Source organism: Cupriavidus sp. GA3-3 (assembly GCF_000389805.1).
GTDB lineage: Bacteria > Pseudomonadota > Gammaproteobacteria > Burkholderiales > Burkholderiaceae > Cupriavidus > Cupriavidus necator_D.
Genome location: NZ_KB944477.1, coordinates 1 through 56149, shown reverse-complemented (window position 1 = coordinate 56149; position 56149 = coordinate 1). Strand labels below are relative to the sequence as shown.

53 protein-coding genes and 2 rRNA genes (1 of these 55 cut by a window edge) are annotated in these 56149 nt (G+C 68.5%); 22 read left to right on the top strand and 33 right to left on the bottom strand.

Annotated features, from left to right (window positions below; translation table 11 throughout):
* A protein-coding gene (locus tag C265_RS13660; RefSeq protein WP_010809840.1) for a phytoene/squalene synthase family protein crosses the window boundary here: on the top strand, nucleotides 1–357 show its 3' portion. The gene continues 708 nt to the left of window position 1, outside the view; only the last 357 of its 1065 coding nucleotides appear in the window; its start codon lies off the left edge, out of view; its stop codon occupies nucleotides 355–357.
* Here C265_RS13660 and C265_RS13655 read toward each other — a convergent pair.
* Entirely contained in the window at nucleotides 344–1522 is a 1179-nt protein-coding gene (locus C265_RS13655) for an FIST N-terminal domain-containing protein (RefSeq protein ID WP_037024337.1), read from the bottom strand. The two genes, C265_RS13660 and C265_RS13655, sit on opposite strands and share 14 nt — an antisense overlap.
* A gap of 152 nt (nucleotides 1523–1674) precedes the next feature.
* Complete coding sequence (locus C265_RS13650; RefSeq protein WP_010809838.1) at nucleotides 1675–2661, bottom strand: tripartite tricarboxylate transporter substrate binding protein; 987 nt, start codon at nucleotides 2659–2661, stop codon at nucleotides 1675–1677.
* Between the two features lie 199 nt (nucleotides 2662–2860).
* Between C265_RS13650 and C265_RS13645 the strand changes: the two genes are divergently transcribed.
* The 3 genes from C265_RS13645 (at nucleotide 2861) to tcuB (ending at nucleotide 6494) form a co-directional block, all read left to right on the top strand.
* The gene (locus tag C265_RS13645; protein ID WP_010809837.1) at nucleotides 2861–3787 is read left to right on the top strand and encodes a LysR family transcriptional regulator; all 927 of its coding nucleotides are present in this window, start codon (nucleotides 2861–2863) and stop codon (nucleotides 3785–3787) included.
* Nucleotides 3788–3898: 111 nt separating this feature from the next.
* Entirely contained in the window at nucleotides 3899–5308 is a 1410-nt protein-coding gene (gene tcuA, locus C265_RS13640; RefSeq protein WP_010809836.1) for an FAD-dependent tricarballylate dehydrogenase TcuA, read from the top strand.
* Nucleotides 5295–6494 (top strand): tricarballylate utilization 4Fe-4S protein TcuB, encoded by a 1200-nt coding sequence (gene tcuB / locus C265_RS13635; RefSeq protein ID WP_010809835.1) that lies wholly within the window; start codon nucleotides 5295–5297, stop codon nucleotides 6492–6494. The genes tcuA and tcuB overlap by 14 nt, the downstream gene beginning before the upstream one ends.
* Before the next feature lie 84 nt (nucleotides 6495–6578).
* Here tcuB and C265_RS13630 read toward each other — a convergent pair whose 3' ends face one another.
* From C265_RS13630 to C265_RS13610, 5 genes are all read right to left on the bottom strand, one after another.
* A complete protein-coding gene (locus C265_RS13630) occupies nucleotides 6579–7586 on the bottom strand; it encodes a tripartite tricarboxylate transporter substrate binding protein (protein WP_010809834.1) in 1008 nt (335 codons plus the stop codon).
* Between the two features lie 206 nt (nucleotides 7587–7792).
* Nucleotides 7793–8524, bottom strand: coding sequence for an SDR family NAD(P)-dependent oxidoreductase (locus C265_RS13625; protein WP_010809833.1), 732 nt, complete (start codon nucleotides 8522–8524; stop codon nucleotides 7793–7795).
* Nucleotides 8525–8614: 90 nt separating this feature from the next.
* Complete coding sequence (gene pcaF, locus C265_RS13620; protein ID WP_010809832.1) at nucleotides 8615–9817, bottom strand: 3-oxoadipyl-CoA thiolase; 1203 nt, start codon at nucleotides 9815–9817, stop codon at nucleotides 8615–8617.
* Nucleotides 9818–9857: 40 nt separating this feature from the next.
* Nucleotides 9858–10499 (bottom strand): 3-oxoacid CoA-transferase subunit B, encoded by a 642-nt coding sequence (locus C265_RS13615; protein WP_010809831.1) that lies wholly within the window; start codon nucleotides 10497–10499, stop codon nucleotides 9858–9860.
* Nucleotides 10500–10523: 24 nt separating this feature from the next.
* Complete coding sequence (locus tag C265_RS13610) at nucleotides 10524–11186, bottom strand: 3-oxoacid CoA-transferase subunit A (protein WP_010809830.1); 663 nt, start codon at nucleotides 11184–11186, stop codon at nucleotides 10524–10526.
* A 478-nt stretch (nucleotides 11187–11664) separates the two neighbouring features.
* Here C265_RS13610 and C265_RS13605 point away from each other — a divergent pair, with 478 nt between their 5' ends.
* On the top strand, nucleotides 11665–11922 hold the full coding sequence (locus C265_RS13605) for a hypothetical protein (RefSeq protein WP_010809829.1): 258 nt from the start codon (nucleotides 11665–11667) through the stop codon (nucleotides 11920–11922).
* An 18-nt stretch (nucleotides 11923–11940) separates the two neighbouring features.
* On the opposite strand, the gene C265_RS13600 is transcribed toward C265_RS13605, so the two are convergent.
* Complete coding sequence (locus C265_RS13600) at nucleotides 11941–15003, bottom strand: AAA family ATPase (RefSeq protein WP_037024328.1); 3063 nt, start codon at nucleotides 15001–15003, stop codon at nucleotides 11941–11943.
* The gene (locus C265_RS13595) at nucleotides 15000–16148 is read right to left on the bottom strand and encodes an exonuclease SbcCD subunit D (protein ID WP_010809827.1); all 1149 of its coding nucleotides are present in this window, start codon (nucleotides 16146–16148) and stop codon (nucleotides 15000–15002) included. The genes C265_RS13600 and C265_RS13595 overlap by 4 nt, the downstream gene beginning before the upstream one ends.
* Nucleotides 16149–16285: 137 nt before the next feature.
* Here C265_RS13595 and C265_RS13590 point away from each other — a divergent pair, with 137 nt between their 5' ends.
* On the top strand, nucleotides 16286–16642 hold the full coding sequence (locus tag C265_RS13590) for a YgiW/YdeI family stress tolerance OB fold protein (RefSeq protein WP_010809826.1): 357 nt from the start codon (nucleotides 16286–16288) through the stop codon (nucleotides 16640–16642).
* A 35-nt stretch (nucleotides 16643–16677) separates the two neighbouring features.
* On the opposite strand, the gene C265_RS13585 is transcribed toward C265_RS13590, so the two are convergent.
* The 14 genes from C265_RS13585 to C265_RS13520 all read right to left on the bottom strand — a co-directional run bounded on the left by C265_RS13585 (nucleotide 16678) and on the right by C265_RS13520 (nucleotide 30763).
* Nucleotides 16678–18042, bottom strand: a complete 1365-nt coding sequence (locus C265_RS13585) for a sigma 54-interacting transcriptional regulator (RefSeq protein ID WP_010809825.1) — start codon at nucleotides 18040–18042, stop codon at nucleotides 16678–16680.
* Nucleotides 18043–18080: 38 nt separating this feature from the next.
* Nucleotides 18081–19769: a TadG family pilus assembly protein gene (locus C265_RS13580; protein ID WP_011616404.1), complete on the bottom strand. Its 1689-nt coding sequence runs from the start codon at nucleotides 19767–19769 to the stop codon at nucleotides 18081–18083.
* A complete protein-coding gene (locus C265_RS13575; protein ID WP_010809823.1) occupies nucleotides 19766–20113 on the bottom strand; it encodes a DUF3613 domain-containing protein in 348 nt (115 codons plus the stop codon). Before C265_RS13575 ends, C265_RS13580 begins: the two co-directional genes overlap by 4 nt.
* Nucleotides 20110–20973, bottom strand: coding sequence for a tetratricopeptide repeat protein (locus tag C265_RS13570; protein ID WP_010809822.1), 864 nt, complete (start codon nucleotides 20971–20973; stop codon nucleotides 20110–20112). The genes C265_RS13575 and C265_RS13570 overlap by 4 nt, the downstream gene beginning before the upstream one ends.
* Nucleotides 20970–22007, bottom strand: a complete 1038-nt coding sequence (locus C265_RS13565; protein ID WP_010809821.1) for a type II secretion system F family protein — start codon at nucleotides 22005–22007, stop codon at nucleotides 20970–20972. The genes C265_RS13570 and C265_RS13565 overlap by 4 nt, the downstream gene beginning before the upstream one ends.
* A gap of 31 nt (nucleotides 22008–22038) precedes the next feature.
* Entirely contained in the window at nucleotides 22039–22965 is a 927-nt protein-coding gene (locus tag C265_RS13560; protein WP_010809820.1) for a type II secretion system F family protein, read from the bottom strand.
* Nucleotides 22958–24274 (bottom strand): CpaF family protein, encoded by a 1317-nt coding sequence (locus tag C265_RS13555; RefSeq protein ID WP_010809819.1) that lies wholly within the window; start codon nucleotides 24272–24274, stop codon nucleotides 22958–22960. The genes C265_RS13560 and C265_RS13555 overlap by 8 nt, the downstream gene beginning before the upstream one ends.
* Nucleotide 24275: 1 nt before the next feature.
* Nucleotides 24276–25517 carry a pilus assembly protein gene (locus C265_RS13550; protein ID WP_010809818.1) on the bottom strand — a complete coding sequence of 414 codons (1242 nt, stop codon included), beginning with the start codon at nucleotides 25515–25517 and terminating at the stop codon, nucleotides 24276–24278.
* Nucleotides 25518–25563: 46 nt separating this feature from the next.
* Nucleotides 25564–26976: a type II and III secretion system protein family protein gene (locus C265_RS13545; RefSeq protein ID WP_037024327.1), complete on the bottom strand. Its 1413-nt coding sequence runs from the start codon at nucleotides 26974–26976 to the stop codon at nucleotides 25564–25566.
* Nucleotides 26977–26995: 19 nt separating this feature from the next.
* On the bottom strand, nucleotides 26996–27949 hold the full coding sequence (gene cpaB, locus C265_RS13540; protein ID WP_010809816.1) for a Flp pilus assembly protein CpaB: 954 nt from the start codon (nucleotides 27947–27949) through the stop codon (nucleotides 26996–26998).
* 29 nt (nucleotides 27950–27978) lie between these two features.
* Nucleotides 27979–28455 (bottom strand): TadE/TadG family type IV pilus assembly protein, encoded by a 477-nt coding sequence (locus C265_RS13535; RefSeq protein WP_010809815.1) that lies wholly within the window; start codon nucleotides 28453–28455, stop codon nucleotides 27979–27981.
* 72 nt (nucleotides 28456–28527) lie between these two features.
* Nucleotides 28528–29004, bottom strand: a complete 477-nt coding sequence (locus C265_RS13530) for a prepilin peptidase (RefSeq protein WP_010809814.1) — start codon at nucleotides 29002–29004, stop codon at nucleotides 28528–28530.
* A 21-nt stretch (nucleotides 29005–29025) separates the two neighbouring features.
* Nucleotides 29026–29202 (bottom strand): Flp family type IVb pilin, encoded by a 177-nt coding sequence (locus C265_RS13525; protein WP_010809813.1) that lies wholly within the window; start codon nucleotides 29200–29202, stop codon nucleotides 29026–29028.
* A gap of 370 nt (nucleotides 29203–29572) precedes the next feature.
* On the bottom strand, nucleotides 29573–30763 hold the full coding sequence (locus tag C265_RS13520; RefSeq protein WP_010809812.1) for a collagen-like triple helix repeat-containing protein: 1191 nt from the start codon (nucleotides 30761–30763) through the stop codon (nucleotides 29573–29575).
* Nucleotides 30764–31493: 730 nt separating this feature from the next.
* On the opposite strand from C265_RS13520, the gene C265_RS13515 reads away from it, so the two are divergent.
* Together C265_RS13515 and C265_RS13510 are read left to right on the top strand one after the other, a co-directional pair.
* Nucleotides 31494–32906: a collagen-like triple helix repeat-containing protein gene (locus tag C265_RS13515; RefSeq protein WP_037024324.1), complete on the top strand. Its 1413-nt coding sequence runs from the start codon at nucleotides 31494–31496 to the stop codon at nucleotides 32904–32906.
* A 183-nt stretch (nucleotides 32907–33089) separates the two neighbouring features.
* Nucleotides 33090–34757: a ShlB/FhaC/HecB family hemolysin secretion/activation protein gene (locus C265_RS13510; RefSeq protein WP_010809810.1), complete on the top strand. Its 1668-nt coding sequence runs from the start codon at nucleotides 33090–33092 to the stop codon at nucleotides 34755–34757.
* Between the two features lie 177 nt (nucleotides 34758–34934).
* Here C265_RS13510 and C265_RS13505 read toward each other — a convergent pair whose 3' ends face one another.
* A complete protein-coding gene (locus C265_RS13505; protein ID WP_010809809.1) occupies nucleotides 34935–35141 on the bottom strand; it encodes a dodecin in 207 nt (68 codons plus the stop codon).
* Between the two features lie 234 nt (nucleotides 35142–35375).
* On the opposite strand from C265_RS13505, the gene C265_RS13500 reads away from it, so the two are divergent.
* The 3 genes from C265_RS13500 (at nucleotide 35376) to C265_RS13490 (ending at nucleotide 38556) form a co-directional block, all read left to right on the top strand.
* Nucleotides 35376–36083, top strand: coding sequence for a phospholipase D family protein (locus tag C265_RS13500; RefSeq protein ID WP_231881474.1), 708 nt, complete (start codon nucleotides 35376–35378; stop codon nucleotides 36081–36083).
* 94 nt (nucleotides 36084–36177) lie between these two features.
* Complete coding sequence (locus C265_RS13495; protein WP_010809807.1) at nucleotides 36178–36888, top strand: dienelactone hydrolase family protein; 711 nt, start codon at nucleotides 36178–36180, stop codon at nucleotides 36886–36888.
* A 126-nt stretch (nucleotides 36889–37014) separates the two neighbouring features.
* Nucleotides 37015–38556, top strand: a complete 1542-nt coding sequence (locus tag C265_RS13490) for an acyl-CoA synthetase (protein WP_010809806.1) — start codon at nucleotides 37015–37017, stop codon at nucleotides 38554–38556.
* Here C265_RS13490 and C265_RS13485 read toward each other — a convergent pair.
* Together C265_RS13485 and C265_RS13480 are read right to left on the bottom strand one after the other, a co-directional pair.
* Nucleotides 38553–39224, bottom strand: a complete 672-nt coding sequence (locus C265_RS13485) for a glycine zipper 2TM domain-containing protein (RefSeq protein ID WP_010809805.1) — start codon at nucleotides 39222–39224, stop codon at nucleotides 38553–38555. The two genes, C265_RS13490 and C265_RS13485, sit on opposite strands and share 4 nt — an antisense overlap.
* 132 nt (nucleotides 39225–39356) lie before the next feature.
* Complete coding sequence (locus C265_RS13480; RefSeq protein WP_010809804.1) at nucleotides 39357–39815, bottom strand: MarR family winged helix-turn-helix transcriptional regulator; 459 nt, start codon at nucleotides 39813–39815, stop codon at nucleotides 39357–39359.
* Nucleotides 39816–40052: 237 nt separating this feature from the next.
* On the opposite strand from C265_RS13480, the gene C265_RS13475 reads away from it, so the two are divergent.
* On the top strand, nucleotides 40053–40616 hold the full coding sequence (locus C265_RS13475; protein WP_010809803.1) for a YggT family protein: 564 nt from the start codon (nucleotides 40053–40055) through the stop codon (nucleotides 40614–40616).
* 140 nt (nucleotides 40617–40756) lie between these two features.
* Nucleotides 40757–40966 carry a hypothetical protein gene (locus tag C265_RS13470; RefSeq protein WP_010809802.1) on the top strand — a complete coding sequence of 70 codons (210 nt, stop codon included), beginning with the start codon at nucleotides 40757–40759 and terminating at the stop codon, nucleotides 40964–40966.
* 53 nt (nucleotides 40967–41019) lie between these two features.
* Here the strand turns inward: C265_RS13470 and C265_RS13465 are convergent, their stop codons facing one another.
* Entirely contained in the window at nucleotides 41020–42000 is a 981-nt protein-coding gene (locus C265_RS13465) for a LysR family transcriptional regulator (protein WP_010809801.1), read from the bottom strand.
* Nucleotides 42001–42061: 61 nt separating this feature from the next.
* Here C265_RS13465 and C265_RS13460 point away from each other — a divergent pair, with 61 nt between their 5' ends.
* Complete coding sequence (locus tag C265_RS13460) at nucleotides 42062–43663, top strand: MFS transporter (RefSeq protein ID WP_037024321.1); 1602 nt, start codon at nucleotides 42062–42064, stop codon at nucleotides 43661–43663.
* A gap of 118 nt (nucleotides 43664–43781) precedes the next feature.
* Nucleotides 43782–44624: an IclR family transcriptional regulator gene (locus C265_RS13455; RefSeq protein WP_010809799.1), complete on the top strand. Its 843-nt coding sequence runs from the start codon at nucleotides 43782–43784 to the stop codon at nucleotides 44622–44624.
* A 15-nt stretch (nucleotides 44625–44639) separates the two neighbouring features.
* On the opposite strand, the gene C265_RS13450 is transcribed toward C265_RS13455, so the two are convergent.
* The gene (locus C265_RS13450) at nucleotides 44640–45461 is read right to left on the bottom strand and encodes a phytanoyl-CoA dioxygenase family protein (RefSeq protein WP_010809798.1); all 822 of its coding nucleotides are present in this window, start codon (nucleotides 45459–45461) and stop codon (nucleotides 44640–44642) included.
* 255 nt (nucleotides 45462–45716) lie between these two features.
* On the opposite strand from C265_RS13450, the gene C265_RS13445 reads away from it, so the two are divergent.
* From C265_RS13445 to C265_RS13425, 5 genes are all read left to right on the top strand, one after another.
* Complete coding sequence (locus tag C265_RS13445; RefSeq protein ID WP_010809797.1) at nucleotides 45717–46643, top strand: MoxR family ATPase; 927 nt, start codon at nucleotides 45717–45719, stop codon at nucleotides 46641–46643.
* A gap of 5 nt (nucleotides 46644–46648) precedes the next feature.
* Nucleotides 46649–47680: a DUF58 domain-containing protein gene (locus C265_RS13440; RefSeq protein ID WP_010809796.1), complete on the top strand. Its 1032-nt coding sequence runs from the start codon at nucleotides 46649–46651 to the stop codon at nucleotides 47678–47680.
* Nucleotides 47677–49647 (top strand): DUF3488 and DUF4129 domain-containing transglutaminase family protein, encoded by a 1971-nt coding sequence (locus C265_RS13435; protein ID WP_037024335.1) that lies wholly within the window; start codon nucleotides 47677–47679, stop codon nucleotides 49645–49647. Before C265_RS13440 ends, C265_RS13435 begins: the two co-directional genes overlap by 4 nt.
* 123 nt (nucleotides 49648–49770) lie before the next feature.
* Nucleotides 49771–50259, top strand: a complete 489-nt coding sequence (locus C265_RS13430) for a MarR family winged helix-turn-helix transcriptional regulator (RefSeq protein WP_010809794.1) — start codon at nucleotides 49771–49773, stop codon at nucleotides 50257–50259.
* Nucleotides 50256–51839 carry an MFS transporter gene (locus C265_RS13425; protein ID WP_011616384.1) on the top strand — a complete coding sequence of 528 codons (1584 nt, stop codon included), beginning with the start codon at nucleotides 50256–50258 and terminating at the stop codon, nucleotides 51837–51839. The genes C265_RS13430 and C265_RS13425 overlap by 4 nt, the downstream gene beginning before the upstream one ends.
* A gap of 153 nt (nucleotides 51840–51992) precedes the next feature.
* Here C265_RS13425 and C265_RS13420 read toward each other — a convergent pair whose 3' ends face one another.
* Complete coding sequence (locus C265_RS13420; RefSeq protein WP_010809792.1) at nucleotides 51993–52325, bottom strand: hypothetical protein; 333 nt, start codon at nucleotides 52323–52325, stop codon at nucleotides 51993–51995.
* Between the two features lie 260 nt (nucleotides 52326–52585).
* Nucleotides 52586–54052 carry a DegQ family serine endoprotease gene (locus C265_RS13415; RefSeq protein WP_010809791.1) on the bottom strand — a complete coding sequence of 489 codons (1467 nt, stop codon included), beginning with the start codon at nucleotides 54050–54052 and terminating at the stop codon, nucleotides 52586–52588.
* Nucleotides 54053–54234: 182 nt separating this feature from the next.
* On the opposite strand from C265_RS13415, the gene C265_RS13410 reads away from it, so the two are divergent.
* Entirely contained in the window at nucleotides 54235–54711 is a 477-nt protein-coding gene (locus C265_RS13410; protein WP_011616382.1) for a MarR family winged helix-turn-helix transcriptional regulator, read from the top strand.
* A 47-nt stretch (nucleotides 54712–54758) separates the two neighbouring features.
* Nucleotides 54759–55181: an organic hydroperoxide resistance protein gene (locus C265_RS13405; RefSeq protein ID WP_010809789.1), complete on the top strand. Its 423-nt coding sequence runs from the start codon at nucleotides 54759–54761 to the stop codon at nucleotides 55179–55181.
* A 68-nt stretch (nucleotides 55182–55249) separates the two neighbouring features.
* Here C265_RS13405 and C265_RS13400 read toward each other — a convergent pair whose 3' ends face one another.
* The 3 genes from C265_RS13400 to C265_RS13390 form a co-directional block, all read right to left on the bottom strand.
* Entirely contained in the window at nucleotides 55250–55528 is a 279-nt protein-coding gene (locus tag C265_RS13400; RefSeq protein WP_010809788.1) for a GIY-YIG nuclease family protein, read from the bottom strand.
* A gap of 128 nt (nucleotides 55529–55656) precedes the next feature.
* A 5S ribosomal RNA gene (gene rrf / locus C265_RS13395) occupies nucleotides 55657–55769 on the bottom strand.
* Nucleotides 55770–55882: 113 nt separating this feature from the next.
* Nucleotides 55883–56149, bottom strand: a 23S ribosomal RNA gene (locus C265_RS13390); the annotation flags it as partial.

Here is a 56149-nt window from a genome sequence, read left to right as displayed (position 1 = left end):
CTGCTGCTTGCGGACGCCTCGCCGCGCGCGCGGGCCTTGATGCTCGAGCTCGTGCGCAAGACGCTGGACCACTTTTGCGAGGCCATGGCGTACACGCTTGCCATTCACCCGCGTTTTATCCGGCTGCGGCTGGCTTGCCTGTGGCCCGTCCTTATCGGCATGGAAACGCTGTTGCTGCTGGTGCGCAACGACGACTGGCTGGACCCGGCAAAGGCGTCCAGACTGCAGCGCGGCAAGGTGTATCGGATCATTGCGTATTCGCTGCCGATGGTCCTGTCGAACAGCCTGTTGCGCATCTGGTTTGCGCGCCAGATGCGCAACATCGATGCTGTCATTCGCGGATTCAATGGCCGGTGAATACCGTCAGCACCCCCGTATAGCCATAGAGGTGATCCCTTGCGATCTCGCCGCCGGCAAAGAAGCCAGCCAGCGGCAGGTCGCCAAGCGCGCGGCGTACGGTCTGCAGCTCGGCATGCGGCGCGCCGAAATGCGGCCCGCCCCGGCCTGAGCAACTGATGTAGAGCGCGCCACGTGCGCGGCTGCCGCCGCGTTCGATCTCCGTACGGATCTCGGTGGCGACGCGCACCAGGTCCGCGCGCGCCGCGTCAGCATTGCGCATGCAGAAAGCCAGCCGCATGCCGGGCTCGACCATGTCGGCCAGCGCCAGCATGCGATGCTGCACGTCCAGGCCGATCAGGTGGCGCACCAGCGTGTCCGAGCCGAACCTGCCGGGCAGCACCGGGGCATCGTCGGCGGCTGAATTCAGGCCGGCCAGCGTTCCGGCCAGCGCCTCCGCCATGGTCTCCACCTGGGCATCGCGCTCGACGCCGAGGTCATTCAGGATGCAATCCAGGGCCGGCTTGCCGTCCAGCTCGAACAGGAGGTTGTGATCGCTGCGCGTGACGGCGCGCACCGGCCCGATCGGCTGGCAGCCCTGCGTAACGCGGGAGACCAGTTCGATTTCGGGGCCGAACAGCACGCCCGACAGTCCACCGGAAAACACGCCATCGGCAATATGCAAGGTACGGTTGCGGGCCGACGACAAGCCGCCGAACAGGTAACCGGTGGCCGTGCGCGCGCTCAGCTCATGCAACAGGTCCTGCACATCGGGCGTACTGCCCTCGGCATGCACCAGCGCGGTATGCGGAACGAAGCCGGAAGACGCGGGCGGCAAGGGCTGGCGCCCCGAAAACAGCTGGAACGCGTCGCGCGGAAACGGCGCCGCCATCAGCACCATGGCCGGCTCGTCGAAATACTCTTTGCCGCTGGCGGATACGCCCAGGCCGACCGTGCCGACCCAGGACACACCGGGCCAGTTCTGCTGCAGCGCGGCAAGGATGGCCTCGGCGGCCAGCGCGTAGTAGTCGCTCAGGTAGCACCAGCCGAGCGTGAGCGGCGGCGCGTTGTCTGCCTTCGCCTGGCGCAGGAAATCCTGCGTGTCCAGCTGGCGCTGGCAGTCTGCCAGCGCGACCTGCCATTCGACGTGGGCCGCGTCAGCGTGAACGAAGGAAAGGTCATGCATTTTGGGTTCCTCCGTATTCAGGCTGGCGACATCCATTGGACTGTTGCCGGCAAGGGGTGTTCAGCCCCCGTTCTGGCAGCCGGTCGGCTGCCGCGGCCGCTCCCGCGCGATCTCCTCCTGTAACGCCAGCGCCGCCCTTGTGAGCGAGGCCGTTACTCCGCCTTCGCCCCCGATTCCCGCGCCACCTTGCCCCACTTGTCGGTCTCGGCGCGGATAAAGGCAGCAAGCTGCGTTGGCGTCATGTCACCAGCGGTCACGCCCTGCTCGTCAAACCGCTTCTGCACCTCCGGCGCCTTCAGCAGCTTGCCCAGCTCCGCCGAGACGCGCTGCTCGATCGCCGCGGGCGTGCCGCGCGGCGCCATCAGCGCGAACCATGTGGTGACTTCGTAGCCCCTGACGCCGCTCTCCGCCAGCGTCGGCACGCCGGGATAGGCGGCGGAACGCTTCGCGGTGGTAACCGCCAGCGCCCGGACCTTGCCGCTGCGCACGTGCTGCGACGCCGACGGGCTGGTTTCGATCGCCATCTGGATCTGGCCCGCGATCAGGTCGGTCATCATCGGCGCGCCGCCCTTATACGGCACATGCGCAACGTCGGTGCCGGTCAGCGCGCGGAACAGCTCGCCGGACAGGTGCTCGGTGCTGCCGATGCCGGCCGAGCCGTAGTTGACCTTGCCGGGATGCGCCTTGATATAGGCGACCAGGTCGGACACGGACTTCACCGGGATCGCAGGATTGACCACCAGCACATTGGGCGTCAGCGCCACCAGGCCCACCGGATCGAGATCGCGCGTGAACTCGTAGGGCAGGCTCTTGTAGATGGCCGGCGCCATGGTGTGGGCGACGGTGGCCAGCAGGAAGGTGTAGCCGTCGGCCGGCGCGCGCGCCACGTTGGCCGCGCCGAGGGTGCCGCCGGCGCCGGGGCGGTTATCCACCACCACCGGCTGCTGCAGCGCCTCGCCCAGCTTCTGGCCGATGGTGCGGGCGAGGATGTCGGTGGTGCCGCCGCTGGCGAAGGGCACTACCAGGGTGATCGGCTTGGCCGGCCAGTTGTCCGCGGCGAACGCGGCGGGCGCGCCCAGCACAGCGGTACCGGCGAGGCCGGCCATCACGGCGCGGCGCATGCGCGAAACGGTTGTCATGCAGTCTCCTTTGCGGGAAGTCATGTTGTTATGGAATGGCGGCTGCGTAGTGTCGCTTCCGCCGGTTTCTGACCGGTGCGACTCTACGCAGCCGCTGGCAAGCGCGCCATCGGGCGGGCGTTAACGGGTCTTCAGGATTCGTGAACCGCGGCAGGTTTTCCGCTACCATGCGGGCAAATTGCGGCAGCGGGGACGCGACATGGAACTGAGGCAACTGCGCTACTTCGTCAGCGTGATCGAGCACGGCAGCATGGGCAAGGCGGCGCTGGAGCTGGGCGTGGTCACGTCCGCGCTGAGCCAGCAGATCAGCCGGCTGGAGAGCGAGCTGTCAACGCGGCTGCTGCAGCGCACTTCCACCGGCGTGGTCGCCACCGACGCCGGGCTGGCCTTCTGGCGCCAGGCCCAGCTGGCGCTGCGCCATATCGACGATGCCGCGCTGGCCGCGCGGCAGGCGCGCCTGTCGGGCCATGTCAGCGTGGGCCTGCCGCCCAGCACCGCCGCGGTGCTGGCGCTGCCCTTCATGCAGGCCATGCGCGAGCGCTACCCCGACGTGCGACTGCGCATGGTGGAGAGCCTGTCCGGCTACCTCGGCACGATGCTGAGCGCGCGCCAGATCGACCTGGCGGTGCTGTTCAGCGAGGAGCCCGCGCAGCGCTGGAGCGTGCTGCCGCTGCTCGATGAGCGGCTGTTCGTGATCGGCGCCGAGGGGCTGGCCGGCATGCCGCGCGACGAGCAGACCTCGGTGGCGGCACTTGGCAAGCTGCCGCTGATCCTGCCCAGCGGCTCGCACGGGCTGCGCGCGCTGGTCGCCGCGTGCTTTCGCCAGGCGAAGCGCGAACCCCAGGTGGTGGCGGAGATCGACGGGCTGGCGATCCTGATGGACGCCGTGCGCGGTGGCCTGGGCGCCACCATCCAGCCGGGCGCGGCACTGGCGCGCAGCCACGGCACGCCCTACCGCAGCATACTGGTCACCGACGCCGGCGCCACGCGGCCCAACCTGCTGGTCAGCCTGTCCGACGATGAACTGTCGCCGGCGGGCCTGGCCGCGCGCGTGGTGCTGGCCGACGTCGCCACCACGCTGGTGCGCGAGGGGCGCTGGCCCGGCGCCACGTTGCGCCCGCGCTGAGCCGGCTGTGCCCCGGCCGGGCTTCACGAAAGCTGAAGCCCCCTTGCCGCGCCCCTGCTGGCGCCCGCCCGCCTTGCGCGCCAAGATGGCGCCAGCAAGGAGACAATCCCCATGGTCGACGTATTGGTAATTGGCGGCGGCAACGCGGCCCTGTGCGCGGCGCTGATGGCGCGCGAAGCCGGGGCCTCGGTGCTGCTGCTCGAATCCGCGCCGCGCGCCTGGCGCGGCGGCAACTCCCAGCACACGCGCAACCTGCGCTGCATGCACGACGCGCCGCAGGACGTGCTGGTCGATGCCTATCCCGAGGAAGAGTACTGGCAGGACCTGCTCAAGGTCACCGGCGGCATCACCGACGAACACCTGGCGCGGCTGGTGATCCGCGCGTCATCGACCTGCCGGCCGTGGATGCGCAGGCATGGCGTGCGCTTCCAGCCGCCGCTGTCGGGTGCGCTGCACGTGGCGCGCACCAACGCCTTCTTCATGGGTGGCGGCAAGGCGCTGGTCAACGCGTACTACCGCAGCGCCGAAGCGATGGGGGTGCAGGTCCGCTATGAAACCCCGGTGGATGCGATCGAGCTGGATGGCGACCGCTTCGTCGCCGCGCGCAGCGGCAGCCAGCGCTTCACCGCGCGCGCCTGCGTGCTGGCCGCGGGCGGCTTCGAATCCAACCGCGAATGGCTGCGCGAAGCCTGGGGCCGGAATGAACGTGGAGAATGGCCCGCCGACAACTTCCTGATCCGCGGCACGCGCTTCAACCAGGGCGTGCTGCTGCGTTACATGATCGACGCGGGCGCCGATGCCATCGGCGACCCGTCGCAATCGCACTGTGTCGCCATCGACGCGCGCGCGCCGCTGTACGACGGCGGCATCTGCACGCGCATCGATTGCGTGTCGCTGGGCGTCGTGGTCAATCGCGACGCCGTGCGCTTCTACGACGAGGGCGAGGACTTCTGGCCCAAGCGCTACGCCATCTGGGGCCGGCTGGTGGCGCAGCAGCCCGGGCAGATCGGCTATTCGATCATCGACAGCAAGGCCATCGGCCGCTTCATGCCGCCGGTGTTTCCCGGCGAGAAGGCCGACACGCTGCCTGAGCTCGCGCGCAAGCTCGGGCTGCCGGAAGCGCAGTTCGTGCGCACGGTGCAGGACTACAACGCGGCGTGCCGCGTCGGCAGCTTCGACCATACCGCGCTGGACGACTGCCACACCGAAGGCCTGGCACCAGCCAAGACGCATTGGGCCAGGCCGCTCGACCAGGCGCCGTTCTATGGCTACGCGCTGCGGCCGGGCATCACCTTCACTTACCTGGGGCTCAAGGTCAACGACCGCGCCCAGGTGCACTTTGGCGGCAAGCCAAGCGGGAATCTGTTCGTGGCAGGAGAAATGATGGCCGGCAACGTGCTCGGCAAGGGATACACGGCCGGTGTCGGCATGTCGATCGGCACGGCCTTCGGGCGCATCGCGGGCACGCAGGCTGCATTGGCGGCGGGCATCAACACGGGAGCCATCCATGCAGAAGCTTGAAGCCCTGACGCGCGAGGCCGCGCAACTGGCCGGGCAGGACGCTGCCGCCCCGGCGCCGCAGTCCCGCGTCATCCGCGTGCTGCCGCTGACCGACAATGAGGCCGAAGTTGCCCGGCAGATGCAGATCTGCAATGCCTGCCGCTACTGCGAAGGCTTCTGCGCGGTGTTCCCGGCCATGACCCGCCGGCTGGAGTTCGGCAAGGCCGACGTCAACTACCTGGCCAACCTGTGCCACAACTGCGGCGCCTGCTACCACGCCTGCCAGTACGCGCCGCCGCATGATTTCGGCGTCAATGTGCCGCAGGCCATGGCAAAGGTGCGGCTGGAAACCTATAGCGAATATGCATGGCCCGCGCCGCTGGGCAAGCTGTACCAGCGCAACGGGCTGACGGTGTCGGTGGCGCTGGCCTTCGGGCTGGCGTTGTTCCTGGTACTCGCCGCCACGCTGGGCGGCGCGCTGTGGCAGACGCATGAGGGCGGCAATTTCTACGCGGTATTCCCGCACAACACGCTGGCGGCATTGTTCGGCAGTGTGTTCGGCTTTGCCGTGCTTGCGCTTGGCCTGGGCGTGCGCCGCTTCTGGCGTGATGTCTCTGCCGGCACAGCGTCGGCACCGGCCGTGGCAGAGGCGGCCCGGAACGTGCTGGCACTGACCTACCTCGATGGCGGCCACGGCGATGGCTGCAACGAGGCCAGCGACCGCTTCACACTGGCGCGGCGGCGCTTCCACCATTTCACGTTCTACGGTTTCATGCTGTGCTTTGCGTCGACAGCGGTGGCGACCGGCTACCACTATCTGCTGGGCTGGCATGCGCCCTATCCGGTCACGAGCCTGCCGGTGCTGCTGGGCACCGCCGGCGGCGTGGGCCTGCTGGTGGGCCCGGCCGGCTTGCTGTGGCTGAACCTGCGCCGGCACCCGATGCATGGGGATGCCCGGCAGCGCCCGATGGACTGCGGCTTCATCGCGCTGCTGCTGCTGACCAGCGCCACCGGACTGGGGTTGCTGGCCGGGCGCGGCACGGCGGCGATGCCGCTGCTGCTGGCGGTCCACCTTGGCGTGGTGATGGCGTTGTTTGCGACGCTGCCGTATGGCAAGTTCGCACACGGCATCTATCGCAGTGCGGCGCTGCTCAAATCTGCGATCGAAAAGCGGCAGAAAAACAAGCTGCAGCTTGGCAGCGATTGAGTGGCAGCCGTCCCCGCCCACGCATAAACAAAAAGCCGGTCCCCGACAGGGACCGGCTTTTCTTTGGCGCAGCCTGTATGTGAATCAATCCACCGTAGCGCCCGAAGCCTTCACCACCTTCGCCCACTTGGCCGTCTCCGACTTCATGAACGCGGCCAGCTGGGCCGGCTTTTCCGGGTTGGGTTCGGCACCCTGGTCGGCCATCTGCTTCTTCACTTCCGGCATGGCCAGGATCTTCACCACTTCGGCGTTGAGGCGGTCGACGATGGGCTGCGGCGTGCCGCCGGTGGCGTACAGCGCAAACCACGAGGTGGCCTCATAGCCCGGCACACCCGATTCGGCCACGGTCGGCACGTTGGGCAGCGCCGGCGAGCGCTTGGCCGAAGTCACGGCGATGGCGCGCAACTTGCCGGCCTTCACGTGCGGGTACGACGACGGCATGTTGTCGAACATCAGGCCGATCTGGTTGCCCAGCAGGTCGTTCACGGCCGGGGCGCTGCCCTTGTACGGGATGTGCTGGATATGCAGGCCGGTCATGGAGTTGAACAGCTCGCCCGACAGGTGCATCGACGAACCGCTGCCCGACGAGCCGTACGACAGCTTGTCCGGGTTGGCCTTGACGTAGGTGATCAGTTCCTTGACGTTGTTGACCGGCACCTTGGGATTCACCACCACCAGGTTCGGCACCATGGCCACGCGCGTGATCGGTGCGAAGTCCTTGACCGGGTCATACGGCAGCTTGGAGTACAGCGACTGGTTGATCGCGTGCGTGCCGATGGTGCCCATGAACAGCGTGTAGCCATCGCCAGGCGCCTTGGCCGCCAGCGAGGCGCCGATATTGCCGCCCGCGCCCGGACGGTTGTCGATCACCACCGGCTGGCCGAGCGCCTTGCCCAGCTGCAGGCCGACGATGCGGGCCAGGATGTCGGTGGTGCCGCCGGCCGAGAACGGCACGATCATGGTGATCGGCTTGGTCGGGTAGCCGCCCTGCGCATGGGCCGCACCGGCAAAGCCGGCGATGGTGGTGGCCAGCGCCACGCCAGCGGCAAGCAGGCGGCGGCGCGTGGTGGAGGTCTGGGAATCTTGTCTCATCGGTAATGCTCCGGTGCTATATCGTTCCGGCGGTGATTGGGTACCGCGGGAGGTTGTGCTGAATGGCGTGATTGCCGTTCCCGAACGGATGGCGCGCACATGCGCGCATCCGGTGGGCGGCCCGGCCACGGGCCGCCATGCGTGACGCTTGGTTAACGTCTCTTCTTGTTGAATGCTTGAATGCGGATGCCTGGGACGCGCGCTGCTTACACCGGCGCAACGCCCAGCGTGGTGCCGCCGCACACGTACAGCACCTGGCCGGTGACGAAGCCGTTGTCTGGCGACAGGAAGAACAGCGCGGCACGCGCAACGTCTTCCGGCGTACCCATGCGCTTGACCGTGATGCTGGCCAGGATGCGCCGGGTCTGTTCGGCGCCTTCGGGGTTGCTCTTGCGGAACAGCTCGGTGGCGATCGGGCCCGGGGCCACGGCGTTGACGGTGACGCCGTCGCCGCCCAGCTCCATCGCGAGCGTGCGGGTCATGCCGATCAGGCCGGCCTTGGTGGCGGAGTACACCACGCGCTCGGCCTTGCCCAGCGCGGCGCGCGAGGCCATGTTGACGATGCGGCCAAAGCCGGCGGCACGCATCGCGGGCAGGCACGCCTGCGTCAGCAGCAGCGTGGCCTGCAGGTGCAGGGCGGTCACGTAGTCCAGGTCGGCGACGGTGGCGGTGTCGGCGGTGCCGGGGCGCGTGGCGCCGGCGTTGTTCACCAGGCGCGTGACGGCGAAGCGCGAGGTCACCTGCGCGGCCACGGCGCGGGTCGCCTCGGCATCGGTCAGGTCGGCCTGGAAGAAAGTCAGGTTCGGGTGCGACCAGGCCGGTTCGGCATAGTCGATATTGACCACCTGGGTCACGCCATCGGCCAGCAGCATTTCACAGATGGCGCGGCCGATACCGGAACTGCCGCCGGTCACGAGCGTGGCTACGGGAAGGGACATCTCTTGCTCACTCCAAGAACTACCGCTAACTCGCTCCCTCTCCCGCTTGCGGGAGAGGGAGTACACCCTCAGCTTTCCAACTGGCTTGACTTAGACCCGCTCGATCACCATCGCAATACCCTGGCCCACGCCAATGCACATCGTGCACAGCGCAAAGCGCCCACCGGTGCGATGCAGCTGGTACATCGCGGTGGTCACCAGGCGCGCGCCGCTCATGCCCAGCGGGTGGCCCAGCGCGATCGCGCCGCCGTTCGGGTTGACGCGCTTGTCGTCGTCGGCCACGCCCAGTTCACGCAGCACGGCCAGGCCTTGCGCGGCGAACGCTTCGTTCAGCTCGATCACGTCGATCTGGTCCATGGTCATGCCCAGCTGCCTGAGCAGCTTCTGCGACGCCGGTGCCGGGCCGATGCCCATCACGCGCGGCGCCACGCCGGCGGTGGCCATGCCGACGATGCGGGCGCGCGGGGTCAGGCCGTGCTGCTTGAGGCCGGCTTCGCTGGCCAGCAGCAGCGCGCAGGCGCCGTCGTTCACGCCCGAGGCATTGCCGGCGGTCACGGTGCCGTCAGGACGGACCACGCCGCGCAGCTTGGCCAGCGCTTCCATGCTGGTGGCGCGCGGGTGCTCGTCGCGCTCGACCACGATCGGGTCGCCCTTCTTCTGGGCGATGGTGACCGGGGTTATTTCCTGCGCCAGCGTGCCGTCGGCCTGCGCGCGCGAGGCCTTTTCCTGGCTGCGCAGCGCCATCAGGTCCTGGTCTTCGCGGCTGATCTTGTAGTCGGTGGCGACGTTCTCGGCGGTCTCGGGCATCGAGTCCACGCCGTAGGCCGCGCGCATGGCCGGGTTGATGAAGCGCCAGCCGATGGTGGTGTCGAAGATCTGCGCATCGCGCGAGAACGCGCTGGTGGCCTTGCCCATCACGAACGGGGCGCGGCTCATGCTTTCCACGCCGCCGGCGATCATCAGGGTGGCTTCGCCGGCCTTGATGGCGCGCGCGGCGGTGCCGGTAGCGTCCATGCCGGAGCCGCACAGGCGGTTGATGGTGGCGCCCGGCACCTCTTGCGGCAGGCCCGCCAGCAGCGCCGACATGCGTGCCACGTTGCGGTTGTCTTCGCCGGCCTGGTTGGCGTTGCCGTAGATCACGTCATCGATGGCCTTCCAGTCCAGGTTCGGATTGCGGGCCATCAGCGCCTTCAGCGGCACCGCGCCGAGGTCGTCCGGGCGCACCGCGGACAGGCTGCCGCCGTAGCGGCCGATGGGGGTGCGGATGGCGTCGCAGATAAAGGCTTCGGTCATGGTGTGTCTCTCTCGTTTTGGTGTGTGGTGATGCCGGCGCTCAGGCGGCCAGCTTCAGGGGAACGCCGGTAATGCGCTGCAGTTCATCGAAGCTCAGCCCTTCGACCAGGTCGCGCGCGACCAGCCCGTCGGCGGTCACGTCGATGGTCGCAAGGTCAGTGTAGATGCGGGTCACGCAGCCGATGCCGGTCAGCGGATAGGTGCACTGCGGCACAATCTTGCTCTCGCCCTGCTTGGTCTGGTGCTCCATCATCACGAACACCTGCTTGGCGCCGATGGCCAGGTCCATCGCGCCGCCCACGGCGGGGATGGCGCCGGGCGCGCCGGTGTGCCAGTTGGCCAGGTCGCCCTTCTCTGAGACCTGGAACGCACCCAGCACGCAGAAGTCCAGGTGGCCGCCACGCATCATCGCGAACGAATCGGCGTGATGGAAGAACGAGCCGCCCGGCTTGACCGTCACCGGCTGCTTGCCGGCATTGATCAGGTCGCCGTCTTCCTCGCCGGGCGCGGGCGCGGGGCCCATGCCAAGCAGGCCGTTCTCGCTGTGCAGCAGGATTTCCTTGTCTGCGGGCAGGTGGTTGCCGACCAGTGTCGGCAGGCCGATGCCGAGGTTGACCACGGCACCGTCGGGAATGTCTTTGGCCACGCGGGCGGCCATCTGATCGCGGGTCAGGCGTTGCATCTGGATTCTCCTGTTACCTGTCGCTCAGGCGACCTTGACGACGCGCTTGACGAAGAGGCCCGGCGTCACGATGTGTTCGGGGTCCATCTCGCCCAGCTCCACCACGTGGCTGACTTGCACGATGGCGCATTTGGCGGCCATCGCCATGATCGGGCCGAAATTGCGCGCAGTCTTGCGATAGGTAAGGTTGCCCCAGCGGTCGGCGGTGTCGGCCTTGATCAGCGCGAAGTCGGCGTGGATCGGGGTCTCGAACACATAGCCCTGGCCGTCGATGATGCGCGTTTCCTTGCCCTCGGCCAGCGGCGTGCCGTAGGCGGTGCGCGTGAAGAAGCCGCCGATGCCGGCACCGGCGGCGCGGATGCGCTCGGCCAGGTTGCCCTGGGGCACCAGTTCCAGCTCGATCTCGCCCGCGTGGTAGAGCGAATCGAAGACGTAGGAATCCGCCTGGCGCGGGAACGAGCAGATGATCTTGCGCACGCGCTTGGTCTTGAGCAGCGCGGCCAGCCCGGTGTCGCCGTTGCCGGCGTTGTTGTTGACGATGGTCAGGTCGCGCGCGCCTTGCTCGATCAGCGCGTCGATCAGTTCCGCGGGCATGCCTGCGAGGCCGAAGCCGCCAATCAGGATGGTGGCGCCGTCGTGGATGCCGGCCACCGCCGCTTCCACCGAGTCGTATAGCTTGTTGATCACTTGCGTTCCAGGTCGGAAGATCCGCCAGGCTACCGGAGCGGGCCGCAAGACGCGGCGCATGAAAGGCTGTCTCCGGTAATCCTGCCGGAAGGAGTTTCGTCGCGGCGGGCTGCGCGGGGCGCTACCCATTTGAACGAGTCCAGCAGTCTGCGTGAGTCTCTGGGTGTGGACCGGTTGTTCGTTAACCGATTTGTTCGATGTACGAACTTGAATTCGCAGAATGAACAGATTACACCTGCGCGTCGGCGACGGTCAAGCCGACCGGGCGGTCGGCTAACCAGATTGTGCGATTAGCGCGCGCGGGTGACGGGCACACCCCGTGTGTAGGACGGGGCCGACATCACAATCGGCTCGCACTCGATATGGCCCGGGGGTCGCACGGGCTATTGTGGAATCAGGCAAGGCAACACCCGCACAGCAGCCACCGGACCACCCGGCTGAGCAGGGCAGCCTGGCAACAAAGAACGAGGAGCCCGTCATGGCCACCGTCCATGTCCCGTTTTCATCCACGCCCCATGCAGTGACGCTTGCGCGCATCCTGCATGTCACGCAGCAGGCGTGGGGACTGAAACCCAGCAAGGATCAACTGCAATCGCCCGCGCCTGCCCCGGCTGGCGCCAACATGCCATCCCGCCCGCACCCGCTGTCGCGCCGCGTGCGCCTGGCCCGGGCAGCCGCCCGCGCATTTGAAGCGCAAGTGATGGCGATTCGTTGCCGCCAGGTATTCGTCGGCTGACGGGGAAACCCCGCCGCATTACGCGAGGGTCGCCACGCCCGTCAACAGTACCCGGCTGCCGCCAACCCCAGGGCGCACCTCCAACCGCACGTCGATGCGCTCACGCAATTCGGTGACGTGCGAAATGATCCCCACCAGCCGCCCTGCCTGCTGCAGGTCCAGCAGCGTACGGATGGCAAAGTCCAGGCTCTCGGGATCGAGCGTGCCAAAGCCTTCGTCGACAAACAGCGTATCGAGCTGGATGCCGCCGGCGCGCGACTGCACCACGTCGGCCAGCCCCAGCGCCAGCGACAACGACGCGAGGAAGCCCTCGCCACCTGACAGCGTATTGGCCGGACGCGCCGCGCCGGTATCGTGGTCGAACACTTCGATATCCAGTCCGCCCGCACTGCGCTGGTCTGCCTGCTCGCGCACGCGCTGCAGCACATAGCGGCCGCGGCTCATCGCCAGCAAACGCGCCGACGCGGCTTCCAGCACCTCATCGAGCAGTGTGGCCAGCACGAAGCGCTGGAAGGTCATGCGGCGCGGGTTGTTGCCGTTGGCGACTTCGGCCAGCCGGCCCAGCACCGCGTAGCGTGCCTCGATGTCGCGCCCCTGCGCGTCCAGCTGCTGCAGGCGCAGCTGGCACTGCAGCAGCGTGTCGCGCGAACGGCCGCGCTCGGCCTGTTGCCGGACCAGGGCTTCCACCGCGGCGGCCGACGCATCGCGCGCTGCGCGCAGGCCGTCCAGATCCGGCGCGTCCAGCGCTTGCGCGGCGGCCTCGGCGCGTTCGCGCCAGTCGGCGGCTGTGGCCAGCTGGGTATCGAACGCGCGCAGCGTCGCGTCGAGCGCCTGCATGGCATCGTCGCCAAGACAGGCGGCCGCGTGGGCCGGCACATCGGCAAAGCCTTGCTGCGCGAGCGCCTGTGCAAGCACGGATTCGGCCTCGGCCAGGCGGTTAGACGCCTGGGCCTGTGCCTGCTGTGCCGAGACCAGTCCAGCCTGTGCCCCGGCTGCGTCCGCCGCAGCCTGGCGCTCGGCCGCCTGCGCAGCGGCCAGCGCCTGTTCCAGCGCGGCGAGCATAGCCTGCGCCTGCCGCAGGGCCTCGCCCAGCGCCACGGGGTCGCGTGAATCCTCGGGAACCTGCGCACTGTTGGCCTGCCATTCGCCACGGCAGTGGGCCAGCGCCTGGGCAGCGGCCTCGGCGCCGGCCGTGGCATCGCGGCTGGCGGCGTCCGCCGCTGCGAGCGCGGTGCGGCAGCTGACGATGGCGGCTTCGCGTCGCGCAAGGCTTGCCGCCGCTTGCCGGCCTTCGGCCAGTGCCGCTTCCAGTCCCGTGATCTCGGCTTTCAGCTTGCGGGCGGACTCGTCGCCGACCTCGCCCAGCGCCTGCGCCAGTTCGTCCAGCCGCTCGCGCGCCTGGGCAATGGCAGCTTGTGCCGCCTGGTGCTGGCCGGTGCAGCGCACCGCATGGGATTCAGCCTCGAGCGCGGCGTGGCGGGCCTGCTCCAGCGCCTGGTCCGACAGCGGCGCCGCCACGTGCTGCGCCGGTGCCGGGTGTGCGGTGCTGCCGCAGACTGGGCAGGCATCGCCCGCTGCCAGGCTTGCGGCCAGCCGCGCGGCCTGCCCGGCGCGCCAGGCGGCTTCCGCTTCGGCCAGCGCGGCGCGGCACTGCTCGCGCTGGCGCAGGGCTTGCTGTTCGGCAGCGGCGGCATTGGCCGCCTGTGCGTTCGCGGCATCCAGTGCCCGGACAGCTTGCTGATGACGGTCAAGCTGCCGCGCGCGTTCCTGCAACGCGGCCAGCTGCAACGCCGTGGCCTGTGCCTGCGCGGCAGCAAGCTGGCCTTGCGCCAGCGCGGACTCCGCGCCAACGGCATCGGCTTGCCGCGTGGCAAGCTGTGCGGCGGCGCGTTCGCGCGCGGTGGCGGCTGCCACCTGCCTGGCTTCGGCCGCCTGCAGCGCGGCCAGCTGCGCACCCAGCTGCTGCGCGCGCGGCAGCATGTCTGCCAGCTGCGAAACCCGCCTCTGCGCGGACTGGCGCGCTTCAGCGCGTGCCTTTTCGGCCTGCAAGGCGGCAGCCGCCTGCGTGGCCTGTTGCGCGGCGCGCGCCGCCTGCTCGCCAGACTGCGTCAAGGCAACGGCGCTGGCGGCCTGGTCGCGCTGCGCGGCTTGCCACGCCTGCAATGCCGGCCTGACACGCGCGGCGCGCTGGGCGGCGTGCAGGCGCGCGCGCTCATGCTCCATGGCTGGCTGGCGCGCCAGCAGCGCCGCGTGCGCGGCCTGCGCCTGCTGGCGTTCCCGCAACCGCGCCGCCACCTGCTCGCCGGCACCCAGCGCCGCCTGCGCTGCGGCCAGCGTGGCCCGCGCGCCCTGTTCCTGCCCCTGCAGCGCCTGCAACTCGGCCTGCAAGGCCTCGATTCCCTCTGCCAGCGCCTGCGCCGATTCCACCCCAACCTGGCGCAGCGCTTCGTCGCGCTGGATGGTGATGCGCTCGGCATCGCGGCGGATGCCGGCGGCCTCGGCCTTCAGCAGCTCTTCCACGCGCCGGTACAACTCGGTGCGGAACAGGCGCTCCAGAATGGCCTGGCGCGCCTGCGAACTGGCGGTCAGCAATTCACGGAAGCGCCCCTGCGGCAGCACGATCACCTGGCGGAACTGGGCACTGTCGAAACCCAGCAAGTCGCGCACGGCGTCGCTGACCCTGGCGGGCTGGCTGGCCTTGCTGATCCAGTCGTTGCCGTCATGCAGGTCCAGCTGGGCCTTGGCCGGCTCGGTCACCCAGCCCTCGCCGCGCTGCTTGGGCCGCTCCTGTACCGGCGAGCGCACCACGCGCCAGCGCTGCGCGCCCAGGCTGAACTCCAGCGTCACCTCGGTGCGCAGCGCGGGCGCGGCGTTGGCGCTGCGCATGGCCTGCGCACTGCGCTCGCCGCCGGAGGTATCGCCGTACAGCGCAAAGCAGATCGCGTCGAGCAGCGTGGTCTTGCCCGCGCCGGTGGGGCCATGGATCAGTACGAAGGCCTGCTCGCCCAGCCGCGTGAAATCGACCTGCTCGGTCGCGGCAAAGGGACCGAAGGCCTGCAGCGTCAAATGCAGCGGTCTCATGCCGACTCCCTGTCCGCGGCGGCGATCCCGGTCAGCACCTGGTCGAGCACGGCACGCTGGTCCGGTTCCAGCTCGGCATCCGCCACTTCGCGGAAGAAGTTGGCAAAGAGTTCGCCGGTACCCAGTTGCCGCAACTTGCGCCCGGCCTCCGAAGCCGTGCCGGTGCGCGCCAGCACCGTGCGTTCGATCGCGAGCGCATTGGGATAGACCTGCCGCAGCCTGGCCATCGGGTCCAGCAGCGCGCCCGTATCGGTGAGCCGCGCGTGGATGTAGTCATCGCGTTGCGGATCATCGACACCCGCCGCCAGCACCGCGGCCAGTTCGCCTTCGACCACGCGCACATCGCGCAGCGCCTGCAGCGGCACCGGCGTGATGGCGACCGCGCCGTCCGCGCCCAGTTCGATGCGCGACACCGACTTGTCGTGCGCGCACTCTGACAGCGAATACTTCAGCAGCGAGCCCGCATAGTGAACGCGCCCGCCGCCCAGCGTCTGGGGCCGGTGCAGGTGGCCCAGCGCCACCAGGTCAAAGCCGGCGAACAGGTCCGCGGCCACCGCGCCGCTGCCGCCCACCGACAGCGGCCGTTCCGATTCGCTTGCCGCGCCGCCCACCACGAAGGCATGGCCCACCACCACGGCACGCACGCCCGGCGGATGCACCGCGCGGATGGCATCGAGCTGCGCGCGCAGCGCGGCTTCATGCGATGGCAGGTCGGTGCCCATGGCATCGCGCACCACCGCCGGTTCCGCGTACGGCAGCGCGTAGATGCGCACCTCGCCGTGGGTGTCGTGCAGCGTCACGCAGGCCGCCGCGGCCAGCGTGCGGCCGGCCACGTGCAGGCCCTGCGCCCGCATCAGCCGCGCGCCGAATTCCAGCCGCTGCGCGCTGTCATGGTTGCCGGCGATCATCACCACCGGCACTCCGGTGTCGATGACGATGCGGCCCAGCACGTCGTCGAGCAAGGCCACTGCTTCAGGCGGCGGCACGGCGCGGTCGTAGACGTCGCCGGCGATCAGCACGGCATCGGGGCGTTCGGTGCGGACCAGTTCGACAAACTGGTCGAGGATATGGGCCTGGTCTTCCAGCAGGCTGCGCGCATGGAAGAGCCGGCCGAGATGCCAGTCGGCGGTGTGAAGGAAACGCAATCCGGGATCCGATAGATGCAAAGGCGAAACCCGCATCATAATGCGTTGCGACCTGACTGCCCGTTCAGCAACGGTTCAGGCGGGCGCGCGCATCATGCATGCAGTCGCCCCAAATTTGAAATTTTCGGAGAACGCACATGAAACGCATCCTGACCGCCACTGCCCTGACCCTTGTGCTGGGACTGGCCGCCGCCGGCGCCAGCGCCCAGTACACCGGCCCGTCGGCCGTCCCGGTGATGACCGTTAAGGCGCTGCAGGCAGATGGCAAGGACGACCAGCAGGCCGTGCTGCGCGGCAAGATCATCAGCAGCGTCGGCGACGAGCGCTACCTGTTCTCGGACGGCACCGGCCAGATGAAGGTGAAGATCAAGGCCAAGCTCTGGCCGGCACAGAAGCCGGTGGATGCGCAGACCACGGTGGAACTGGTCGGCGAATACGACAAGGAGCTGATCGGCGAATCGCACTTCGACGTGAAGGAGATCCGCCTGCCCTGAGGCGTGTCCTGATGCGCGTGTTCTGAGCCGTGCAGTCAGACCGGCTCGGCCTCGCTGTCGGCGATCTGGTACTTGCGCATCTTTTCCCACAGCACCTTGCGGCTGATGCCCAGGCTTGCCGCCGTGTCCTGCCGCCGCCAGCCATTGGCATCGAGCGCGGCCAGGATGCGGCGGCGCTCTTCCGTATCGGCACGCAGGTCGTTGCGCTCGCCGCCATCGAACGCACCCGGATGCAGCGAGCGGAACAGCGGCCGGATGCGCTCTTCGTCCCAGTGCCCGGTCTGCTGCACTGTGATGCCCACACGCTCGGCCAGGTTGCGCAGCTCGCGCACATTGCCGGTGAAATAGGCGGTGCCAACCGCGCCCTTGAGCCAGTCAGGCATCGGCGGCAGCGCGTCGAAGCCGGAATCCCCAAGCATATGGCGCAGGAAGGACTGCAGCAGTGCCACCTTGTCGGCCTGGCCACGCTCTTCCAGGCTGGGGATGCGCATCTCGATCACCGCCAGGCGGAAGAACAGGTCGGCGCGGAAACGCCCCTGTCGCACCGCGTCGCGCAGGTCCTTGTTGGTCGCCGCCACCAGCCGGAAATCCAGTTTGACCGCCAGGGTCGATCCCAGCCGGGTGATCACGTTCTCTTCCAGCACGCGCAGCAGCTTGACCTGCTGGAACAGCGGCAGGTCGCCGATTTCATCGAGAAACAGCGTGCCGCCGTTGGCCTGCTCGAAATAGCCACGGTGCGCGAACGAGGCGCCGGTGAACGCGCCCTTGGCATGGCCGAAGAACTGCGACTCGAACAAGCCGTCAGGGATCGCACCGCAGTTGACCGCGACGAACGGCCCCTTTCCGTAGGTGCCATTGCGCTCATGGAACAGGCGCGCGATGCGTTCCTTGCCCGCGCCGGTTTCGCCATACAGCATCACGTTGCTGCCGAAGTCGGCGAAGGTTTCCACATGCTGCAGCAACTGGCGCATCGCCGGCGAGCCGGCCACCAGATCGGCCTCGCGCTCGCCGGGCGCGTCCGTGGCCAGCAGTTGCGGCAGCAGCTTGCCGATCTGGCTGCGCAGGTCGGCGCCGGTGAAGTCATCGGCAAGAATATGCGCGTACTCCGGCGGAAAGCGCCCGGGATCGGCCTCGCGGCCGGGGCCTGCCACCCAGATCACCGGCATGCCGTGCGCGGCCTCCCAGTCCAGCGAAAAGCGCGCCGCGCCGATCACCGACACGCTGATCACCGCGATGCAGGGCTTCAGGCGCGGCTCGGCAGGCAAGGCTTCGAGTGCGCCGGCGCGGATAACGTCCACGCCCAGCGGCGCCAGGAAACGCGTGACGCGGTCGGCGATCTCGTACTTGCCTTCCCACACGTAGACTTCAAGGTTTTCGTAGGCCCAGCGGTCTGTCTTCATTCGATTTCTGCCATCAGGCGGTTTGGCGCAATCATGGCTCAGTACACCAGTTCGGCATTGTTGCAGTCGATGCTGTGGACCCAGAGGTCGGCGGTGCCTAGCTGGATGCCGAGGCTGGCGAGCAGCGGCGGGATCAATGCGTCGAGCGCTGCCCCGACCGGCGCGAGTAGCGGGCCGAGATCAATGGGCACACTAAGGATGCCCAGCAGCCTGGTCCGCACCTTCAGGGCCAGCACTTGCGAGAACAACCCGCCAAACGGATCGGCGGTACCAACTTGCGCATGCCCGCCCGGTGCCAGCGTGACCTCCTGGCCAGCCGTGCTGCCATAGCGTGGGACGTCCGTGGCAATCACGTCCGCAATGTCGAACAGCCCCAGCTTAGCCTGGCCGAGCACCACATCGCTACCCGTGCAGCCATCGGTGAGGCACGCCGTGACGAGACCACTTCTGACGTGCATCGTGGCACGGCGGTCCCCAGGATTTGCCGCGCATTGCAGCTTGGTCAGGTCGGCGGTGGCGTTGGCGACATCGAGATAGAGCGGCACGTTCAAGTTGGCGTCCAGTACCGGTTTCAGGATATTTGAGGTGATCTGGAGCATCAGGGTCAGTTTTACCTGGGATGAGCTTGCGGTCGTTTGCCAGGCGTCCGGGTTGCTGGAGAGCTGTCGCGCCGGACCTGCCGCCGTCACCGGCGGCTCGATCACGCGCAGGTTGGCGCTGATGCCCCCCAGGCCAAGCGGGAGATTGGGTATGTTCAGTGGCAGGGCAACTGCCGTATCCCCTCGCGCCACCTGCGCGGAGGCGAGCAGCAACTGCGCCACGTTCAGGCCCACCTCCACCGCCGACGATGCCGCAGGCGCCATCAAACCAAGATCAAGCAGCCTGGCCAGTGACACCGTAGCCGCCGCCCCGCTGGCCCCGAGCGCGGTTGGCGGGCTGCCCAGCATCGTCGTCAGCAGCGCGTCGCGGCCAGCGGCGCCAAGCACCAGCGCATAGAAATCACGCAGATTCAATGAAGTGTTCAACAGCTGGTCCACCGTGCCGACACCCGCTTTGAGCCGCAACTGGTCCAGCGTCACGGTGGTATTGACCAGTCCCTGCCAGTCCACCAACGACAAGCTCACCGTATTGCCCAGCAACACACTCAGCATGCTGTTGGCGGTGGAGACGTCCAGCAACCCAGTACCCAGCGAAAACGCCGCCACCGGCGGACTGCCGCTGGCAATCGCTTCAGCAAACAGCTGCCGGCCGCTGCCGCCGTCGATCACGAACAGGATTGGCACGGTCTGCGTTGCCTGCACGCGCACGGCATTGGGCGAGACCTTGGTTGCTTCATACGTAGCGCTGAAATGCTTCGGCCCGCCGCTCGCCGGATCCCACACGCCAAGACAGGCAGTCATGGCATCCGCGCCGCCACCGGTGGCATCGCCGCAACCCATTGCAATGCCCGACGGATACCCGTTCTTCGCACCGATATTCCTGACCGTACCCAGCACAGCGGCGTTCAGATTCGCCGCGCTATCAGCTCGCTTGAGTTGCTGTGCCGCCGACATCGCGGCCAGGTCCACCACGTTCTGCAACTGCCGCTGGCGCATGAACACATGCCCCACGTCGATCGACACCAGCGCGGCGATCGCCACGGTGGCGATCAGCAGCGCCGCCATCACACTGATGGCGCCGCGTGCGGATCGAGGTGCCCGGCGCGGCCGCGGCTGGCGCAAGCTCATTTGCCGCCCAGCATCTGGCCGGCGGAGCCGGCGCGCGCGGTGCTGGCGTTGGCCTGCCCCGTGTAGAACTCCGGCAGCGCGAAGCGGAAGCTGTTCAGGTAGCGCTCATAGCCCAGCGCGGCCTGCTCGCCGTGCATCGGCCGCATGGGGCCAGCCTGCGTGCCTTCGCGCTGGATGGCAAGGATGGAGCGCGTGTCGGCACCGATCTCGCGTTGCGCCGGGCTGCCTGCCGGCATGCCGGTGGCGGCGGCCTCGGTCGTGGCACGGTCGGTCTGCGCCTGCGCGGCGGGCGCCAGCATCAGCAGGCAGAGCGCGGGGATGGCAATGCGGAACATGGCGGTCATGGGGTAGCCCCTGCGGTTGCGGCCACGGCCGCCACCGAGGTGGCCGGTGCGGTGGTGGCGGGTTTCGATGGCGCCCGCGCTGCCGGCGCAGGACGGGCCGCTGCGCGGTCGCGCGCCGCGGTGGCGCGGGCGATGCGGTCGGCTTCCTTGCGGATGGCGCTGCGCGTGGCTTCGGGCAGCGCGGCCTTTTGCATCATGGCGTTGGCCTGCGCGCGCTTGCCGTCGGCGATCAGCCACACCACGGCGTTGCTGATCACACGCGGATTGCGCGCGTCCAGTTCCAGCGCCTGCATCACCGGCACGCGCGCGTCCTGCAGCGCGCCGGCGCGCATCAGCGCGTAGCCCAGGTCGCCGGAGATGCGCGGATTGACGGGGTCGAGCGCGGCGGCCTGGCGCAGCTCTGTAACGGCGCGCGCAAAGTCATCCTGGCGCCCCGCCAGCAGGCCGAGCCCGTGGTGCGCATGCGCGGCCTGCTCGCCTTGCGACGTCGCTGCAAGTTGCTGGTAAGCATCGGTGGCGGCCTTGTCCTGCCCGGTCTCGCGCAGCGCATCGGCGCGCATCGCCTGGATCTCCGGGCCGGCGCCGAAGCGCTTCACGTAGACCTCGATATGCGCCAGCGAGGCGAAGTAAAGCCCGTCCTGCTGCATCTTGCGGATCAGGCCCAGGTAGACCGCCTGCTCGCTGTATTCGGCGCGCGCGGTCTTGTCGCGCAGCTTGGCCAGTTCCACCTGCGCCTCGGCCTGGTCATGCATGGCCGCGGCCCCGTTCTGATTGGCGGCGCAGCCAGACAGCGCCGCCAGCAGCAGGCACGCCGCCGTTTTCGAGATCCGGCCCAGCGCCGGACCGACTGAGCGCGTCATCGCGTCCCTCCCATATGTGCCAGCATGCGAATCACCCCGAGGAAGCCGGGGCCCGCGGTCAGGATCAGCAGCACCGGCAGCAGGCTCACCACCATCACCGCGGTCATCTTGACCGTGAGCCGGCCGATCTCATCCTTCAAGCGCGATTTGCGCGCCTCCTGCATGCGCAGGCCGAACTGGCGCAGCGGCTCCTGCACCGCGCCGCCGTGCTTGTCCACCTGCGTCAGCAGCGTGATCAGGCTCTTCAGGTCTTCACTGTCGAACAGCCGGCCGATGCGCAAGAGCGTCTGTTCGCGCGAGCGTCCCGAGGCAAACTGCTGGTTCGCGCGTGCCAGCTCCGGCCCCAGCACGCGCAGCATGCTGCCGAACTCGGCCACGATCACCTGCAGGCTCTGGTCGATCGACAGGCCCACGCCCTGCAGCAGGCGCAGCATGTCGATCAGCACCGGCAGCTCGTCATCGACCATGCGCAGGCGCGCCGCGGCACGGCGGCGCAGGTGCCACTTGGGGGCCAGGTAGGCCAGCGCAAACGTGCCGAAGCCCCACGCGACGATGGCAAAGGCGCCCGCGCCCACGTGCCAGAGCATGGCGGCGAGCGCCAGGGCCGACGGCAACCCCAGCCGCAGCACGCCAAACAGCATGCGCGACTGCGGCCCGTACCATCCACATTGCTCCAGCAACTGCTGGTCTTCCGGCGTCACCACCGCGCGCCCGAGGCGCGAATCCAGCCAGTGGGCATTGATGCGCTCGCCCACGCGCGCGCCCAGTTGTGCCCCGATTGCGGTAGCCGCCCCGCCCCTGCCCTGCGGCGCGGCGGCACCGGCCTTTGCCGCAGCCTGGGTGCCCGACGCGGCGGGGACTGCGGCGTGGGCGGCCTGGGCGGCTTCTGCCGCGCGCTGCCGCGCCAGCGCGCCGTCGATGGTGCGCGCCGACAGCCGGCGCTGGCGCCAGTCGCGCAACAGCGGCAGCGTCAGTACGCCCACGCCGCAGGCGGCGACCAGCAGGCTGAGCGAAATCAGTGTCAGGCGGTCCATGTTGGCTCTTGTCTGCGTGCTGGCATGCCGCTCAGATCGACTTGGCCAGCCGGTACAGCATGAAGGCCCCGGCAATTTCCAGCGCCAGGGCCGACAGCAGCATCGTCTTGCCGGTGGGATCCTTCCACATCATCAAGATGTAGCCCGCGTTCAGCATGAACAGGCCGCCGGCCACCACCAGCGGCAGCAGCCCCAGGATCCACGCCGACAGCCGGGTCTCGGCCGACAGCGCCATCAGCTCGCGCTGGGCCTGTTCGCGGTCGCGCATAAAGGCGGCGGTGCGCTCCATCACCACATCGGCGCGGCCGCCGTAGCGCACCGACAGGCGCAGCACGGAAGCCACCAGCACCAGTTCCTCGACCATGTACACGCGCCCGACCTGCAGCACCGCCTGGTCCAGCTCCTTGCCGGCGCGCTGCAGGTGCACGGCCTGCACCAGGCATTGGCGCAGCGGCGCCTCGGTATTGGCGATCGAATTCTGGAACGCCGCCGGCACGCTGCTGCCGATGGTCATCAGCCGCACCACGCCGTCCAGGAACCCGGGCAGTTGCGACAACAGCTTCTTGTGCAGGCGGCGCACGCGGTTCCAGGCCGCGAACGCCGCCACGGCCAGCGCCACGACCAGGGCCGACACCGCGCCCAGCCATTGCCCCGCCACCGCGCCGGCCAGCGTGCACAGCACCACCGGCGTGATCCAGACGATGGCGGTACGGCGCGTCGGCGCCAGGTCGGCACGCCGCAGGAAGTCGTCCCAGCGGCGGCGCAGGTCGCGTGCGGGCAGTTGCAGCGCCGGATCCGGCGCCTGCGCATAGCGCAGGCGCACCTGCTCGGTCTGCGCCTGCAGGAAGGCCTGCTGCTGCTCGCGGCGCGCACGCGCCTGCGCGCTGGCCAGCAGCAGCAGGCCCAGGCCGGTGATGACCAGGGCCGTGGCGGCGAGCAGCAGCGTGGCGCTAGACATCGAAGCGGTCGTCCAGCATGAAGCCCGGTCCGCGCATGCGTGCCAGCTTGGGCGAGTGCGGCAGCAGGCCGAGCGAGAGCCAGCGGTCGGTCTCGGTACCGTCCGGGTTCACGTAGGGCTCGTGACGGTACAGCTCCTGGGTGGAAATGATGTTGTCGCCCAGCCCGGTGATCTCGGTGATCGAGACGATGCGGCGCTTGCCGTTGGAAAGCCGCGCGATCTGCACGATAAAGTCGATGGCGTTGGCGATCTGCCGGCGTAGGCTCGCCTCGCTGCCCTGGAAGCCGGCAAAGCCGGCCAGCATCTCCAGCCGGTACAGGCATTCGCGCGGGCTGCTGGCGTGGATGGTGCCCATCGAACCATCGTGGCCGGTGCTCATCGCCTGGAGCATCTCCAGCACCTCGCCGCCGCGCACTTCACCCACGATGATGCGGTCCGGGCGCATGCGCAGGCTGTTGCGCAGCAGGTCGCGGATCGACACCACGCCGGTACCCTCGAAACCGCCGGGACGGCTTTCCAGCCGCACCACGTGCGGGTGGTTCAGCGCCAGCTCGGCGGTGTCCTCGATGGTGATGACGCGCTCGGTGGTCGGCACGAAGGTGGCCAGCGCATTGAGCAGCGAAGTCTTGCCCGAGCTGGTGCCGCCGCTCACCAGGATATTGCAGCGCGCCTGCACCGCGGCCTGCAGCAGGTCGCAGATCTCGGGGCTCATGGTGCCCAGCCCCTGCAGGTCAGCAGGCGTCATCGGGTCCTTGCGGAACTTGCGGATCGACACCACTGGACCCTCCAGCGCCAGCGGCGGGATCACCACGTTGATGCGGCCGCCGTCGGGCAGGCGCGCATCGACCATCGGGTTGGACTCGTCCAGCCGCCTGCCGATCGGCGCCAGGATGCGGCGCACGATGCGCAGCAGGTGGCCGCTGTCGGTAAAGCGCACCGGGATGCGCTCCAGCACGCCGTGGCGCGACACGTAGACGTCAAGGTGGCCGTTGACCAGGATGTCTTCCACCGCGGGGTCGTTGAGCAGGTCTTCGATCGGGCCGAAGCCGGCCAGCTCCTTGGTCAGCGCCTCGGCAATCTGGCGCAGCTCGGCCTCGTTGATGGGGATGCGGCGCAACCGGGTAAAGCTCTCCAGTTCCAGGTCGACAAAGCGCTGGATCGCGGTACGCGACCAGCGGCCGAACTCTGCGCCGAGCTCTTCGATGCGGGTCAGCAGGTGCTCGTGCGCCGCTTCCTTGATGTTCTGGAATTCCTGCGAGACCGGAAACGGTGCGGGGGCGTTGTCGGAGAATTCAATCGCTTGCGTCATGTCAGGTTCCAGTGCGTGCCACGCGCACCGCGCGCAGCGCCTCAGGCAGTTTGTCCTTCATCCGCGCCAGCAGGCTGGTTTCCCTGGCCTGCGCCGCGCGGTAGCCCAGTCGTGCCAGCAGGTCGGCCAGGGCGCGCACATAGGGGTCGTGCGGATCGTCGTCGGCCAGCACCGCGCCGCGGTTCATGGCCAGCACCAGCGGTGCGCGGCTGTCGGGCAGCGTGCCCACCGACTGCACACCCACGCGGTGCGCGATCTGCGCGGCATCCACGCCCAGGCGCGCATCGAAGCGCGACACCAGCAGGTGCAGGTCGTCGCGCTCCACCTCGCGCGCGCGCAGCTCATGCACCAGCTCCGCGGCCGAAACGATCGCGCCCACGCTCTGGTCGGCCACCAGCACCACGCTGTCGGCGGCCTTGACGATCTGCGCGGTGAACTCGGCATTGCCGAAGCCGCCCAGGTCGATGATCTGCATGTCGAAGAACGCGCGCAGCCGCTCCAGCAGGCTGATGGCTTCGGAGTAGGAGATGTCGCGCAGCTCGCCCAGCGCCGCGGGCAGCGGCAGCACGCATACGCCGTTGCCGTGGCGTGTCAGCGCGGTCTGCACGAAGACCTGGTCGAAGCGGCGCAGGTTGCGCACCGCCTCGACAAAGTGGAAGCCCGGACTCAGGTTCAGGTACAGCGCGCCGTCGCGCGCCGGCAGGCCCAGGTCCAGCAGCAGCACTTCGGCGCGCGCGTCGGTCTTTTCATTCAGTGGCAGGTGGCGGCGTGCCGCCGCGGCCAGGTTCACGGCCAGGCTGGTCACGCCCACGCCGGGGCGCGCGCCCAGCAGCGCCACGATCTTGCCCTGGCGCGCCGACTCGGCCTGGCGCACCTGCTCGCCCGGCACGGCCAGGCGCTTGACCACGGCCTCGGCATCGGCCGGCGCGTCGCGCAGGTCGATAAAGTCCTTCACGCCCACGCGCAGCGCCGCCAGCATGATGCCGGGCTCGTCGGCATGGCCCACCGCGACCAGCGGCAGGCCCGGGAAGAGCCGCAGCAGCTGCTCGCCCAGCCGCGCCGACGCGCCGGCCAGTTCCGTCGAGAAGTGCAGGAACACCAGCCCCGGGCGCAGCTGGGCCACGCGCTCGAGAAAGGCTTCCTGCGCGCCGCCTTCGGCCACCAGCGTGCCCAGCCCGCCCAGGACCTTGCCCAGCCAGTCCTTCACTTCGTCCTGCGTTGCGTGCAACAGAAAATAATCCATCTCTCCGCCTCAAGCTGTTGGCCATGCCTGCCGGCACGGCCGGCGGCTATTTTGAGAAACCCGGCAAAGTCGGGTCCGCGTATTCGCCCAGCACATACCAGCCCCATACATTGGGGTTGCCGTTGGTGCGGCCATCGGCACCAACGGCTTGCGCCGCCGGCGCGCCCTTGGCCAGCGGCTTCACCAGGCGCGGCGTGACCACGATCATCAGCTCACGGTCTTCCTGGTGGAAATTCAGGTTCTTGAAGAAGGCACCGATCACCGGCAGGTCGCCCAGCACCGGGACCTTGTTGACGTTGCTGACGGTGTTGCGACTGACCAGCCCGCCGATCACGAAGCTCTCGCCGTCACCGAGTTCCACCGTGGTATCGGCGCGCCGCGTGACGATGGCGGGCACCACCGCGCCATTGATCGAGATGCCGCGCGAGGGGTCGAGGTCGCTCGCCTCCGGCGCCACCTTCAGCGCGATGCGGTCGGCCGACAGCACCGTGGGCGACACCGTCAGCCCGATGCCGAATGGCTTGAACTGGATCGTGGTCGTGCCCAGCGCCTGCGGCACCGGGATCGGGATCTCGCCGCCGGCCAGGAAGCTGGCACTCTGGCCGGACAGCGCCACCAGGCTGGGCTCGGCCAGCACGCGCGCCAGGCCATTGGCCTCCAGCAGGCTGATATTGGCGAAGATACCGTGTGTCAGCGACGCGGCCACCAGGTTGAAGGCATTGCTCATCGGCGACGCGATGTCGGCACTGAAACTGCCCGGTGCGCCGCCGCTGCCGGGCGTAAAGGTGAACTTGTTCAGCGTCGATGGCGAGAACGTGCCGAAGGCAAAGCCGGAGTTGTTGCGGAAGAAGTTGATACCGACTTCCTTGAGCACGGTCTTGCTGATCTCCACCACCTTGACGTCGACCTGCACGGTACCGGAGAGCGGCACGGTAGAGCGATCCACCACCAGGCCGGGCTTGCCATCGGTCTTGCCGGTGGTGGCCGCGCGCGCCGCTGCCTGCGCGCGCGCCGCGGCATAGGCATCGGGCGACTGCCCGGTGATGGTGGCACCGGCGGCGGAATAGCCAAGCTTGGCGCCATCGGCATCGGGCGCGATGGCATCGACCTGCACGTTGTAGGTCAGCGGCTCGGCGCCGCCGCGCGTCCACACCATCACGTCGGTCACGCCAGGTTGCTTGGCCACCAGCAGCACGCTGGGGGCACCGCGCGTGCGCAGCACCAGCGCGTCGGCCACCGCCGGGTTGCCCACCGCGACGCGTTCCACCGATTGCGCGCTGCGGATCTCTTTCTGCGCGCCGGCCAGCAGGCGCAACTGGCGCGCGTTCACGGCTTCCTGCGCCTGTGCGCGCGGCGCCAGTGCGCACCACGCGGTAGTGGCCAGCATCGCGGCCAGCGCGAGTTGCATCAGCCTGCGGCGCAGGGCCGTCGAATGGGCTGGTTTCTTCTGGATATGCATAAAGTCGGCGCCCACGTTCTTATTCGATCTCGCGCTTGCCCGCGCGAATGACTTCCACGCCTGCGCTTTGTCTCGCCTGGGCTGGCGCGGGCGGCGCGGCAACCTGCAGCGGCCGCGGCGCCGGCGCTGCCACCGGCGCGCGCGGGGCAGAGGCGCCGGCGGGGGCGGCCAGGCCGGACAGCATCACGCCGGCCATGGCCTTGTCGGGGGCCGCGCGCGGCGCTTCGGCGGGAACGCCGGCGCGCGCGGCCAGCGCGGGCGGGGGTTCGGCAAACATGCCGTCGCTGGGCATGGCTTCGTCCTGCGGATTGCGCAGCGCCAGCAGCAGGCGCCCGGACTGCTGCGCCATCGCCAGCCGGCTGACCTGCTCCAGCGGCACCGACAGCACCGCGGTCTTGGCGCCCTCCTGTCGCGCCATCATCTGTTCCGGCTTGGCGTTCTGCGGCCGGTTGACCGAGGCGACGCCGTAGGCCAGCACGCGCAGGCGCGACAGCAGCATGCGCGCCTGGCTTTCCGGGATCTCCTGCTGGTCGCGGCGCAGCACCAGGAAGACATCGACATAGTCGCCCGGCTGCACCTGGTTGCCGACGCCGATGACTTCATCGACTGACACGGCCACCGCGCGTTCGCCCTCCCGCACCTGCGTGGCCAGGCCAGCCAGCAACTGGCTTTCGAGCACCGGCACGTTAGCGCCAAGCGCCACCAACGGCACCTGCCCGGTCACGCGTGCCACCTCGCCGTAGGCGCCGGTGGGATCGATCGGGAGCATCTCGACCTTGAGCGCCTCGGCGGCAAGCGGCTTGCCCGCTTCCACCGCTTGCGTGGTCACCACCACTGCGTGCAGCGGTTTGGCGGACGTCGATGCCGCGGGCGCCTGTGCCGGCTGGCGGCCCACCTGCCACGCCAGCAGCGCAAGCAGCAGCGCCAGGCCAAGCAATACCACCGCCAGGAGTCGGATCTGCTTGCTGGTCATGCGGATTTCCTTTGGATGGGCATGGCGGCTCAGATATCAGGAGAAAGCTGGACCATTGCCGAGCCTGACAGCGTTGCAGGGACCGGGACCATCGGCACGGCGGGGAGGATGTTGGTGGTGGGAAGGTTCAGCGTAACCTGCACGCAGACATCGGTGGAGCCGGATGCACAGGGCACTGCCTGCGCAACGTTGCCGGTGGACAGCAAATTCCTGATGGATGTGGGAAGCGTGCCGCGCGCCATCGCAGCCGCTGCATCGACGCGCGCGCCTTGCGTGGCCGCGAGGCCTGAGCCGGAAACGCCCGCTGGATAGCGCAGCGCAGCGCGCGCGCCTTCTTCGGCGGCCAGCGTCAGCACCTGTTGCAGCGCCAGCATCACACCGTAGTAGACGATGCCGATCACGATGGCGAGCAGCACCGGCGCCACGATTGCAAACTCGATCGCAGCGCTGCCGGCGCCGTGGCGGCGCCGGTTGATCCCCCTGTTGACCCTTGCGTGCAACAACATCTGAAACCCCGGTCCCTTGGTGTTCTTTCGCGCCGACCGGCGGCGCAGCCTGCTTGCCACTAGCCTGTCCGGCTAATGGCCCGCAGCCATCCAGGCCAGCACGCCCACGGCCAGGTACGCGGCATATGGAATGCCGCGCGCCCGCGAAAACTGCGCCGTAGGAATAGGTCCGCTGTCCTGGTGATCGATGGCTTGACTTGTAGCCGGCGCGCGACCGCCCAGTGCAATCGCCAGCAGCGCGTGCACCAGCCCGAGCAGGTTGCCGACGACCCATGCCGCTACCAGTCCTTGCGGCCCGGTGAACAACCCCGCCACGACCAGGAACTTGACGTCACCCGCCGCCATCTGCCCGAGGGCATATACCGGCAGTGTGACCGCAAGGCCCAGCCCGGCGCCGATCAGGCGCGTGGTTAGCGGCAGTTCCATGCCCTGTCCGGCGAGCAGTGACAGCCCGAGGGCCAGCACGGCAGCCGCCAGCAAGGCGTTGGGAACGCGCCGGTGGAGGAAGTCTGTGTAGAGGGTCGCCGCGCAGAGGAGCGCGGCAATCACGCCGGTCTTATGGTTTCGACTTTACTTGAACCATCCCGAAACCGTGACCGAAAGCCGATCGAAGCTGGCGTTAAGCTCGGTGCCGAGTTTGCCAGCGCCGACGGCAATCGCCAGAGCAACAAGCCCGACGATCAGGCCATATTCGATAGCCGTCGCTCCGCGCTCATCCTTAATAAAGCGTGCAATGAGTCGTTTCATGATTTCCACTCCCGAAGTGATCTGTTGCCGCGATCACGCTTCCCCCGTTCGATTATCACGGTGCTCTGTGGCCCGCTCTTTTATCGACTTTTCACGCTTGCTGCGCTTTCTTTTTAAGACATGGAATGTCTCAACCATACCCCTCCTACGGGTGATAGCAATGACCCAAAGGGGTTAAGACGCGCGTTTGAAACGACCCGGCACGCCCGGGTCCACAGGTTGTCAAAGAGCAGGCAGACCGGCCGGGAACCGGCCTGCAACCTGGCATTGCGGTCATACGGCCGCAATGCCAGCCAAAATAAAAAGATGCGCTGCGACGGGGTGATGAGCGACAGCGCACCGTGAAAACACCTAGCCGGGATGAGACATTTCAGCGCAGCAGGCCACCCACCAGCGGCAGCTGCAACGCCTTGTGGTCACCGCTGCCACCCTGGCTGTCGTGTGCGCCTTGCTTCAGCCCGCCGACCAGTCCGGTCACCGGCGCCAGCAGCGCGGTCACGGGACCGAGCGCGCCGCCCGCGGAACCGCCCTCACCGCCGCCACCGACCTTGGCCAGCGGCAGGTTGTTCAACACGCCGCCGAGCAGGTTGCCGCCATGGCCGCCATCGCCACCGTACCCGCCGCCCGCGCCTGCCAGCGGCAGGTTGCTCAGCAGGCCACCAAGCGGATTGCCGCCGCCCTGACCATTGCCGCTGAGGATCGCGCCAGCGGCCGCGACCGTCTTGCCGGCCTCAGTCACCACGCCGCCCAGCGGCGAGACCACCGGTGCGTGGGTGTTGCTGATCATGCTGCCGCCTGCAGCCACCGTATTGCCGACCTTGTAGAGCAGGCCGTTGGCCGGCTCGCCCAGGTGCGTGGCCGCTCCCAGTGTCTGCGTGCCGTCGGTGCCCTTGCTGGTCAGCGGCACGATGACTTTGCTGACCGAATTCGTGACCTGCGCGACCGGGCCTTCGGACAGCACGCTTTTCAGCTTGTAGCTGCCATCGTGCACCGCGATGCCCACGTGCCTGACCAGGCCACCCACCGGGGTGGTCACCGGTGCCAGCGGTGCCAGCTTCTCGGTGCCCAGGCCAGACACCAGGTCGCCGCCGCTGATCAACGCCTCGCCCACGTCGTGGACCACGTTGCCGGTGCTGGCCACCGTCACGCCAACCGGGTTGTCGACCGAGCCCATCTGCCCCAGCCCATCGCGCACGCCGGCACCGAGCGAGCCAACCGCCTTGCCGGCCTTGATCACCACGTCGCCGGCGCTTTCGCGCGCCGTGGTGGGCAGCAACGGCAGCGGCGCCTCCTGGATAGTCTTGCCGATGTCACTGATGGCATTGCCAGTGGCCACCACGGTATTGCCCGCGCCTTCGGTCACCTTGGCCGTGGGCGTGGTCTCGCTCGATGCGGACGGTGCCGGGTTGACCGGCGTGTCGGTGTTGCCGCTGTTCGGCCGCGGATTGGCGCCGCTGCCGCCACCGCTGGACGAACAGCCTGCCATCAGCAACGCAAGGGCGGCCACGCCGGCCGCGGCCAGTGAGGTCATGCCATGCTGCGACGGATGCTTGATTTTCATTGCCCTTCTCCTGTCTTGTTGGCCACGGTGCTGCCGGCCGTCTTGTCTTATGTGCGCCGCATGGGATTGCCGACGAGCCTCCCCGGTGTCCCGCTTTGTTCCTCTGGCGGACCGCTCCGAAGCGGAACGGCAAGACCGTGGAACGCGAGATCGTCGGCGCGTCTGGACAACCAATGGCAAGGCGCGTGCCAGCGGCGCCAGCGGTGCCGGCACGGAACCGGCCGCGGCGCTGCAAGCCTTGCCTGGCGCGGATTGCCGGGTGATGCGGGGTAGCTGCGGGCCGGACACAAATGCCGTTGCGGCGCGGACCTGAGGTGTTACGTGCTACGTAACGTGTTCCGGGAACATGGGAACACGGAGGCGCGGATGACCGTGGCGGGAGGCCGTGGCAGTGCGCGGCACGGCGCGCTTGCCTGGCTGGATCGCCATCGTCGCAAGCCCGCCGTTCCGGCTGTCTTGTTCCCTGCAGACGACACACGTTACGTAACGCGTAACGCGCAGCCGCCCTGACACCCCATCCCCGGCAGCGCCGCAAGCAGGTCCCACCGCTTCCCTGGAATCCGCGCCCGGCAAGGCTTTGCGGGCACCACCCCCGACTTCCGCAGGGTCCGCTCCAGGACGCGTCGCAGCGCTGGCATACCGATTGCGCCATATCCGTCACCGCCGCACGCAGAAAACGAACGCGATGCGCGGCCGAGCGATTTAAACGACGGGAATGAGGGAACAGAACATGCGCAAACAACAACTCGCCGTAACGGCACTCCTCGCAACCTTGCTGGCCCTGGGTGGCTGCGCCAGCGGCAGCGGATCGACCTCCATGGGCACCAGCGACACGGCGGGCACCAATGGCGGCGCCAAGACTACGGGTACCGATGGCACTGGCGGCATGGGCGGCTCCGGCGGCAGCACCGACGTGGCCAGCGGTGGTACCGGTGGCACGGGCGGCGGCACGGGTGGCACTGGCGATAACAATGGCGGCAATACCGGCGGCGGCGAAACGCCCACCGCACGGACCCCGACCGCCGAGGTCATCAACAATACTGGCAAGGTGCTCGACAGTACCGGCAAGACGGTCAGCGATCTTGGCGACAAGCTCGGCAGCAGCAACCTGCCGCTGGTACCGACCCAGACACAAACCGGCCTGGGCGACGCCGTAGCCTCCGCCGGCGATGCCATCGGGGCACTGGCCACGGGCCTGCAATCGGGCCTGGGCAGCATGCCGAACTCGGATAATCCGGTAGGCACCACGGTAGCCAGCACCGGCAACGTGGTCACCGAACTTGGCAAGACCTTATCCAGCACCGGTACCGCCGTCAGTGGCCTTGGCACCGGCCAGCTCGCGCCACTGGCGCCGCTGACCTCGCCGCTGGGCACGGTGGTGAACGAGTTGGGCAAAACGGTGAGCGGCACTGGCGAAACGCTGACCACGGTGCTGTCGACCGGCGCGGTCGAGCAGGTGACCACCACCACCAGCAAGCTGATCGTGCCGATCACCTCGCAGCTGACCGGCGCCGCACAGACGCTCGGCGCGGCCACGGGCCTGGGCGCACCGACCACCAGCCTGCTGGCGGCCGTGGGCGGTGCGCTCGCGACGGCCGGCACCACGCTGCAACAGACCAACACGCCGGTGATCTCGGGCGTCGGCGGCGTGGTGAACGCCACCGGCACGACCGTGGCATCGCTGGGCGGCGCAGCGAACGGGCCCGCCAGCGGCGGCGGCCTGGGCGCGCTGAGCCCGGTACTGGCACCGGTGACTGCGCTGGCCGGGGGGCTGACTGGCGGTGCAGGCGCTGGCGGCACGGGTTCGCCGCTGGCGCCTGTCACCAGCCTGGTCAGCTCCATCACTGGCGGCCTTGGCAGTGCCACCGGCGGCGGCACAGGTTCGCCGCCAGTACCGGTCACCACCGCGGTCAGCGGCGTGGTGAATGGCGTGGTAGGCGGCGTCACCGGCGCCGCGGCGGGCACTGGCACCACCAGCCCGCTGGCCCCCGTCACCAGTGTTGTCGCCGCCGTGACCGGCGGCGCCACCTCCACCGCGGGCAGCACCACCAGCAAGACTTCGACCACCAGCGCCACCGGCGCCATCGGCGGCCTGGTTGGCGGCCTGCTGGGCGGCCTGACCGGCGCGCTCGGCCAGAAGTAATCCAGCCTCAGCCTCTGCCCTGGCGATCGCCTGATCGCGGGCAGCGGAGCACACCAGATTCAACGTAGCGGCCACGCGCCGAACCGGCGGCATCGGACGGCAGGCGCACGGGGGTAGCGGCAATCCCCGCGCCAGTGGCACGCGACGTCAATAGCCGCAGTATTTCCTTACAGGGGTTTTGCCATGCGTGCACGTCATCGCGTTGCCGCGCTGCTGGTCAGCGTCGGCGCGTTCCATCACGGCCTGGTCCAGGCCGATCCGCGCAGCCCGGTCCAGGGCGACCCAACCCAGACGCTCCCGAAGATTGCTCCGGCCCGGCCCGACAGCAGCGTGACCGTGCAGGTCGAACGGCCGCAGGCGGCCATGCAGGACCTGCTCAATACACGCCTGACACCGCGCCGCTTTCGCATCGAAGGCGCGAAGACGCTGCCGTTCGAGGAGGTAGCCGCGCAGTTCAAGCCGCTGGCCAATCGCGAGATCACGGTGGCGCAGTTGCTGGAAGCGGCCAACACGGTGACGCAGATGTACAAGGACCGCGGCTATCCGCTCTCGTTTGCCTTCGTGCCGGCGCAGGACTTTGCCAACGGCGATGTGCTGATCACCGTGGTCGAGGGCTATGTGGCCAAGGTGACGGTCACAGGCAAGGCGGGCCCGGCAGAGGGCCGGCTGCGCGCCATTGCCGAGAAGCTGCAGCAGGACCGCCCGCTACGCCAGGACCGCTTCGAACACTACGTCAATGCACTGGCCCTGCAGCCCGGGCTGCAGGTGGCGGCCACGGTGCAGCCGCCGACCACCACCGACGGCGCCTGCGAGATGGTGCTCGACGTCAAGCGCAAGCCGTTCACCTTCGGCACCGGCATCGAATACATGTCGCCAGGCCTGCGCGCCATTGCCACCGCGACCAGCAACAGCCTGACGCCGCTGGGCGAGCAGATCTCGGTGTCGGCACTGTTCCCCAAGGGCCGCGACAACGAGGAGTACTACGCCGCCAGCTACGCGCAGCCGCTCGGCACCGAGGGCATGATCGCGCGGCTCAATGCCTCGCACTACCGAGGCGTGCCGCAGAACGCCACGCTGGAGGCGATCGGGTTCAATCCGCGCTACGTCAACGACACCAAGCGCATCGGCGGCTCGCTCAGCTATCCGCTGCTGCTGTCCAACGCGCATACGCTCACGCTGACCGGCGGCTTCTACGGCGCCGACCAGTTCGAGCGCTACACCCACACCGCCACCGGCACGCGCGTGACGCTGGGCACCAACGTGCGCGTGGGCACCGCGGAGCTGACCTACGCGCAGCGCGGCGAAGGCGTGAGCCGCAATGCCACGCTCGGCCTGTACAAGGGTTTCGATGCGCTGGGCGCGAGCCGCCAGAACAACACCAACGACCTGAGCTTCTTCCGCACGCGGCTGCTGCTGTCGCAGTCGAAAGACCTGCCGGCGGGCTTCGGCCTTACCGTGGCCGCGGCGGGCCAGTACAGCGGCGACCGCCTGGCCTCGGGCGAGCAGATCAGCTTCGGCGGACGCTTCTTCGGGCTGGGCTATCCCGCCGGCGAAGTGGCGGGCGACAAGGGCTGGGGGGCCTCGGCGGAAATCAGCCGCCTGTTCCTGCCCGACATGACCTACCTGCGCACCATCCAGCCCTATGTGTCGGCCGACGTGGCGCGCGTGTTTTCCAACAGCGTGTCGCTGTCGCACCGCAGCCTGTCATCGGTAGCCATTGGCGCGCGCTTCTCGGACCGGCGCTACTACACGCTGGATCTGTCGGTGGCACAACCGGTAGGTGACAAGCCAACCAATGCAAGCCGTCGGTCGCCGCGGATCAACATGACTTATTCGTACCAGTTCGATTGAGCTGGTCGCGTTTGGGCTGACGACACCAGGTTTCCCTGCACCCGGCCGACGGCAGTCTCGCGTCGGCCGATTTTTTGATCCCGAAGGCTGCATCTGGAGCGAGCACGCGCACCAATCCGCACAGGCAGCGCAGCCCGTGCCGTCGCGCAATTCCGCCGCGCAAGCGCGGCGCCGCACTCAGCTCACGCGGAAACCGATCTTCAGCGTGACCTGGTAGTGCGCGATCTTGCCGTTCGTGATGTGGCCGCGCGTTTCCACCACTTCGAACCAGTCGATGTTCTTGATGGTTTCACCGGCCTTGGCAATGGCGCTCTGGATGGCCTGGTCGCAGCCATCGGGTGAAGATCCGACGATCTCGACCAGCTTGTAGGTATGGTTGCTCATATCCCTCTCCTTGGCGGGCGGACCCGCGGGGGTTCCATCCATCATAGGCGCGGGTGCGGATAGTCCCAAGGGCAGCGGCGGTGCAGCGATGCTGCACCGGATAGCCGGCCGCAGATCCTGTTACACAATCACGCTTTGCCAGTGGCGTATGCGGCTGCTACGCTGCGAACCCGCCCCGACAGCATGCGGCGCGCGGCGCGCGCATGCCGTCATTCACCGACGCAAAGATCCGCCGTGACTTACAGATTCATTCGCCGGGCCGTGCTGGGCCTGGGCCTGGCCGCCGCCGTGTCGGCCTTCACCTCGTTCAGTCCCTTCGCGCTACTGGCGCACGCCCGCTCGGCTTCCACCTTCGACCAGGTGACCGACACCATCGCCAACAGCATCAGCGAGACCTTCAACGAGGCCGTCGCCAACCACTTTCCCGCGCGCACCGGCAAGCCGGCCCAGCCGCCGGATGCGAAGCCGGTGCCGGCCAAGCCGTTTGCCGATGGCAGCGGCTACACGCTGTGCTTCGTGCCCGATGGCGCGAGTTGCCAGGCGCTGCTGATCAATGCCATCCGGAGCACGCGCCATCGCCTGCTGATCCAGGCCTATTCGTTCACCAGCGCACCGATTGCCGAGGCCGTGGCACAGGCGCACCGGCGCGGCGTGGACGTGCGCGTGATCCTGGACAAGAGCCAGCAGTCCGAGCGCTATACCAGTGCCACCTACCTCAAGCATGCCGGCGTGCCGGTGGTGATCGACAACAAACCCGCGATTGCGCACAACAAGGTGATGGTGTTCGACGACCAGGCAGTCTTCACCGGATCGTTCAACTTCACCAAGTCGGCGCAGGAGCGCAACGCCGAGAACGGCATGCTGATCCGCGGCGACGCCGCCGTGGTCAGGGCCTACACCGACAACTGGAACAAGCGCTACCAGCAGTCGCGCGCGTACTGACGGCAGCAGCAGGGCGCCCTGCCCTGCACGAAGCGGCGCGCAGTGGCAAACTTGCAGCTTTCCTGTTCAGCCCCCTTCCGGAGAGCCTTTCCCCATGACAGCCATCCCCGACAGCCAGTGGATCCGCGTTGACACCGCCGCGGGCAGCTTCGATGCCTACCTGAGCCTGCCGCCGGCAGGCGTGCAGCCCGGCGCGCCGGGCATTGTGCTGCTGCAGGAGATCTTCGGCGTCAACGAGCATATCCGCGCCGTGGCGGACCAGTACGCCGCCGACGGCTATGCGGTGCTGGCGCCGGACGTGTTCTGGCGCCAGGCGCCACGCGTGCAACTGGGCTACGAAGGCGACGACATGGCGCGCGGCATGGCGCTGCGCAAGGCGGTGGATGTCACCGCCGCGCTGGACGATATCGCCGCCACGGTGCAGGTGCTGCGCCAGCACACCGGCGCCGGCAAGGTGGCGGCGGTGGGCTATTGCTTCGGCGGCCTGCTGTCGTACCTGAGCGCGGCGCGCGGGCTGGTGGATGCGGCCGTGCCCTACTACGGCGGCGGCATCCAGAACCAGCTGCAAGAGGCGGCGAACATTCGTGTGCCGGTGCAGTTCCACTACGGCGCGCTCGACGCGCACATCCCGCCAGAGGCCGTGCAAGGCGTGCGCGACGCCATGGCCGGCAAACCCGGCAGCGAGATCTACGTCTACCAGGGTGCGGACCACGGCTTCAACTGCTGGGCGCGCGGCTCCTACCACCAGCCCAGCGCCGCGCTGGCCCACGGGCGCGCGCTGGTGTTCCTGTCGGAAGCGCTGTAGTCCACCCCGACGCGCTGTAGTCCCACCCCGAGACGCTGCCGCCTTGCCATGGCCGGGCGGCAGCCTTTATCCTCGGCGCTTGGCTTCAAGACTTGCTGGACCCACCATAACAATGGAGACCACACCATGCAGTCAGAGCAGCAGCGCGCCCTGCGCAACACCATTCCCGACGCCATTGCCCGCGCCGTGCGGCGCAGCCCGGGCAAGACCGCGATCCGCTTCGGCGAACGGGCCTGGACCTATCGCCAACTGGATCAGGCCGCGGCGCGCGTGGCCGGCGCGCTGGCGCAATGGGGCCTGCGCCCCGGCGACCGCGTGGCCGCCTTCGGCAAGAACTCAGACGCCTATGTGCTGCTGTGGCTGGCCTGCCTGCGCAGCGGCCTGATCCATGTGCCGGTCAATTTCTCGATGACGCGCGCGGAGGCCGAGTACATCGTCACGCAGTCGGGCGCCAGCGCAATCTTTGCCGATCCGGCGCTGGCCGACCGCGTCGAGGGCCTGCCCTGCAAGGTCAGCGGCACGCTGCACGGCGGCAAGGTGCGCGATGTACTGGCAGCCGCCGCCAGCGGCCCCGCGGCACCGGTGTCCGATTCGCTCACCGACACCACACCTGCGCAGATCCTGTACACCTCGGGCACCACCTCGGCCCCCAAGGGTGCCGTGCTGACCCATCGCGCGCTGCTGGCCGAATACGTCAGCACCATTGCCGCCTGCGATATCCGCGAATCGGACTACTCGCTGGCCGCGCTGCCCCTGTACCACTCGGCGCAGATGCATGTCTTCCTGATGCCGCTGCTGCTGTGCGGCGGCACCACGCTGATCGCCGACAGCCCCGAGGCCGGCTATTGCCTGCGCACCATCCACGCCGAGGGCATCACCAGCTTCTTTGCGCCGCCCACGGTGTGGATCGCGCTGCTGCGCCATGCGGACTTCGATCCGGCGCGGCTGGGGTCGCTGACCAAGGCCTACTACGGGGCCTCGATCATGCCGGTGCCGGTGCTGCTTGAGCTGCAGCAGAAGCTGCCGGCACTGCGTTTCTACAACTGCTACGGCCAGAGCGAGATCGGGCCGCTGGCCACGGTGCTGGGCCCCGACGAACACGCCGGGCGCCCCGCCTCCGCCGGCCGGCCGGTACTGAACGTCGAGACCCGTATCGTCGACGAGACCATGCAGGACGTGCCGCCCGGCGAGCTGGGCGAGATCGTGCATCGCTCGCCGCAACTGCTGACGGAGTACTGGGACAAGCCCGAACTGACCGCTGAAGCCTTCACCGGCGGCTGGTTCCATTCCGGCGATCTCGGCTATATGGATGCCGAGGGCTACCTGTACGTGGTGGACCGGATCAAGGACGTGATCAATTCAGGCGGCGTGCTGGTATCGAGCCGCGAGGTGGAAGAGTGTCTGTACACTCACGGCGCGGTGGCCGAGGCAGCGGTGTTCGCACTGCCGCACCCGAAGTGGGTCGAGGCAGTGGCCGCCTGCGTGGTGCGCAAGCGCGGCCATGAAGACGCCGCCGAGGAAGAGCTGATCGCCCATGCGCGCCAGGCACTGGCACCGTTCAAGGTGCCCAAGCGCATCGTGTTCGTCGCGGACCTGCCGCGCAACACGGCGGGCAAGCTGCTCAAGCGCCAGCTGCGCGAGGACTACGCGCAGCTGTTCGGCACTTAGTACGGCACGGCTACGCCGTTCTCGACCTTGACGCGGTCGCCGATGCGCATCTGGTAGGCGTTGGACTGCGTCAGCGTCAGGTAGGCGTTGTCGCTGGTGCGCACGCGCACACGGTAAGCCGCGGCCGAGGATCCGGTGCGCTTCTCGACCTCGTTGCCGGCCACCGCGCCGGCAACCGCGCCGCCGATGGTGGCCACGGTATTGCCGCGGCCGCCGCCGACCTGGTGGCCCAGCAGTCCGCCCACGATGCCGCCGACCACGGCGCCCGCGCCGCTGGTCGAAGGCGGCTGGCCGGGCACCACCTCGATCGCCTCGACCCAGCCGTAGCGCACGCCGTAAGCCTGGTTGCCGTAGTTGTTGCCGTAGCTGCCGTCCGGATATGACTGCTGCGGATACGGCTGCTGGGGATAGCCTTGCTGCGGATACCCCTGTTGCGGATACCCTTGCTGCGGGTACCCCTGCGGGTAGCCCTGCTGCGCCGGGTAGCCGCTGATGGTGGTGCTGCCGCCATAGCCGCTGGTGCCGTAGCCGCTGCTGCTATAGCCGCCACCGTAGCTGCCGCCGTACCCTCCGCCATACCCGTTGTCGTAGCCATACGGCGTGGCACACCCGGCCAGCGCACCGGCGCCAAGCACCGCAAGCACAACCGAACGAAGGGGGATGGACATGTCAGGACTCCTGCGCTCTGCGCGTGTTGGGGAATGCGCGCGAGTCTAGGGCCGCCGGCAGCCAGCGGGTGTCACCGGAACCTGTGATTGGTAACTGCCTGTAACTGGCTGGCAGTGCAGGCCTGCCGCGGCTCAGGCGCGCTCGGCGCCGTCGTCGTTGAACTGGGTGATGCGGGCCACGCGGAAAGCGCCGCGCAGCGATTCCAGCTCGGTCCGGTGCAGCATCGCCAGGCGGTTCAGGTAGCGCTCGCCCTTGGCCAGCAGGTGTACCTGCACCACGCGGCGGTCCTCGGGGTTGAGCCGGCGCCTGACCAGCCCCGCCGCCTCGCAGCGGTTGACCAGCGCCACCACGCCGTGCTGCTTGGCCTGCAGCCGTTCCGCCAGTTCGCCGATCGAGGCCCAGTCCTTGTCGGCACAGCCGCGGATATGCAACAGCAGCAGGTACTGCTGCACGGTCAGCCCTTCCGCGCGCGCCGCATCTTCGGAAAACCGCAGGAAACGCCGCAACTGGTAGCGGAAATCCGAGAGCGCCTCGAAGTCGGCCTTGGTAAGCGATGTGGATTTCCGGGACGGGACGGACTTGCTGGGCATAAGGTGGCGAAAAAGCGCAAAGGAGGAGGAAAGCGCAGGAACCACGCGCAATACCACGGGTGCGCGGCCGGTCCCGCAACCGGGCGCACGCAATTATAGGGGCCGCGCACCGAGGCGCCAGCACAAACATGTCCGCCAGCTCATGTGCCCGGCGCACGGTTGCATCGTGCCGGCGTCAGGCTATGGCAGAATCTGTGCGGTTGCAGACACCTTCACCCGTCACCGGAAAACGCACCGATGTTCTCGGAAATCGCTCTCTTCCTGCTGGATACCGTCTTCACCCTGTTCGGCATGGCGCTGTTGCTGCGCGTGTGGATGCAGCTCACGCGGCTGCCTACGCGCAATGCGGTGTCCCAGGGGGTGTTCCAGATCACCGACTGGCTGGTGCGCCCGCTGCGCCGGGTCATCCCCGGGGTGGGCGGCATTGACTGGGCCACGGTGGTGGGCGCATGGCTGACCGCGATGGTGTTCCTGGTGCTGGTCGCGCTGCTCAGCGGCATCGACCTGCTCGGCTTCCTGCCGGCCATGCTGCTGACCGCCCTGCTCTATGTGCTGAAATGGACGATCAGCCTGGTAATGTGGGTCACGCTGCTGATGGCGATCCTGTCGTGGGTCAACCCGCATTCGCCGATCACCCCGGCCATCGACCACCTGACCGCGCCGGTGCTGCGCCCGATCCAGCGCGTGGTACCGCGCCTGGGCGGCTTCGATGTTTCGCCGCTGGTGCTGTTCGTGATCGCGCAGATCCTGCTGATGGTGATCGCGCGGCTGGGCGCCAGCATCTTCGGCATGCACTACTGAGCCAGCGGCGGCTCGGCACATTGTCCAGGGCTCTGGACAGTGTGTCGAGAATTGACCCTTTTTCTGCCCCGTGTGAAGTCCTACATTGCAGGCACCGTGGCGCTTCCGCCACGCACCCTGCCTGAGAAGGACCACACACCATGAAGACCATCGCCCAACGCCGCAGCCTGGCGCTTTCCCTGCTGTGCGCCGTCAGCCTGTCGTTTGCCGCGGCCGCTGCCCACGCCTCCGAACCCGTTTCCGACATCGCCCGCCTGGACGGGAGCATCGCCCACGCCGGCAAGGCCGACCCGTTCACTGACGGCGCCAGGACCACCGACCGCCGCGACGCATTCACCGACGGCGCCTGAGCTCCTGCCCTTTCCGTTGCCACGGCCCCGGCCGTGGCGGCCCGCCAGCGCCCTCAACCCGCCGTGCGGGCCTCTCCTTCAGCCTGCCCGCTCGCGGCTGCTTCCGCCCCCATCCCCCCGTCCAGGCCCGCCTCGGGCTCCAGCTCGGACACCATCATCGATTCGATCGCTTCCATGAAGGCCCGCACCTTGCGCGGCTGCAGCCGCCGGTCCGGCAGCAGCGCGAACACGCGCAGCGGCGGCAGCGGGTAGTCAGGCAACACGCGCACCAGCCGCCCCTGCGCGATCTCGGCCTCGCAATAAATGACCGACAGCCGGGCGATGCCCAGCCCCGCCAGCGCGCCCTGCAGCCGCAGTTCGGCGTTGTGGGTCTGCATGCGCGGACGGATCGGCACGGACACGGTCTGGCCGTCGCGGGTGAATTCCCAGACGGTGTCGCCGGGCGTGGTCAGCGTCGGCATATTGGCCAGGTCTTCCGGGCGCAACTGCGCCGGCAGGCTGGCCGCCAGCGCCGGCGCGGCAAAGAGGCCGCGCTCGACATGGTAGATGCGGCGCGCCACCGTGCCGGAGTCGGGCAGGTCGGTGTCGACGACGACGAAGGCCACGTCAAACCCGTCGCGGATCGGGTCGACCAGGCCCTGGGTGATTTCCACGGCCACGTCCAGCGCCGGGTGCGCCGCCAGCGTGCGGCAGATCACACCACCCAATTGCTGGGCGCCGAACTCATAGGGTGTGGCGATGCGCAGCACGCCCTGCACGCGCTCTTCACGCGCCAGCGTTTCCTGGCGGATTTCGCGCAGGCGCGCAAACAACGGGGCGACATCGCGGTAGACCGCCTTGCCAGCATCCGTGAGGCGCATGCGCCGCGTGGTGCGCTCCAGCAGCTTGGCGCCGATGGCGGTTTCCAGCCGCGCCACTGCGGCCGAGACACGCGACTTGGGGCAGTCCAGCTGCTCCGCCGCGGCCGTGAACGTCCCCTGCTCGACCACGCAGCAGAACGCTTCCCAATCATTCCATTGGATTGTTTCGTTCACCGGACAATGTTTCCCTGACAAGCTGTAGTTCCCGACGGCAGGCCTACATTATGCTTGAGCGATGCAACAAACGCCTGTCCCCGCTGGACCGGACGCCTCAGGCCCCGCAGTTCCAGCAGCCCTAGCCCCCGCCGCCCCCATTCCCCAGCGCCCACGCATGCAACTCGCCAGTCACCCGGAAATGGGTCACTGGCGTCTTTCATTGTTCGGCCTGACGCTCGGGCTGGTGACCGGCATCGACTTCTCGTCCACGCTGATGATGGGCGTGGCCAGCCAGCATATCCAGGGCGGCGTCGGTGCCGCGCCGGAAGATTATCTGTACGCGATCTCGGCCTACGCGGCCACCGCGGTGCTGATGAACATGGTGCTGGACCAGGTCGCGCGCCGCGTCACCTACAAGCGCTTCACCATCGGGTCGCTGCTGGTATTTGTCCTGGGCTCGCTGATCTGCGCCGAGTTTGCCAGCCCCACCGGGCTGATCACCGGCAAGGCGGTGCAGGGGCTGGGTGCCGGCGGCCTGTTCGCGGCCTCGCGCATCCTGGTGCAGCTGGTATCGACGCCGGCCGAGCGCGGCCCGCTGATGCTGCGCTTCGGCGGCGGCGCGTTCTCAATGCTGGCGATCACGCCGTGGCTGACCAGCATCTTCCTGGACGATATCGGCTGGCGCGCGGTGTTCCTGTTCCAGGCCGGCATTGCGCTGCCGGTACTGCTGTCGGTGGCGCTGACCTACCCGACCCGCGCGCCACGCGACCCGCATCCGCCGGTATCGACACTGGACTGGCCCGCCGCCATCGCCGCCGCGCTGGGCGCGCTGGTGTTCCTGCATACGCTGCAGGAGATGCGCTACACGCGCTTCTTCAGCTCGCTGGAAATGCCGCTGGCCGCGCTGTGCGGGCTGGCATTGTTCGCCTTCAGCGGCTGGCGGCTGTATCGCCATCCGGATCCATGGATCGACTTCTCGCGCCTGGCCGGACGCCAGTACCTGTACGGGCTGGGCTTCTACACGCTGTACTACCTGCTCTCGTCGGCCTGGTCGTTCCTGCTGCCCTCGCTCACGCAGACCGGGCTGGGGCTGACCTTCCGCACCACCTGCATGCTGTTGTCGACCAGCGGCACGGTGTCGGCCATCGGCGCCATCGTCATTACGCTGGGCATGGCGCTGGTGTTCCGCAAGCGGCGCGTGATCGCCATCGGCTTTGTCGTCTACGCCTGCGCGGCGATGCTGCTGTCGCAGCAGCTGATGCCGGGCGCGCCGGATTACGCGCTGGTGCCGGTGGTGCTGCTTGAAGGGCTGACGCCGGTGCTGCTGATGGTGCAGGTGGCATCGATGACTTACCTGGAAGTGCCGGTCGAGGATTTCTCGCACGCCTACCAGTTCAAGAACGTGTGCAAGCAGATCGCCTCGGCAATGGGCACGGGGCTGGCGAGCGTGTTCATGCAGGACGGCCTGGCACAGCACCGCACCCACCTGGTGGAACACATCACCCGCTACAACCCGGTGCTGCAGGCGCCGGATGCGCTCTCGGCAACGAGTCTGGCCAAAATCTCGCTGGAAGTCGACCGCCAGGCCACGCTGCTGGCCGGCATGGACATGCTGCACGGCTTTGCCGTGTTGTGCGTGGTGGCGGCGGTGTTCGTGCTGGCGCAGCGCAGCTTCCGGTAAGGAACCCACGCGCCGGGCGCCAGGCCATGTCCGGGGCCGGTACTGGCGCAATCCCGCCATTTCCTCTACCCTTTCGGCCTTTCCGTGCCAATCCGGCGAACCGCGCCGGGCTACGTAAATGGCCAGCCCCACCGATTCCCGCCAGAACCCGCCGCGAGCACCGCAGACCGCCGACAGCGCCGCCGCCACGCCCGAAAAGCCGAGCGACAGCTATGTGCAGTCCTTTGCACGCGGGCTGTCGGTCATCCGGGCCTTCAACGCGCAGCACCCGGCCCAGACGCTGACCGAGATCGCCCAGGCCAGCGGCCTGACGCGCGCCGGCGCGCGCCGCATCCTGCTGACGCTGGTGGGGTTGGGCTACGTGCAGGCCGACGGCCGCCTGTTCCGGCTGACGCCCAAGATCCTGGACCTGGGCTTCGCCTACCTGACCTCGATGCCGTTCTGGAACCTGGCCGAGCCGATCATGGAGACGCTGTCGCAGCAGGTGCATGAAAGCTGCTCGATCTCAGTGCTGGACGGCACCGAGATCGTCTACGTGCTGCGCGTGCCGGCGCGCAAGATCATGACCATCAACCTGTCGATCGGCAGCCGCCTGCCGGCCTATTGCTCGTCGATGGGGCGGGTGCTGCTGGCCGGCCTGGCCGAGCCCGAGCTCGACAGCGTGCTGCGCGCCACCGACCTGCGCGCGCGCACCAGCCGCACCGTCACCGACGTGGATGCGCTCAAGGCCATCGTCGCCGACATCCGCAAGCGCGGCTGGGCGCTCAACGACCAGGAGCTGGAAGAAGGGCTGGTGTCGCTGGCCGCGCCGATCCGCAACCGTGCCGGCCACACCATCGCCGCCATCAATATCAGCGGCCAGGCCAACCGCACCAGCGCGCAGGAGATGCTGGAGCGTTTCCTGCCGCCGCTGCTGGAAGCTTCGGAGAAGATTTCCGGGCTGGTCGGGCTGCGCACCTGAGCGCAGCCGCGGGGATCAGACTGCCGCGGGCAGCTCCACGCTGCCGAACTCGGCCGAGCGCGTGCCATCCAGCGGCCGGTTGCTGGCCCCGAAATACGCAAACGCCACTGACAGCTTGACCGCGTTGGACGCATTGCGGCCGGCCGCATGGAACAGCCGGCTGTCGAAAAACAGCACGTCGCCGCGGTGCAGCGCCAGCGGCTGCGCGGCATCCAGCAGGGGCTGGCTGGCCGGGTGGGCTTCGATCAGGAATTCGGCCGGGTCCAGCTGGCCCGGCTCCAGCTTCGCCTGGTGCGAACCCGGGATGACGCGCAGCACGCCGTTGCGTTCGTCCTCGTCGCCCAGCGCCAGCCACACCGTCACCAGTTCCGGCCGGGCAAACGACCAGTAGCGCGTATCGCGGTGCCAGCCAGTCTGGCTGCCGTAGTGCGGATGCTTGGTCATCACGCAGTTGTGGTGCGCCAGCGTGATGCGGGCGGGCTCGCCCAGCAGCGCCTGCACCACCGCCACCAGCTTCGGGGCGCTGGCCCAGCGGCGGAAGACCTCGTCGCGCCCGTAGGCCTGGCGCAGCCGCCTGACCGTGCCGCCGCCGGCGGCATCGCGTGCGGCCGGCGCGCCGGGATAGCCCAGGTCGGCCTCGAACTCCACCGGCGGCACCGCCGCGGCCAGGTGCTCACGCGTCACCGCCTCCAGCGCCGCGCACGCCGGCTCATCGGCAAAGCCGCGCAGGATCACGAAACCGTTGGCGTGGAAGGCCTGCACCAGGCGCGGCAGCGCACCGGCATCGGCAGACAGGACGGAGGAAGGCAGGTCGGCGCAGGGGTCCAGCGAGGTCATTGCAGCAGGCGCGGCACAGGCAGCGGAAAGAGGAATGGGAAGGGCCGCGGTGGCCCGACAGGCTCATGATGCCAGAACCGGCGCGATCTGGCGCAGGCGCTGCACCATAACCATGCAGGCAGCGCCGGGACATCCACTGTCTCCGTACGGAAACAGACGGTGCCGCGTGCCGCCCGCGCCGCTACAATGCGCTGGTCTTCACCCGATATTCCCTGCATCCACCCGTTTTTTCCACCTTTTGCGCCGAGGCCCAACGTGACAGCTCGCCCACGCATCGTCGCTTCGCTGGCCGAGGCCCAGGCCCAGCTGGGCCGCATCGTTCTTGGCAAGCCGCAGCAGGTGCGGCTGGCGCTGGCCTGCATGCTGGCACGCGGCCACCTGCTGCTCGAAGACGTACCTGGCGTCGGCAAGACCACGCTGGCCCATGCGCTGGCGCGCACGCTCGGGCTGCAATACCAGCGCGTGCAGTTCACCAGCGACCTGTTGCCGGCCGACCTGATCGGGGTTTCGGTCTTTGTCCGCGACGCCGGCGAATTCCGCTTCCATCGCGGCCCGGTGTTCGCGCAGGTGGTGCTGGCCGACGAGATCAACCGCGCGCCGCCCAAGACCCAGAGCGCGCTGCTCGAGGCCATGGCCGAGGGGCAGGTGACCCATGACGGCACCACGCACGCGCTGCCGTCGCCGTTTTTCGTGATCGCCACGCAGAATCCGCTGGAGCAGATCGGCACGCATGCCTTGCCCGAATCGCAATTGGACCGCTTCACCATGCGGCTGTCGCTCGGCTACCCCGACCCCGCCTTCGAGCGCGTGCTGTACCTGGGCGGCGCCAGCGCGCCGGAGCTGCCGCCGGTGATGGATGGCAGCCAGGTGCTGGCGCTGCAGGAGGCTGCCACACAGGTGTACGCCAGCCCGGCGCTGGTGGACTACGTGCTGGCGCTGGTGCAGGCCACGCGCAGCCACGACGGCTTTGCCGCGGGGCTGTCGCCGCGCGCCGGGCTGGCGCTGCTGGCCTGCGCGCGCGCCTGGGCCCTGCTGGCGCAGCGCAACATGGTACTGCCGGAAGATGTGCAGGCGGTCTTCACCGCGGTGGCCGCGCATCGGCTGCTGCCCGCCGGCGCGGGCGGCCACGCCGCCGTTGCCGGCGAACTGGCCGCGCTGCAGGCCGGCGTGGCCATTCCCTGAAAGCCATGGCGGCGCGCAAAAGCGTGCTCCGCGGCGCGCCGGTCATGGCTCAGCGCCGCACGGCGGGCCGGCGCCCGACCGGCGGAACCGGCGGCACGCTGCTGCTGGATCGGCGCCACCTCTATATCCTGCCCACCCGCGGCGGCCTCGGCTTTGCGGTCGTGCTGGCGGCGATGCTGCTGACTTCGCTGAACTACAACATCAGCCTGGGCTTTGCGCTGACCTTCCTGCTGGCCGGCATCGGCATGGCGTGTATGTGGCTGGCCTACCGCAACCTGCTCGACCTCGCCGTGGCCGCGGGCCCGGCGGCGCCGGCCCATGCCGGGCAGGATGCCGTGTTCCAGCTGCGCATCGACAACCGCGATGCCGACGCGCGCATCGGCATCGAGGCGCGCGTGCCGACGCTGCCAAACGTGGCAACCGCCATGCTGACGCTCGATGGCAGCGCCAGCGGGATGCTCGCCCTGCACGTGCCGACTGCGCGCCGGGGCCGGCTGGTGCTGCCGCGCGTGGCGATCGCCAGCCGCTTTCCGTTCGGGCTGTTCCGGGTCTGGAGCTATGCGGACCTGGACATGTCGACGCTGGTCTATCCCGCCCCGGAGCCCGATGCCCCGCCACCGCCTGCCGCATATCGGCCAGACGCTGGCGATGGCGTGCACACGGCCGCGAGCGCGGCAAGCAGCGACGACGGCATCGACCAGCTGCGCCGCTACCGCAGCGGCGACCCGCTGCACCGCATCGCCTGGAAGCACAGCGCGCGCACCGGCCGCTGGCTCAGCCGCGCCGGCGATCCACCGCAGCAACCGGCGCGCTGGCTGGACTGGTACGCACTCCCGGCCGGCATGGAGGCGGAAGCGCGGCTGTCGCGCCTGTGCGCGTGGCTGCTGGCCGCCGGTGACGATGCCGAGATCGGCCTGCGCCTGACCGGCGTAGAACTGCCGCCAGCGCGCGGCGCCAGCCACCGGCGCGCCTGCCTGGAAGCGCTGGCGTTATGGCCGCAACGGCCCGCGGCCTGCCGCGCCGGAGACCGGGCGTGAAACCCGTCGCGCGGCCGCTGCGGCATGACGACCATGGGCTGCTGCTGGGCCAGCTGGCGCTGGTGCTGGCGCCGCAGGCGCGCACGCTGCCGGTGGCGGTCAGCCTGTTGCTGGTGCTGCTGCTGGGCTGGCGCTGGCTGCTATGGCGGCGGCGGGCGCCGCTGCCTTCGCGCTGGATGCTCGGCATCACCGCGGTAATGGTGCTGCTGGTGGCCAGCGCGCTGGTGTGGCAGGACGGCGGCGGCATGGGGCGCGAGCTCGCCGTGGCGCTGCTGGGAGCCTTTGTCATCCTCAAGCTGCTGGAATGCCGCGCGCTGTCGGACGCGACGCTGGTCACGCAGCTGTCGTTCTACCTGCTGCTGACGCTGTACCTGTCCGACCAGCCGTTCTGGCTGGCGCTGTACAGCCTGGCGATCGGCGCCTGGGTGCTGCGCAACTGGCTGTTGCTGCACCACCCCGAGGCGCGCAGCCGGCTGGCGATCTGGCCGCTGCTGGGACGCATGGCGCTGCTGGGGCTGCCGTGGGCACTGGCGCTGTTCGTGCTGTTCCCGCGGCTGGAGCACCCGCTGTGGCAACTGCCGCAATCGGCGCCGCGCGGCACCACCGGCATCAGCGACACCATGCGGCCGGGCAGCGTCGGGCAGCTGATCCGTTCTCCCGAAATCGCCCTGCGTGCCGAGGTCGCCGGCCCGGCGCTGCCCGCCGCGGCGCTGTACTGGCGTGCGCTGGTGCTGTGGGAATACGACGGCACCACCTGGCACCCGTCGCGGCAGCGCCGGCAGCAACTGGCGCCAGCGCCCGCCGCCGGCAACACGAATGGCATCGACATCAGCATCACGCTCGAGCCCAGCCAGCAGCGCTGGCTGTTCGCGCTGGACCGCGGCCAGGCACTGTCCGCCGGCGTGGATGGCGCCGCCACGCCCGACGGCGAGTTCATGGTGCGCCGGCCGGTGGACCAGCGCATCCGCTACCGCACGCATTCCACGCTGTCCCCCGCGCCCGAAGCGCTGACAGCCGCCACGCGCCGGCTGGCCCTGAGCCTGCCGGACGGCAATCCGCGCGCCCGCGCGCTGGCCGCCCAATGGGCCGACCGCCATGCCGATCCCGTCGCGCGCGTGCAAGCCGCGCTGCGGCTGTTCGCGGCGGCGCCCTTTGCCTATACGCTGAGCCCACCGCCGCTGGGCAGCGACCAGGTCGACAGCTTCGTGTTCGACACCCGGCGCGGCTTCTGCGAGCACTACGCCAGCAGCTTCGTCTTCTTGATGCGCGCCGCCGGCGTGCCCGCGCGCGTGGTCACGGGCTACCAGGGTGGTGAGTACAACCCCATCGGCAACCACTACGTGGTGCGCCAGTCCGATGCGCATGCCTGGGCCGAGGTCTGGCTCGACGGCCGCGGCTGGGTGCGCGTGGACCCGACCAGCGCCGTTGCCCCGGGCCGCATCGAACAGGGGCTGGATGCGGTAGTGGGCAGCGAAGCCGCGGACTGGCGGCCGTCGCAGCAACCGGCATGGCTGAAGGACCTGCGCTGGGCCTATGAAGGCGTCGTCTACACCTGGCAGCGCTGGGTGCTGCAGTACGACCATGCGCAGCAGCAGCGGCTGCTGCTGGCACTCGGCGCCGGCGTGGGCGCCGGGCAGTTGCTGGCCGGCGTGCTGGGCGCACTGTGCCTGCTGGCGCTGGTGCCGCTGTGGCGGCGCCGCGGGCCGGCAGACCCGGTCGATGCGGCCTATGCCCGCTTCTGCGCCCTGCTGGCCCGCCACGGCTGCGAGCGCGCCCAGGCCGAAGGACCGCAAGACTTCGCCGCGCGCGCCAGTGCGCGGCTGCCGCGCGCGGCCGACGCGATCGCTGCCGTCAGCGCCGCCTATGTCGGCTTGCGCTACGGCAACCTGCCGGCCGCGGGCCATGCGCAGGCGCTGGCAGCGATGCGGGCAGGCATTCGCCAGATCGCCGCGGCGTTGCGGCATTAAGCCCCCGCCAGCCACGCCGGCCGGCACGCCCTGCCGGGATTAGCTTCGCTTGATATAATTACATCTGCAACTATATCGAATGCAATCGATCCGCCGCTCGCGTGGATCGCAACGCCTCCAGCCATGTCTTTCGAACAACGCATCGACCGCTTCTGCGCCGGCCATCCCGAGGCCCCGCGCGACCTGATCCTGGCCTCCAGGCTGCTGCTGCGCACCGCGCGCCTGCTGCGCGGCCATATCGACCAGGCGCTGGCCCCGTTCGAACTGGACATGAGCCAGTACCTGCTGCTGAGCATGCTTGCCGTCGACGAAAACCGGCCCAGCATGCCGTCCGAGCTGGGCGCCACGCTGGACGCCACGCGCACGCAGATGACGCGGCTGCTGGACGGCCTGGAAGCGCGCGGGCTGCTGCGCCGGCGGGCGTCGGCCAGCGACCGGCGCAGCCTGGAGCTGACCCTGACCCCGGCCGGCCGCCGGCTGCTGGAGCGCGCCGCGCCCGCGGTGCATGCCGCCTACGGCGAGGCCTGGGCGCCGCTCGGCGCAGGCGGCCTGGCCGGCGCCACGCGTGCGCTGACTCAATTGCACCAGACCCTGGAGGGGCTCCAGCCATGAAGCCCGGCTCACCCTGGCAGCCTCTGTGGCGATTGCGCGTCAGCATGCGGTGGCTGCGCTGGCTGAGCCACCGGCAGCGCCAGACCCTGCTGATGATGCTGCTGGCGCTGGCCACCGGCTTGGAGTTCCTCGAGAACATCATGTTCGTGTTTGCCTCCAGCCATATCGTCGGCGGCCTCGACGCCGACCCGCGCAGCTTCGCGCTGGTGCAGGCGGCCTACGCCGTGGGCAGCATGCTGATGATCCTGAAGCAGCAATGGCTGTCGCGCCGGTTCGGCTACCGCTACTACCTGACGGGGGCGCTGCTGCTGTTCATGGCGGGCACGGTCGTGGCCGCAACCAGCCATGCGCTGCCGCAGATGGTGGTGGCGCGCTTTATCCAGGGTGTGGGCGGCGGCGCGCTGTTCACCAGCTGCCGCATCCTGGTCAACGTGCTGTTCGGCCCGACCGCGCGTCCGCGCGCCACCCGCATTTTCATGATCGGCATCTTCTCGGGGTCGGCGCTGGGCCCGGCCTTCGCCGCCGAGCTGATCGACCATGGCGTATGGCAGGACGTGTTCTACGGCGTGCTGCCGTTCGCCGCGCTGGCCACGCTGGGTGCCTGGCTGCTGCTGCCGGATGCGGAGCCGCGCACCGATACCGGCGGCCCCGCGCTCGGGCCGCTGCTGCTGTTCGGCGCCGCCATCGTGACCTTGCAGGCGGCGCTGACCGAGGCGCGCTTCGACGTGTTCTCGCACCCGCTGAGGCTCGCGCTGGTGGCCGCCGCGGGCCTGGCGCTGCTGGCCGTGTTCCTGTGGCACCAGTGGCACCACAGCGAACCCGTGCTGCACCTGCGCGCACTGCGCCACCCGGTGTACCTGACCGGCCTGGCGATGTACTTCGTGTACTACATGATCAGCAACCTGAGCGGCTACCTGTTCCCGATCTACGCCGAGCAGGCGCTGAAGATCCCGCTGGCGGCCACCGGCTGGCTCAACACCTTTGCCGCGCTGGTCAGCCTGGCCGGCATCTTCGTCTACCTGCAGGTGGCGCCGCGCCTGACGCGCAAGAAGCCACTGATGGTCGCCGGCCTGGTGCTGATGGCCGCCACGGCATGGTGGTTCTCGCAGATGCCGCCCGACGCCGGCCCGCCGGCGCTGGCATGGGGGCTGGTCGGCAAGGGCCTGTTCGGCGTGCTGGTGATCATCCCCATCGCCGGGCTGACGTTCCGGGCGCTGGGTCCCGATGAATTCGCCCATGGCTACCGCAGCAAGAACCTGATGCGGCAGGTCGCCGGCTCCTTTGCCTCGGCGCTGGGTGCGGTGCTGCTGCAGAACCGCCAGTTCGCGGTGCACGACAGCCTGCTGCACGCGGTGGGCCAGCGCCCCGCCGAGACCGAACACTGGATGGCTGCCATGCAGGCGGCATTGGCCGCACGCGGCTTCGATGCGGCGCAGGCCCACCTGGGCGCGCTCGCGCAACTGAACGGGCTGATCGAGCAGCAGGCCAGGCTGATTGCCTGCGAGGATATCTATCGGCTGATTGCGGTGCTGGCGCTGGGGGCGGCGGCGTACATGCTGCTGCAGCGGCGACTGCCCTGAAGCCCGCGCGAGCGGCTATGCGCAAGCGGTGCGACGACTGGAACTACTGCGGAACAGACGCGGAATCTTGGGGAGAAGCGAAGGCACCGCGCGCGAGGCGATGGCGCGGACGGGTCGCAGTGCCGGCGGATGCGGCACCGGCGAAGTACCTGCTCAGAACAGCGAGAGCTGGCGCATGCCGAAACCGATGGTCTCTTCCACGCGCGCACGGGCGTGGGCCAGCGAGCCTTCTGCGCCAGAGTAATTGCCGGCGGCCCAGTGGTAGACCACGGGGATATCGCCGCGCTCGGACAGGCGCACTTCGCCAAGCTTGTCGCCGCGTTCGTTGCGGTAGAAGTGTGAGCGATAGCCGCGCTCCCAGTGGGGGGCGACAACCTTCTTGCGCCGCCGGGGCTTCGGCGCGGAGCCGGCGGTGGACGTCGTGGACGTCAGTCGCCGCGCTCTATCGGTACCCGGCGTGATGGCGCGGGTGAAATCCAACTGCATAGACTTCCTCTTTGTCGATTCAGCAGAACCAGGGTCGGCGGGGGCTGCCGCCGCATGCTTCGTGCATCGCAGTCGAGATAATACCTGCTGGCGCGCTTTCTGTAAGCAGTTCGTTGCGCTGAATCCCGCCTCCGGCAAGGCTTAGCGGGCCGTATACCGGCTTCGTATACGTGTCGGTATACGTCGGGGTATACGGCCCGCGCGGGCAGCAAAGCCTTGCCAGTTAACGGCTTGCGGGCAGTCTGGCGTGCCCGCGGCAATCAGCCCAGGTCGAGCGGAATGAAGATGCGCGCATCGTCGCGCTGCACCAGCAGTGCCACCTGCTTGCCCGATTTCGATACCAGCGACTTGAGCTGTTCGGCCGAGCTGATGGGCGTGCCGTTGAGCGACAGGATCACGTCGCCCGGCTGGATGCCGACGCGCGCGGCGGGACCGGCCACGTCCTCGACCACCAGACCGCCGTCGATGCCGCTGCCACGCTTCTCCGCCGGCGTGAGCGGGCGCACCGCCAGCCCCAGCCGGCCACCGGCCTCGCTGCCACCGCCCTTCTGTGCGACGGCCCGGTCCCTGGCCGTGCCCACCGTCACCGACAGCGTCATCGGCTGGCCCTTGCGGATAATCTTCAACGAGGTCTGCGTGCCCGGCTTGATATCGGCCACGTGCTCGGGCAGGTCGCCCGAATGGTCGATCACGTCATTGTCGAGCTGCACGATGACGTCGCCAGGCTTCAGGCCAGCGCGCGCGGCCGGGCTGTCGGGCTCGACCGAGTTGACCAGCGCACCAGTAGGCTTGGGCAGCCCGAACGATTGTGCAAGCGCCTGGTTCACCTCCTGCACGCTGATGCCGAGACGACCGCGCGTGACCTTGCCATGCGCCACCAGCTGCTGCTGCACCTTGGTGGCCACGTCGATCGGGATCGCGAACGACAGGCCCTGGTAGCCGCCGGTCTGGCTGTAGATCTGCGCGTTGATGCCGACCACCTCGCCGCGCTGGTTGAACAGCGGCCCGCCCGAGTTGCCGGGATTGACGGCAACATCGGTCTGGATGAACGGCACATAGGTATCGTCCGGCAGCGAGCGCGACTTGGCGCTGACGATGCCCGCGGTCACGGTGTTCTCGAAGCCGTAGGGAGAACCGATCGCCAGCACCGGCTCGCCCACGCGCACCTGCGAAGGATCGCCCAGGCGCACGGCCGGCAGGTTCTTGGCGTCGATGCGGATCACGGCCACGTCGGTCTGCGGATCGCTGCCGAGCACCTTGGCCTTGAACTCGCGGCGGTCGGTCAGCTTGACCGTGACCTCCTGCGCGCCGTCGACGACGTGCGCATTGGTCAGGATCAGCCCGTCCGGGCTCACGATAAAGCCCGAGCCCAGTCCGCGCACCAGTTGCTGCTGGCCGCCTTGCGGACCCTGGAACTGCGGCCCGAAACGCTTGAAGAACTGGAACAGCGGATCGTCCGGATCGATGCCCGGGGGCATCTGCGCCGCGGTGCGCTGGGCGCGCGCGGTGACGCTGATATTGACCACGGCGGGCCCGTACTGTGCCACGATGCCGGAGAAATCCGTCGGCGTGGCCACGGCGACCGCCGGCTGCGCTGGCGCGACGGCTGGCGCAGGTGCCGCGTACCCCGGCGTGATGACTTCCTTCTGCAGATAGGCATAGCCGCCGCCAAGGGCGGCAAGGGCCGCGATACCAACGGCCGTGCGAGCAATGGTCTGGCGCATCATGTGTGGTTCCTTTCCTTGTGCATCAGGCGTCGGCAGTTTGCGACGCGACACGGTCATGCTAGCGACCCAGACTTAAAACAGACTTAAGGGTCAGCACCAGGCCATGCACGGGCGTATCCAGCACATTTCGGCGAAATGAAAATTTATCTTGCGCACAATCTAATTGCGTCTAATATATCGCCATGGAACGCGACAACGACCCCTCCCCGGATTTGCTGCTACTGGATCGCCAGCTGTGCTTTGCGCTGTATTCAAGCTCACTGGCCATGACCAAGTTGTACAAGCCACTATTAAGTGAGCTTGGACTTACTTATCCGCAATATTTGGTGATGCTGGTGTTGTGGGAGGCGGAAACGCTGACGGTCTCGGACCTCGGCGCGCGGCTGGCGCTGGACTCGGGGACGCTGACGCCACTATTGAAGCGGCTGGAGACGGCGCGGCTGGTCACGCGCACCCGTGACGCAGCCGACGAACGGCGGGTGCTGGTCAGCCTGACCGACTCCGGCCGCGCATTGCGCCAGCGCGCAGCGCGTATTCCTGAACAGATGTTGTGCGCCACGCAGTGCCCGGTCGAAGAGATCCAGGCCCTGACGCAGCGCCTGCATGCACTGCGGTCGACGCTTGAACAGGCGCGGACCGATTCCAGCCTGCCGGACTGACGGCAAGCATTGATACGCCCCTCTCGGGCAACAAACCGGAGCCTTATATGAAACTCGAAAAAGTCGTTTATACCGCCCATGCCACCGCCACCGGCGGCCGTGACGGCCGTGCCACCACGTCCGACGGCCAGCTCGACGCCAAGCTGGCCGTGCCCAAGGAAATGGGTGGCGCCGGCAATGGCCTGAATCCGGAACAGCTCTTTGCTGCCGGCTATTCGGCCTGCTTCCTGGGCGCCATGCGCTACGTGGCCGGCCAGCAGAAGATCACCGTGCCCGCCGATGCCACGATCGAAGGCGCGGTCGGCATCGGCCCGATCCCTCAAGGCTTCGGCATCCAGGTCGAACTGAAGATCTCGCTGCCGGGCTTCGAGCGCGAGGCTGCCGAAAAGCTGGTCGAACAGGCGCACCAGGTGTGCCCGTACTCGAACGCGACGCGCGGCAATATCGACGTGACGCTGACTGTGGTCTGATCGGCAAGCATGAAAAAGGCCGGTATCGCTTGCGCGATACCGGCCTTTTTGTTTTGTCGCACTGCCGGCTACCGGGCCGGCTCGGTTGCTGGTAGTTGCGCGCAAAATGCGCGCTTCTGTGTCGAACTCAAGCGCTTGATCTCGATTTCCGCTTTCAACGCTTCGGATTTCGTGTCGAAGCGCAATTGGCCCAAAACGCGTATGGGCTTGCGCGATCGCGTATATTTAGCGCCTTTTCCGGACAGATGCTCGGCGAAGCGGCGGGCAACATCGGTCGTGATCCCGGTGTAGATGGAATCGCCGGTGCATTCGAGCAGATAGAGGTACCAGGCGCTGTCAGCCGACATGGGATGGGTAATGGGGATTCAGCGGTAATAGTATTACGCCGGAGCGGCGGCGGCGAGCCATTCCATTTTCCGCCGCGCCAAAAGCAAAAACCCCCAGCCTTTTGGGGCTGGGGGTTTTGGGAATAAGAGCCTGGCGATGACCTACTTTCACACGGGAATCCGCACTATCATCGGCGCGGAGCTGTTTCACGGACCTGTTCGGGATGGGAAGGGGTGGTTCCAGCTCGCTATGGTCACCAGGCATGAGGGGTTGCAGCGCTGAGGTTGAGGTCAACGCTGCGAATAGGGATGTAGTTGGGGTTGTGCGTATCTGGCACAAGGCGATCGACTCACCAGGCAAAACACACTGGTTATAGGATCAAGCCTTACGGGCAATTAGTACTGGTTAGCTTAACGCATTACTGCGCTTCCACACCCAGCCTATCAACGTCCTGGTCTCGAACGACCCTTCAAGGCGGTCAAGCCGCCAGGGAATCCTCATCTTCAGGCGAGTTTCCCGCTTAGATGCTTTCAGCGGTTATCTCTTCCGTACATAGCTACCCTGCGATGCCTCTGGCGAGACAACAGGTACACCAGCGGTACGTCCACTCCGGTCCTCTCGTACTAGGAGCAGCCCCCGTC

Coding starts and splice junctions, on each gene's coding strand:
- C265_RS13655 (WP_037024337.1), bottom strand. CDS start 1,522: ATGCATGACCTTTCCTTCGTTCACGCTGACGCGGCCCACGTCGAATGG.
- C265_RS13650 (WP_010809838.1), bottom strand. CDS start 2,661: ATGACAACCGTTTCGCGCATGCGCCGCGCCGTGATGGCCGGCCTCGCC.
- C265_RS13645 (WP_010809837.1), top strand. CDS start 2,861: ATGGAACTGAGGCAACTGCGCTACTTCGTCAGCGTGATCGAGCACGGC.
- tcuA (WP_010809836.1), top strand. CDS start 3,899: ATGGTCGACGTATTGGTAATTGGCGGCGGCAACGCGGCCCTGTGCGCG.
- tcuB (WP_010809835.1), top strand. CDS start 5,295: ATGCAGAAGCTTGAAGCCCTGACGCGCGAGGCCGCGCAACTGGCCGGG.
- C265_RS13630 (WP_010809834.1), bottom strand. CDS start 7,586: ATGAGACAAGATTCCCAGACCTCCACCACGCGCCGCCGCCTGCTTGCC.
- C265_RS13625 (WP_010809833.1), bottom strand. CDS start 8,524: ATGTCCCTTCCCGTAGCCACGCTCGTGACCGGCGGCAGTTCCGGTATC.
- pcaF (WP_010809832.1), bottom strand. CDS start 9,817: ATGACCGAAGCCTTTATCTGCGACGCCATCCGCACCCCCATCGGCCGC.
- C265_RS13615 (WP_010809831.1), bottom strand. CDS start 10,499: ATGCAACGCCTGACCCGCGATCAGATGGCCGCCCGCGTGGCCAAAGAC.
- C265_RS13605 (WP_010809829.1), top strand. CDS start 11,665: ATGGCCACCGTCCATGTCCCGTTTTCATCCACGCCCCATGCAGTGACG.
- C265_RS13600 (WP_037024328.1), bottom strand. CDS start 15,003: ATGAGACCGCTGCATTTGACGCTGCAGGCCTTCGGTCCCTTTGCCGCG.
- C265_RS13590 (WP_010809826.1), top strand. CDS start 16,286: ATGAAACGCATCCTGACCGCCACTGCCCTGACCCTTGTGCTGGGACTG.
- C265_RS13585 (WP_010809825.1), bottom strand. CDS start 18,042: ATGAAGACAGACCGCTGGGCCTACGAAAACCTTGAAGTCTACGTGTGG.
- C265_RS13580 (WP_011616404.1), bottom strand. CDS start 19,769: ATGAGCTTGCGCCAGCCGCGGCCGCGCCGGGCACCTCGATCCGCACGC.
- C265_RS13575 (WP_010809823.1), bottom strand. CDS start 20,113: ATGACCGCCATGTTCCGCATTGCCATCCCCGCGCTCTGCCTGCTGATG.
- C265_RS13570 (WP_010809822.1), bottom strand. CDS start 20,973: ATGACGCGCTCAGTCGGTCCGGCGCTGGGCCGGATCTCGAAAACGGCG.
- C265_RS13565 (WP_010809821.1), bottom strand. CDS start 22,007: ATGGACCGCCTGACACTGATTTCGCTCAGCCTGCTGGTCGCCGCCTGC.
- C265_RS13560 (WP_010809820.1), bottom strand. CDS start 22,965: ATGTCTAGCGCCACGCTGCTGCTCGCCGCCACGGCCCTGGTCATCACC.
- C265_RS13555 (WP_010809819.1), bottom strand. CDS start 24,274: ATGACGCAAGCGATTGAATTCTCCGACAACGCCCCCGCACCGTTTCCG.
- C265_RS13550 (WP_010809818.1), bottom strand. CDS start 25,517: ATGGATTATTTTCTGTTGCACGCAACGCAGGACGAAGTGAAGGACTGG.
- C265_RS13545 (WP_037024327.1), bottom strand. CDS start 26,976: ATGCATATCCAGAAGAAACCAGCCCATTCGACGGCCCTGCGCCGCAGG.
- cpaB (WP_010809816.1), bottom strand. CDS start 27,949: ATGACCAGCAAGCAGATCCGACTCCTGGCGGTGGTATTGCTTGGCCTG.
- C265_RS13535 (WP_010809815.1), bottom strand. CDS start 28,455: ATGTTGTTGCACGCAAGGGTCAACAGGGGGATCAACCGGCGCCGCCAC.
- C265_RS13525 (WP_010809813.1), bottom strand. CDS start 29,202: ATGAAACGACTCATTGCACGCTTTATTAAGGATGAGCGCGGAGCGACG.
- C265_RS13520 (WP_010809812.1), bottom strand. CDS start 30,763: ATGAAAATCAAGCATCCGTCGCAGCATGGCATGACCTCACTGGCCGCG.
- C265_RS13515 (WP_037024324.1), top strand. CDS start 31,494: ATGCGCAAACAACAACTCGCCGTAACGGCACTCCTCGCAACCTTGCTG.
- C265_RS13510 (WP_010809810.1), top strand. CDS start 33,090: ATGCGTGCACGTCATCGCGTTGCCGCGCTGCTGGTCAGCGTCGGCGCG.
- C265_RS13505 (WP_010809809.1), bottom strand. CDS start 35,141: ATGAGCAACCATACCTACAAGCTGGTCGAGATCGTCGGATCTTCACCC.
- C265_RS13495 (WP_010809807.1), top strand. CDS start 36,178: ATGACAGCCATCCCCGACAGCCAGTGGATCCGCGTTGACACCGCCGCG.
- C265_RS13490 (WP_010809806.1), top strand. CDS start 37,015: ATGCAGTCAGAGCAGCAGCGCGCCCTGCGCAACACCATTCCCGACGCC.
- C265_RS13485 (WP_010809805.1), bottom strand. CDS start 39,224: ATGTCCATCCCCCTTCGTTCGGTTGTGCTTGCGGTGCTTGGCGCCGGT.
- C265_RS13480 (WP_010809804.1), bottom strand. CDS start 39,815: ATGCCCAGCAAGTCCGTCCCGTCCCGGAAATCCACATCGCTTACCAAG.
- C265_RS13475 (WP_010809803.1), top strand. CDS start 40,053: ATGTTCTCGGAAATCGCTCTCTTCCTGCTGGATACCGTCTTCACCCTG.
- C265_RS13470 (WP_010809802.1), top strand. CDS start 40,757: ATGAAGACCATCGCCCAACGCCGCAGCCTGGCGCTTTCCCTGCTGTGC.
- C265_RS13460 (WP_037024321.1), top strand. CDS start 42,062: ATGCAACAAACGCCTGTCCCCGCTGGACCGGACGCCTCAGGCCCCGCA.
- C265_RS13455 (WP_010809799.1), top strand. CDS start 43,782: ATGGCCAGCCCCACCGATTCCCGCCAGAACCCGCCGCGAGCACCGCAG.
- C265_RS13450 (WP_010809798.1), bottom strand. CDS start 45,461: ATGACCTCGCTGGACCCCTGCGCCGACCTGCCTTCCTCCGTCCTGTCT.
- C265_RS13440 (WP_010809796.1), top strand. CDS start 46,649: ATGGCGGCGCGCAAAAGCGTGCTCCGCGGCGCGCCGGTCATGGCTCAG.
- C265_RS13430 (WP_010809794.1), top strand. CDS start 49,771: ATGTCTTTCGAACAACGCATCGACCGCTTCTGCGCCGGCCATCCCGAG.
- C265_RS13425 (WP_011616384.1), top strand. CDS start 50,256: ATGAAGCCCGGCTCACCCTGGCAGCCTCTGTGGCGATTGCGCGTCAGC.
- C265_RS13420 (WP_010809792.1), bottom strand. CDS start 52,325: ATGCAGTTGGATTTCACCCGCGCCATCACGCCGGGTACCGATAGAGCG.
- C265_RS13415 (WP_010809791.1), bottom strand. CDS start 54,052: ATGATGCGCCAGACCATTGCTCGCACGGCCGTTGGTATCGCGGCCCTT.
- C265_RS13410 (WP_011616382.1), top strand. CDS start 54,235: ATGGAACGCGACAACGACCCCTCCCCGGATTTGCTGCTACTGGATCGC.
- C265_RS13405 (WP_010809789.1), top strand. CDS start 54,759: ATGAAACTCGAAAAAGTCGTTTATACCGCCCATGCCACCGCCACCGGC.
- C265_RS13400 (WP_010809788.1), bottom strand. CDS start 55,528: ATGTCGGCTGACAGCGCCTGGTACCTCTATCTGCTCGAATGCACCGGC.